This is a genomic window from Alloscardovia omnicolens DSM 21503 (assembly GCF_000420505.1).
GTDB lineage: Bacteria > Actinomycetota > Actinomycetes > Actinomycetales > Bifidobacteriaceae > Alloscardovia > Alloscardovia omnicolens.
In genome coordinates, this window is record NZ_ATVB01000006.1 from 57,672 (window position 1) to 104,442 (window position 46,771).

A 46,771-nucleotide genomic window follows, 5' to 3' on the forward strand; every position below is an offset into this window, starting at 1 on the left:
CCGCAATATATACATTCGAAACATACAATAGCTAACGGTAGCTTACCGGGAAGAACGCTGTATGCGTCAAGTTCTATGGGCTTCCGCGGTACGAATATGTATATCGGATCTATGAACAACAGGGACAGCATTAAAGCCGGAACAAGTATTTTCCGCTCGTACTATAGCTCACACAGTTCAGAACATATTTCTTTTGTTGATGATTTTGAATATAGAAAAGCTCGTCATCTCCCTATAACAAATCTTATTGAAGGACGCAGTAAAGATACTGCTCTTTTCTCTGATGCTGCGCACACTCCTATCGTGCAAGATGATGGTAAAGACTTTGAAGCATTAGCGAGTCCACTGAATCTACATGGCGTAGTAGAAATGGGAACTCCGAAAGATGATAGTTCTGGTTGGAGTGAGAACGGAAATAGTGATCGACGTTTTAGTGTGCTCGCTCCCGAAGCTCATTTCCCAGGATATGCTAATTTTCGTGAGTCCTATCTGAAATATCAGGGCTGGTCAACAGGTGTTACTCCTACAGAAATGGAAATAATTCCTAATGCTGAAGACACTCCAGGCGATACGAATTATCTGCTTTTCTCCACAGTCAAGTCAACACTATCAGATATAGCCAGTGAGAAAGATATTCCTGGATACGTTTACGTAGGTGAAGATATAGATGCAGTTCATGACTATGGTTCTTACGCAACGCGAACGAACGGCTATATTATGCCGGCCATCAATGCTACTACGCTCGTACTGCTGATAATAAAGGAGTGCTCATTAAAGATAAACTTGTATCTGATAAAGATGGCATGACTCACTTAGCATCGCAACCGTTAGATTACGATCAGCTGTCTAAGCTAATTGCGGATAACGAAGCTATAAAAGAGAAAAAAGTGGCGATTGATAGCAACTATTTTACCTTAACTGATAAGCGGACTGTCACTTCCGATGAAGATCAAGGTAATACCTATCTTTTCCCAAGTACATATGTTTTGAAAGAAACACAGGCACCAAAGGGATACGTTGCTTCATATGATATTGAATTTGAAGTTCCTGTTAATAAGGATAAAAGTGATGATGCTCTTGTGATTCAGGCGGAGAATAAGAAGAAGCCTGAACCGACTCCCGAACCGACACCTCACCCGGTGCCAACAGACAATCCACAACCGAAGACTGAAAAATCGAAGCCAAAGATTTTGGCACACACTGGAAGCGGTTCGGCTGTGCAGCTGGCTCTCGTTGCTGTTCTAGCTAGCATCGCAACTGCTTGTGTTTCTCTTCGAATGGCTCGCCGATTGACTTACTAAGTACATCGTACGTATTTGCCAGATGTGTACTCAGTCGAGAAAAGCTCCTTCTTCTCTTCCTTTGCATAGGTGAAGAGAAGAAGGAGGTTTTTGTGCGCAAGTGTCAGCTACATGTATGTGGTGAGGGTCACAATGTGGACTATTCATAACACGCGGGTCACGGTTGTGCCATAGTAACACTGCCAATGGCTAAAACATACACATTTATGTTCACGGAAAGAACAAGGAGATGGGGTCCATGAGTGAACTCACATATGCGGTAATCGGTGCTGGTGCAATGGGGTATCGTTATGGCATTTTGCTTCAAGAAGCAGGTAAGAAGGTAGATTTTATTGATGCTTGGGAACCAAATATTGAAGCAGTGAAGGAACAAGGCGGCGTATGGGTGAGCCGTGATCATGAGGGCCGTCACTTGGTGCCAGTGAACCTGTATCGTCCAGAAGAATATACAGGAAATCCGGACGTATGGATTATCTTCCTCAAGCAGATGCAACTTGAAGATATGCTCAAGCGCTGTGCTCATTTATTCAAAGATCATCAGGTTGTTTTCTCAGCAATGAACGGATGGGGCCATTTCGAGAAGATTAATCGATACTTCTCAACAGATCGTATCTACGGTGGAACCGCAATTATTGCAACTGTTTTGAACGGTCCTGGCGATGTTGATTTCATTGGTAAGAAGGGTACAGGCTCTATGCACATGTGTGCAATGAATGAGCACATTACCGATATTGAACGTGCAATTGCTGATGACTTTACTGCAGCACACATGAATCCAGAAATTACCACAGACTTTAAGGGCACATGCATGGCTAAGATTGTGTTCAATTCTGTGGTGAATACCTTATGTACCATGTATCAGATTACTATGGGACAATTTGCTGATTACGAAGGCTCCCATGAGATGACTCAGCAGCTTGTTTCCGAAGCATATGCTGTATGTGAAGCCGCTGGTATTCCTATGATTAACAGCGTAGATGAAGAAGTTGAATCTATCGAATACGCAAGCCGTGTGGGTAATCCACTGCATTACCCATCTATGTATCAAGACATGATTCACGGACGACCAACAGAAGTAGATTATATCAACGGATATATTGCTCAACTCGGACGTGAACATAATGTTGACTGCCGCACCCACGCTTTCTTGACTCATGGCGTGCATTTAGCAGAACGAGCATTCCAGATTCATCACGCGCAAGAAAAGTAAAAAAACTATCTTTCCTATATATGGGGCTGAGTGCAGCATACTACCGCACTCAGCCCTTTTCTTTTTCTGTGTTAATGTGACGAGCGCTCACAGTAATCTCACCTCAAATGTGCAGATAATTATCAGAGTCTTCCGACACGCAATATAAGTGAAGCGCAATTGCCTATAATATAACGGTGCCCACAAGGGTAGTGTACAGGAATAAAACCTACGGAGGTCTGCGTGCCAGCACAGGAAACTGTTGTGGTGCATTATCATACCGCGAACGCTCGCTATGAAGATAGAAGCGTATGGATGTGGAAAGATAATGAAGAAGGTTATCAATACCTTTTAACAGAACGAGATGCTTTCGGAAAGTTCTGTGTACTCCCTGTACGTTTAAATACCGCCGATAATATGCACGGATATATCAATATCCTTATGCGTAACACTGATTTCTCTTATAAATCTCGAGAATATCGCATTACTTTACGCAATGATGAACAGCCTACACACGTATGGCTTGTTGAAGGTGACGATACGCTCTACTACTCTTACCAAGCTGCGCTTACGAGCAGGGCATGTGCACTGTATGATGTGCATGCTTTTGATATGGCTTTACATCCAGAAGAATTTGACCGTCAATGGGCCTTCGATGGCTGGTTGGGCTACACATATTCACCATCCAGCACACAATTTCGCGTATGGGCACCAACTGCTAAGCAGGTCGATCTGCTGATTCTTAGCACTCCCACAGACCAGTCAACCCATACAATAATCCCCATGACGCGAGGGGATATAAGCGATACTCTTAACCAGAAGCGCAATACTCATGGAGTATGGTTTGCTACGCTGGACGTTGATTGCGACAGTATATCGTATGTATATCGTGTGCACCATGCAGATGGTCGCATAGTTGATTCTCCTGATCCGTATGCGCGCGCAGCTACCAGTGATGGATTACAATCGGTGATTTTAAGTCCGCGTTCCAGGCGTGCAGAAGGTTTTAGCGTCAAACACGGCGATGACGCGGTATGGCGTGTAGAAAATCCTACCTCAGCTGTTATCTGTGAGATGCATATTCGCGATTTTACTATTTCGCGCACATCCGGCGTTCCGCGTGCTCTGCGTGGAACCTATATAGGAGCGTGCGAAAGTGGCACAAGCAATACGTATGGGGCGAGCACAGGTATAGATTATCTTGATCATCAAGGCATAAGTTATGTGCAAATACAGCCAGTTGCTCAATACTATAAGCATTATTTACCGGACGGTCGTAGACGCTACAACTGGGGTTATGATCCGTGCAACTATAATGTGCCAGAAGCCTCGTATTCTACGAAGCCGAATAATCCTGCTGCAGCAATTATTGAATTGAAAACAATGATTCAGGAGTATCATAATCGCGGTATAGGCGTTATTTTTGACGTTGTTTATAATCATACTTTTTCGAGCGCAACGCATCCGTTCCAGTTAACTGTTCCGGATTATTTTTACCGTATGAACGCAGACGGTTCTTGTGCAGACGGCTCGGGCTGCGGTAATGAAACGGCTAGCGAAAAGGAAATGTGCCGAAAGTACATGATTGATTCCGTCATGTATTGGGCTGAAGAGTTTAACGTTGACGGATTCCGTTTTGATCTCATGGGATTACATGATATTGAAACAATGAATCAGATTCGAGAACAACTCGATAGCCTCGACCCACACATTCTTATGTATGGAGAAGGCTGGGATATGGGAGTAAATCTCCCTGCAGACCGTAAAGCGAAGAAAGATAATGCAGCGCTTATGCCACGTATTGCTTTCTTTAACGATACAGTTCGAGATGGTGTGAAAGGTGCGGAAGTCTACGGCTATGTAAAAGGTGGTTTCGTCTCTCATGAAGGTACGGAAGGCATCGTAGCTAAAGGAATTCTAGGAAGTAGTGAGCTAGTCAATTATGATACGCCTCGTCAAGTTCTCAACTATATTGAAGCGCATGATAACTATAATCTCAATGATTTACTTACACGTTTACATCCTGACGATGATGAGCTGTGTCATATTCAGCGCGTAGAAGTTGCTAATGCGTTGAACTTCGTTATGCAAGGTATGACCTTTATGCAAATCGGTCAAGAATTCTTACGCACAAAACTGTATCCAACGGGAGATAATGGCGAGCTGACTTTAGGCGACCGATTGAATGCCATGAATAGTTATAACGCTCCTGATGAAGTCAACCGGGTGAATTGGGATCAAGTGACTCAATATCGCGACACTGTCGATTTCGTGCGGCAATTGATAACATTCAAAACCTCTTCAGACCTCTTTTCTTACGAAACATATAGTGATGTGCGCAGACACGTGTATGTATGGTCAGCTATCGATAGCTCTGGCATTATTGGCTTTGATATAACAGGAGACGATAAAAAGTATCGTATTGTTGCTACTACAGTTGATGTTCCTGTACATAATATGCTTAAAGATTTAGATGGTGCTCAACTGATTTTATCGAATAATCCTATTCGTATCGAAAAAGAAAAAATCCTTGAGGCATATACTTTTGCTATCTTTGAACAAGTACTCTCAGATGCTTCATAAAAGAGTCTGAGCTTTCAACCATAAGAGTGAGAAGGCGCTAAAAATCAAGGAAAAGAAGTTAGCTATCTTACAATATGATTGATAAATGAACAGTTTGGTCTTTCCTTACCCAAAAACCTTTCAAAACGAGTACACTGGACTTAAGGAGAGGTTAAGGGGGAATGCTTATGGAAACGCATGAGGCTTTACGGACTTTTGGCACGGGAGAAAATTTCCATGCTCAACATTATTTCGGTTTTCACCGAGAGACGAGAGAGGGAGAGGAAGGCTACGTCTTCAGAGTGTGGGCTCCGAACGCGCAACATCTAGCTCTTATTGGAGAATTCACAAACTGGCAAGACAATCCAATAGGTATGTCCTGCAATGAAGCGGGAGTGTGGGAAGTTTTCACCACTGCGCCACAAATTGGCGAGCGCTATAAATTCCTCGTTACTCGTGCAGACGGATCTGTTGTGGAAAAAATTGATCCTTTTGCTTTTTATCTAGAACCACGTCCTGGCACTGCCGCCATTATTACTGATTTTCCAGAGAAAAAATGGAAAGACGGCTTATGGCTGGGGCGCCGTAAGCGTTTTGGTTTCCGTAATCGCCCAGTCAATATTTACGAAGTGCATGCCTCCTCGTGGAAAGAGCACGAAGACGGCACTCCATACCAGTTTGCTGAGCTAAAAGATGAGCTTATCCCTTACTTGGTGAAGATGAACTACACCCATGTGGAGTTCATGCCACTGATGGCTCATCCGCTGGGAATGAGCTGGGGCTACCAGCTTATGGGCTATTTTGCGTTTGAGCACACATATGGAACTCCTCGAGATTTCCAAGACTTCGTAGAAGAATGCCATAAGAATAATATTGGTGTTATTGTGGACTGGGTTCCTGGGCATTTTACAGTCAACGATGATGCTTTGGCTTTCTATGATGGAACGCCTACCTTTGAATATCAAGATCCAGATCGTGCGCATAACCGAGGTTGGGGAGCACTGAACTTTGATTTAGGAAAGAACCAAGTGCAGTCTTTCCTTATTTCCTCAGTAAAGTTCTGGATTGATTACTATCATTTGGACGGTATTCGTGTTGATGCGGTCAGCAATATGATTTACCGCAATTACGATATTGGTCCTTGGACGCCTAATAAGGATGGCGGTACTCGTGACTATGAGGGCTTCGGCTTCTTACAGAAGATGAACGCTGTTATTAAAGGCTATTATCCTGATGTTATGATGATTGCTGAAGAAAGTTCCAGCGATACAAAGGTAACCGGTCCTATTGAATGGGATGCCTTGGGCTTTGATTACAAGTGGAATATGGGTTGGATGAACGATATTTTGAAGTTCTATGAAGAAGACCCAGTGTATCGTAAATATGATTTTAACTTGGTCACTTTCAGCTTCATGTATGCCTTTGCGGAGAACTTTATTCTTCCGTTCTCACATGACGAGGTAGTGCACGGTAAGAAGAGCCTCATGCATAAAATGTGGGGAGACCGCTACAACCAGTTTGCTGGACTGCGTAATCTGTATACCTACCAGATATGCCATCCGGGTAAGAAGCTGCTGTTCATGGGTAGCGAGTATGGGCAGTTCTTGGAGTGGAAGTATGATGAGCAACTCGAGTGGTCTAATTTAGACGATGAGATGAACTCGAAAATGCAAAACTTCACTGCTCAGCTCAATCAGTTCTACAAAGATAATTCACCTTTGTGGAAGATTGATAATAGCTATGATGGTCTCGAAATTATTGATGCAGATAATACTAACGAAAGTGTGTTGTCCTTTATTCGCAAAAACGATAAGGGCGAGTTCCTCATCTGTGTATTCAATATGGCTCCAGTTGAACGCCGAGGTTTTACTATTGGCGTTCCTGTTGCTGGTGAATATGAAGAAGTGTGGAACACGGAAATGCGTGAATTCGGTGGTGTCTGGAAGCAAAACAATCCACATACTCATACGCAACCAGGATTATGGAAAGACTATCAGCAAAGTCTCACCTTCACTGCTCCAGCTTTAGGTGCCAGCATTTGGAAGCTTAAACGTAAAGACGCGGTTCATAAAAAGCGTCAGGTATCCAAGAAAAAGTCAACCACACAGTCGAATGCGAAATAACTCATCATGTTTTAGACTACAAGTACAAGAATAAGGAGGTCATTCGATGAAGAATGAAATGTTAGCTCTTATCTTGGCGGGAGGTCAGGGTTCTCGCTTAGGTAAGTTAACCCAGAATATTGCTAAGCCTGCTGTACAGTTTGGTGGGCGATATCGCATTATCGATTTCGCTTTATCGAACTGCGCAAACTCAGGTGTGCGAAATGTTGGTGTTATTACGCAGTATCAGCCTTTGGCCTTGAACGCGCATATTGGAAACGGCTCTAGTTGGGGTTTGAATGGTGTAAATTCAGGTGTATCCATTTTGCAGCCATACTCGGCTACAGAAGGTAACCGCTGGTTCCAAGGCACCAGCCATGCGGTGTATCAGAATATTAACTACATCGATAGCATCAATCCAGAATATGTGCTCATCCTCTCAGGTGACCATATCTACAAGATGGATTACGACGATATGCTTCGCCAGCACAAAGAAAATGACGCATCCCTTTCGGTTGCAGTTATTAACGTGCCGTACGAAGAGGCTAGTCGTTTCGGTATTATGAACACCGATTCGCATGGCCGCATTGTCGAATTCGAAGAAAAGCCAGCTCAGCCAAAGTCAACCAAGGCTTCTATGGGGATTTACATCTTCACATGGTCTCGTTTGCGCGAGCTGTTAGTGAATGCCGATAAAAATAATGTAGATATGCTCGACTTCGGTCATAATGTTATTCCGGCCTACCTTAAGGCCGATGAGCGCGTCTACACCTATGAATTCGAAGGCTACTGGAAAGACGTGGGCACAATCGACTCCCTGTGGGAGGCGAATATGGAGTATATTGGCGAAAACAATGTGCTCAACTCACGCGACCGCTCCTGGAAGATTTACTCCAAGAACCTTATTTCGCCACCTCACTTTATCGACGGCACTGCCGATGTTAAAGACTCGCTGGTCGTCGATGGCTGCTTTGTGAGCGGCGAAGTAAAGCATTCGATTTTGTCGACGAATGTGCAGGTAAAAACCGGTGCTGTTATCGAAGACTCCTTTATTATGAGTGGCGCTATTGTGAGCCAAGGCGCTCATATTAAGCGCGCCATTATTGGTGAAGGAGCAATTATTGGCGATGACGTCGTGATTGATGGCACAGACGAAATTCAGGTCATAGGATACAACGAAGTAGTAGGAGTTGCTGATGAAGCTTGATAAGTACACCGCTATCTTGGGTAATACCGTTGGCTACCCAGATATGGAGGGTTTAACAGCTCAGCGTCCAATGGCCAGCCTCCCGTTCGACGGTAAGTACCGTTTAGTCGACTTCCAGCTGTCGAGCTTGGCAAATGCTGGTATTCGAAGTGTCTACGGTATTTTCCAGCGCGATAATATTAGTTCGATTTTCGACCACATACGCAGTGGTCGTGAATGGGGGCTCGATACCTTGCTGAGCCACTGGTATCTTGGCTTCTACAACACGAAGTATAGCGAAAACACAACAGATCGTGCCTACTATGAGCAGCTGTTGCGCTTCCTCAAGCGCTCCGGTAGCGATCGCACGGTTTATATGGGGTGCGATATTTTATGCAATATCGATTTAGAACAGGTTATTCACCTCTCCGAAGCACACGATAGCAAGCTGACCGTCGTCTACAAGCGTGTTCCACGTTCCATGGTTACCCCAGGTAATGCTCTTCTCGATGTTACCGACGAAGACCGCGTGCTCTCCGTCAGCTCGGGAAGCGTGCCAGAAGGGGATAATCTTTTGAATATGTCGGCCGATATTTTCGTAGCCGACACGCAATGGCTTATCGAACACATGGAACAGGAAATTCAAGAAGAGCATCCTCGCAAGTTGCGTTTCTTGCTGCGTAGCCTGCTGGTCGACAACGATGCGTCCGCTTTTAGCTACACGGGTTATCTGTCGAATATCTTCTCGGTAAAATCCTATTTCGACGCGAATATGGATATGCTCGAGTCTGAAAACTTCTACTCCCTGCTGTACTCCAATCAGAAGGTGTACACGAAGGTAAAGAATGAGGAGTCTACGTATTTCTCCCCAGACTGTGATGTAGAAAACTCTCAGTTTGCCTCCGGTAGCATCGTGAAGGGTCGCGTAAACCGTTCGATTATTTCGCGAAACTGCTATCTCGATAGCACGAGTGACGTGTGCCATACCATTGCTTTCTCGAAGGTAACAGTGGAGCAGGGTGCTCACGTTGACTACGCAATTCTCGATAAGAACGTTGTTGTTGCTCCAGGCGTTACTATTCAAGGCACACCAGACAAGCCTGTGGTTGTGGTCAAGGGTACGCATGTTCAGGAGGATATTATCCGATGAAGGTACTATTTGTAGCCGCTGAAGGCTCACCTTTTGCCAAAGTGGGTGGTTTGGGCGATGTTATAGGAGCACTTCCTAAATCCTTAGCAGCGCGCGGACATGAGGTAGCGGTTGTTATGCCGTACTACGACACCGTTGCACGCAATTTTGCCGACCAGGTAGAAGACGTTATGTACTTCTTTACGAACGTGGGTTGGCGTCACGAGTATGTGGGGGTCAAGCGCTTGGAACTGTCGGGCGTTACCTTCTACTTTATTGATAACGAGCGTTACTTCTTCCGCGGTCACGTTTATGGCGATATGGATGATGGTGAGCGTTTTGCTTTCTTCCAGTTAGCAGCTGTAGAGCTGATGGAAAAGGTTGATTTTATTCCAGATATTCTGCACGTGAACGATTACCATACAGCGATGATTCCTTTCCTCGTGAAGGAAAAATATCGTTGGATTGAAGCCTATAAGAATATTCGCACCGTGCTTACTATTCACAACTTGCAGTTCCAAGGCGTTTTTGACCCTTCTACTCTCAGCGATTTCTTTGGCGTGGGTATGGAACGTTACGAAGATGGCACAGTACGTTGGGACAACGCTCTGAATTGGCTGAAAACAGGTATTCTTTACGCTGATCGTGTAACAACGGTATCCCCAAGTTATGCACAAGAAATCATGACAAGTGATTTCGGTCAAGGTTTGGATCAAGTGCTCCGTATGGAATCTGGAAAGCTTTCCGGTATTACGAACGGTATTGATACGGACATCTTTAATCCTCAAACCGATAAGCGTATCCCGCATCATTTCTCTGCCGACGATATGGCGGGCAAAGCGCTCAACAAAGCGGCTTTGCAAGAAGGAGTCGGCTTGCCGGTTCGTCATGATGTGCCGTTGTTCGGTATCGTGTCGCGCTTAACAGATCAAAAAGGTTTCGGTCTGGTGGTTAGCGAACTCAACGCGCTCGTGCAGCACGATATTCAAATCGTGGTGCTCGGTACAGGATATCCGGAGTACGAGCATTCCTTCTCCTGGTTTGCCGACGTGTATCCAGATAAAATCAGTGTGCGCATAACTTTCGATATCGACCTGGCTCAGCTCATCTATGCAGGTAGCGACGGTTTCCTTATGCCAAGCGCGTTCGAGCCATGCGGATTATCGCAAATGATGGCCATGCGTTACGGTACTATTCCTGTGGTTCACGAGGTGGGCGGTCTCAAAGATACTGTGCAGCCATACAATCAGTTCGACAATACGGGTACTGGTTTTGGTTTTAGTGATTTTAATGGCTACTGGTTTACGCAAACCGTGCTCAAAGCGGTGAACCTGTATAAGGATGAGCCAGAGAAGTTCGCTCAACTTCAACAACGTGCTATGTCTACAGATTTCTCGTGGGAGAATGCGTGCTCTCAGTACGAGAATCTCTACGATGCGATTCGTGTAGACTAAACGCAGCGACGTCGTCATACTCTATGTGAAAGGGTGTATTCATGGAATTGACTACAGAACAATTTATTCACGATTTTGAGGCCACGCTCAAAGAGCAGAAGCAGATTACTATTGCCGATGCTATACCAGAAGAGCTGTTCTTGGCTTTAGCGAAAACAACGCGTCAGTACTACACGCCGTTGTGGCTCGACCGTAAGCATGCTTTGCAGAAGAGAGAAGACAAGATTGCTTTCTACTTCTCCGTTGAGTTCCTTCCTGGTCGTATGCTCGAGACGAACCTGCTCAACTTGGGTATTCTCGATACGGTTAAAGATGCCTTCACTCAACTGGGCGTGGACTTTGACGCTGTAAAAGAATCCGAACACGATATGGCTTTGGGTAACGGTGGTTTAGGTCGTTTGGCTGCAGCCTTTATGGATTCCTTGGCCACAACCGGTTATCCAGGTTTCGGCAATGGTTTGCGCTACCGTTATGGCTTGTTTAAGCAGCGTATCGTTAACGGCTATCAGGTGGAGCTTCCAGACTCCTGGTTCGGCTCTATTGGCAATGTGTGGGAGACGCGCAAAGACCACGATATTGTCTACGTGAGCTTCTTCGGTAACGTGTATATGACCGATGCGGGAGATGGCAAGCTTAAGCCTGTGTACAATAACGCGCAAGTTTTGCGTGCCGTGCCATACGATGTGCCTCAAATCGGCTTCGGCAACGGGGTAGTGAATAATTTGCGCTTGTGGGATGTAGAAATTCCGGAAGAATACGAACTGAACTATCCAACGATCGAAGATCGTCGTCGTGTAGAAGATATTACGGCCGTGCTCTACCCAGACGATTCCACCGATGAGGGCAAGAAGTTGCGCCTTATGCAGGAGTATTTTATGACTTCTGCAGGTTTGCAAACTATTGTTAAGTCGTATCTGAAGATGGGCTTGCCTTTGGAGCGTATTTACGAGAAAGTTTCGGTGCATATTAACGATACGCATCCTGCTGTGGCTCCAGCGGAGTTTATGCGCATTCTCGTCGACGATTACGGTTTGGAATGGGATGTTGCGTGGGAAGCAACATGCAAGACCATGAGCTATACGAATCATACGATTCTGTCCGAAGCATTGGAGAAGTGGCATACGGGCTTGTTCTCCTATGTTTTGCCTCGCGTCTACCAGATTATTGTGGAAATCGATAATCGTTATATCTCCCGGATGAGCGCTCAAGGTGTTGACTACGAAACCATCGAAAATACGCGCATCGTACGCAATAGCCAAATCCATATGGCGCATTTGGCTATTATCGGCGGCCACAGTGTAAACGGTGTGGCAAAGCTGCATACCGAGTTGCTTAAGGAAGATACTCTGCGCGACTTCTACAAGATTTCGCCAGAAAAGTTTAACAATAAAACTAACGGTATTGTGCAGCGTAGATGGACGCAAATCGCTGCCCCTCATCTGTCTCAAACAATTGATAAATGGATTGGTGACGGATGGCGTAGCGATATTCATGAGTTGCGCAAGCTGAACGATTTTGTCGATAATCCAGATGCGCAGGCAGATTTCTGGCAGGTGAAGCAGGAATCTAAACAGCGTTTGGCTGATTATATCGAGAAGACTACGGGTGTTCATGTGAACTCTCAGGCTATTTTTGATGTGCAAGTCAAGCGTTTACATGCGTATAAGCGACAGCTGCTGAACGTTTTGCATATTATTAAGCTGTACTGGGATATTAAAGATAATCCGAACGCAGACTTTACACCACGAGTATTTATTTTTGGCGCAAAAGCAGCACCCGGTTATCACTTTGCCAAGTCTGTGATTAAGGTTATTAACGAGTTAGCAAACCTGATTAATAACGATCCAGCTATTGGCGATAAACTTAAAGTGGTATTCCTTGAAAATTACCGTGTAAGTCTTGCTGAGCTTATTATTCCTGCAGCCAATGTCTCTGAACAGATTTCCTTAGCTTCTAAGGAAGCATCAGGAACATCAAATATGAAGTTTATGATGACAGGCGCTGTTACTTTAGCTACTCTCGATGGTGCAAATATTGAGATTAAGCAAGAAGTAGGCGACGATAATATCGTGATTTTCGGTATGGATAAAGACGCTGTTTATCGTCACTACGAGTCACACGATTATTATTCTCGTGGCATTTATGAGAGTAATCCAGTTATTCATCGTGTGGTTAACTCACTGGTAGACGGCACTATTCCAAACTGTCAGAGCGAAGGTAACGAAATCTTCGATGCCCTTATTACCTATAATGATGAGTATTTCCTTCTCGAAGACTTCCAATCTTATGTGGATGCTCAAGCGCGAATTGCGCAGTTGTATGCAGATCGCTCTAGGTGGATGCATATGAGCTTAATGAATATTGCTAATTCCGATAAGTTCTCTTCAGACGATACGATTCGTCAGTATGCTCAAGAGATTTGGCAGTTACATTTGCCTCAAGCATAAGCTAAGAGTTCAGGAACACAAGGCGTGTACACATTGATTGTGTGCGCGCCTTTCTTGTGGCATGCTCAGCCGTATAATAGTGTGGTTGTAGAGATAGGATATGAGCGCAGGTAGGGAATAATGGCTTCGGATTTTTATTTGATTGTGGGTTTAGGCAATCCAGGTAAAAAGTACGAGGGAACTCGTCATAATATGGGTTTTATGGTTGCTGATGTTTTGGCTCAGCGGTGGAATGTTAGTCTGAGCGACCATAAAGGCTTGGCTCAACTGGGCAAAGGCGTGATGATGCTTGACGGACGCTCTTTTAAATTCTTTTTAGCTAAACCGCTGACTTTTATGAATAATTCAGGCAATGCTGTTGCTTCTATCTGCGCGTATTATTCCATCGAACCAGATCACGTGATTGTTGTGCATGACGATATGGATTTGGATTTTGCTCGTATGAAGGTTAAAGCTGGAGGCTCAGCTGGCGGTCATAATGGTATTAAATCCATTGATCGTTCTTTAGGCACACCTCAATATGGGCGTGTGCGTATGGGAGTTGGTCATGCAGCTAGGGGAGCTCACGCTCGAGAAAACACTGTGAACTGGGTGCTTGGCGGTTTTAATGCGGCGCAGAAAAAAGAATTAGATGAGTTTTTGATGGACGGTGCTGATGCAGTAGAGTCCTTAATAACTGATGGTGTGCAACGCACACAGGAGAAATTTAATGGCCGATAGATTAAGCCTGTATTCTACATTACGTGCTTATACTGAGCAGTTAAGTCAAACGGAGGATTTTTCACGTCTTTTGGAATGCGCTAGCAGCACTCCATCACTTATTCAACGTGTGGGGGCGGTTCAAGGTATTCGCCCTGCAGCTGAAGCAAATCTTGCTCATGAAGGATCGACTCCTCTTGTAGTTCTTGTATCTTCTGGACGGCAAGCAGCACAAACAGCTGAAGAAATTCGCTCATGGTATGACGGTCCAAGCCATGATATTGCTGTGCTAGATGCTTGGGAAACCTTGCCACATGAACGCTTAAGCCCGCGTGCAGATACAGTAGCTTCACGAATGGCTATTTTTCGCCGTTTAGCGCATCCAGCATCAGAGGTATCAGCTCAGCTGGGGCCTATTAAAATTTTAGTTACTCCCGTTCGCTCATTAATCCAGCCCATTGTGGTGGGAGTACAGGATGTAGAACCACTTATTTTCCGTCGTGGCGACAGTATGGATATGCACGATGTGGTGGAGCGTCTTATAGAAAATGCATATACACGCACAGATTTGGTTATGGAACGAGGTCAATTTGCTGTCCGTGGTGGCATTCTCGATTTGTTTCCTCCCACAGCACCTCATCCCGTCCGTATTGATTTCTTTGGCGATGATATTGATGAAATTCATGAATTTCATGCATCTGATCAGCGCACATACGGCGATGATTTAGATAGTGTATGGGCTACTGCTTGCCGTGAAATCCCTTTAACTGCTCAGGTACGTCAACGTGCTCATGATTTGATTGGACATATTGCTAACGCTGATGACATGCTGGAGTCTATTGCCCAAGGAATTCCTGTAGAAGGTATGGAATCCCTTATTCCTGCGCTATGCGATGACGTTATGCCTGTGTATAAACTCTTTGAGAAAAATACGCTTGTTCTCGTTCATGATGAAGAGCGAGTGCGCCGAGCCGCTGAAGATTTGCTGACTACTGCTCAAGAATTCTTAGCCGCAAGCTGGCATGTGGCGGCCACCGGTGGTCAAAGTGAAGTACCAATTAGCTTTGAAAAGTCAAGCTTTATCGAGCTACAGAGCGTTTTCGATGACATAGAATCCATGGGCAGTAGCATCTGGATGCTCACTGAATTTGGGGTAGACGAAGATGTAGAAGGCACTGTTGCTCTCCATGCGCAACACAGTGAAGAATACCGCGGTGACGAGAGCAAAGCAACGCAAGGAATAGCAGCTTTTATTGAGCAGCAGATGAGGGTAGTTATTACATGTGCTGCTAAAGGAACACTTGCACGTTTAGAGCGTATTTTACGTGAAACTGGTATAGATATTAGCGAAGTATCTTTCGTTTTATCGCATGTATCCAGCGGTTTTGTGGACGATCAGGCAGGTTTAGCTGTTCTCACAGAAAAAGATATAACGGGACGATCTTCTGTAGCAGCTCAGATGCGCACCCCATCAAAACGACGCAAAGCTATCGATCTTGTGGATTTGAAGCCGGGCGATTTCGTTGTGCATGATAAGCATGGTATCGGTCGTTTTGTTGAGCTCCAACAGCGTATAGTCGGTCTGGGCAACGCGCGCAGTCAACGTGAATATCTTGTTATTGAGTACGCGCCAAGTAAACGCAATGCCCCAGCAGATAAGCTCTTCGTTCCAGCTGATCAACTCGATCAGCTCAGCAAATATATTGGAGCAGAACTTCCTAAACTGAATAAACTTGGAGGCTCTGACTGGGCGAGCACTAAAGCTAAAGCACGCAAAAAAGTCAAAGAAATAGCACAGGACTTAGTAGCGCTCTACTCAGCGCGTCAGCGTACCCAAGGTTTTGCGTTTAGTCCTGATTCTCCATGGCAGCGCGAACTTGAGGAAGCTTTCCCATATCAAGAAACACCGGATCAGCTCACCACTATCGACGATGTAAAACGCGATATGGAAAAAGCTATTCCTATGGATCGCCTTATCTGTGGTGACGTAGGCTTCGGTAAAACGGAAATTGCTATTCGAGCGGCTTTTAAAGCAGTCCAAGATTCCAAACAAGTAGCCGTGTTAGTGCCAACCACTCTTTTGGCTCAGCAGCATTACGATACGTTTAGCTCGCGCTACGATGGTTTCCCCGTCAAAGTGGCTTTGCTTAGTCGTTTTCAAAGCGCTAAAGAGATTAAAAAAACTGTGGAGGAGATTGAAGCTGGATCGGTTGATGTGGTTATTGGAACCCACAAACTTCTTAACCCTAGTATTAAATTCAAAGATTTAGGCCTCGTTATTATTGACGAAGAACAGCGTTTTGGAGTGGAGCATAAAGAAACTCTGAAGGCTTTGCGCACAAATGTGGATGTGCTCTCACTATCTGCCACACCTATTCCGCGTACTTTGGAAATGTCTATTACAGGTTTGCGCGAAATGTCTACGCTCGCCACCCCTCCGGAAGACCGCTTGCCAGTCTTAACGTATGTAGGAGCGTACGAGGATGCGCAGGTAGTTGCTGCAGTTCGTCGCGAAATTCTCCGTGAAGGTCAAGTATTTTATGTGCATAACCGTGTGCAAGATATTGATAAGCAAGCTCAAAAAATTCGCGATCTTATACCAGAAGCGCGCGTAGCAACCGCGCACGGCAAGATGAGCGAAAAACAGCTCGATACGGTTATTCAAGGCTTTTGGAATCGTGAGATTGATGTGCTCGTATGCACAACTATCGTGGAAACAGGTTTGGATATTTCCAATGCGAACACTTTAATAGTAGATCGCGCTGACCGTTTTGGCTTATCTCAGTTGCATCAGTTACGTGGGCGTGTGGGGCGTGGTCGAGAACGTGCTTATGCGTATTTCCTGTACGATCCATCAAAAACCATGACTCAAACAGCGCATGATCGATTAAGCACTATTGCTCAAAATACCCAGTTAGGTGCTGGCTATGATGTGGCGATGAAGGATTTGGAACTGCGCGGTACGGGTAATTTATTAGGGGGAGAACAGTCGGGACATATTGAAGGTGTAGGTTTCGACCTCTACGTGCGTATGGTGTCTGAAGCAGTGATGGAATATAAGGAACCAGAACGTACTGAAAGTGTCTCTGTTTCTATTGATTTGCCAGTAGAGGCTTCTATTCCGCAAAGTTATATTGATTCTGATGCTTTGCGCATGGAAGCCTATAGAAAGATTGCCGCTGCACGCACCCAAGATGACTTCGAGGAGATTCGTAACGAGCTTACTGACCGTTACGGTAATCCTCCTCATGAGCTGGGTATTTTGTTTGAAGTTGCTGCTTTGCGCTTACAAGCACGTGAATTGGGTATTACCGAGTTGATTGCTCAAGGCAAGAATATTCGCGTGGTAGGAATGGATCCTCAAGACTCAGTTATGCTGCGCTTGAAGCGTATATACAAAACAGTGCAGTATCGTCCTGTTACCCATACGCTTATTATTCCTACGCCTTTCCAAGGCATGTTAGGGCAGCCTGCTATGAGCACTGCTGAAGTGTTGAAGTGGACTCAAGATTTGCTCGATGATTTGACGTGGAAGAATAAACCCACACAAAGTTGAGCATATCGTGGCGCTTAGTCCACAAAAACTATTATTCTAGTGATTGAAATCACAACCTAGTTAAAGGAGTAGTTGTGTCCGCAATTGAAAGTGTATACGCACGTCAAATTCTTGATTCTCGCGGTAACCCAACCGTAGAAGTTGTTCTCAGCACTGAGTTCGGCGTAACAGGTAAGGGTCTTGTTCCTTCCGGTGCTTCAACTGGTGATGCAGAGGCTTGGGAACGTCGCGATGGCGATAAGTCTGTTTACATGGGCAAGGGTGTTCTCGAAGCTGTTAAGGCAGTGAACGAGGTTATTGCTCCAGCAGTTATCGGCATGGAAGTTTCTGACCAGCGTTCCCTCGATGCAACCATGATTGAACTCGATGGTACTGCAAACAAGGGTAAGCTCGGCGCAAACGCAATCTTGGGTGTTTCTTTGGCAGCAATCTACGCTGCAGCAGAAGAAGCAGACCAGCCATTGTACCGTTACTTGGGTGGCACCAACGGCCACATCTTGCCAGTGCCAAACATGAACATTATGAACGGTGGTGCTCACGCAGACTTCGCAACTGATATTCAGGAATACATGATTTCCCCATACGGTTTCGAAACCTACAGCGAAGCTCTGCGTGCAGGCGTTGAGGTATACCACACCTTGAAGTCTGTTTTGAAGAAGGAAGGTCTCGCAACTGGTCTTGGTGACGAAGGTGGCTTCGCTCCAAAGATGAAGTCCAACGAAGACTCCCTCAAGTACATTATGCGTGCAATCGAAGCAGCTGGCTACGAGCCAGGCAAGCAGATTGGTATTTCCCTCGACGTAGCTTCCTCTGAGTTCTACAACAAGGAAACCAACAAGTATCACTTCGACGGTGAAGATCGTGAAGCAGCATACATGCTTGACTACTACGAGAACCTCATTAATGAGTACCCAATCGTATCTATCGAAGATCCATTCCAGGAAGAAGGTTGGGAAGACTGGGCAGCAATTACTGCACGTCTCGGCGATCGTCTCCAGTTCGTAGGTGACGATTTGCTCGTAACCAACCCAGCTCGTTTGGCTAAGGGTATTGAGCTCGGTGCAGCAAACTCCTTGCTCGTTAAGCTCAACCAGATTGGTTCTGTAACCGAAACTCTCGATGCTATTGAATTGGCAACAAAGAGCGGCTTCACCTCCATGGTTTCCCACCGTTCTGGTGAAACTTCTGACACCACTATTTCTGATTTGGCAGTGGCAAAGAACACTGGTCAGATTAAGACTGGTGCTCCAGCCCGTGGTGAGCGTATTGCTAAGTACAACCGCCTCATCGAGATTGAGGAAGAGCTTGGTTCTAACGCAGTATACGCTGGTTACTCTGCATTCAAGGCTTGCAAGAAGTACCTCGCAAAGTAAGCGTAGACACGCATGAGCGTGTGCATAAGATACCCACTGCTTTCGTTTGTTTTTTATAGAACAGTCGAGTGCAGTGGGTATTTTCGTATGTATGGCTAGCAGACACCGCACCTCTTCTTCACGTTCGACATCGTCGAATCGTTCATCATCGTCAGTGCGCACTGTGCGTTCACGTTCGAGCGTATCACGGTCTGCTACACGCGATGAATTGCGCGATATAATGAATAGCCGTAATTCTCGTAAATCTCAGAATGAGTCACAGGGGAGAACAGCACGTAGGGAAAGCTCAGGGAAAAAACGGTCTGAGCAGAAGCTATCTGCACGCTCGTCATCTGCAAAAAATCTTGCTGTAGCACGCACGCCTCGCGGAGGATTAAGTTTCTTCTTAGGTATTATTATTTTTCTCCTTGCTGCGCTTAATATCGGTCTTGTCTTTAAAAGTTATGCGCAAAATCTGGGACAGCTGAATGCTCTAAGGAATCAAGAAGCGGAACTTATTCAGAAAAAAGCAGACCTAGAAAATGATATTTCACGATGGTCAGATGATGCTTATGTCACCGCTCAAGCGCGAAAACGGCTTGGCTTTGTTTTCCCGGGCGAAAGAAGTGTGCTGGTTAAGAACGCTCCTCAAGATGCGCAACATAATTCTACTGAGGAAAAATCAAGGACTGAAGACAAAAAGCTACCATGGTATAACGAAATTCTTTACGCGATGGAAAGCACAGATCGGGCGGAAAATCCGAATGGTGCAACGAGCCAAGCCCAGTAAAACTTACTCATACCAATCTTTTATAATCCTTATTTCTATGCTGAAGGAGCGCTTATGTGGCCTCAACATACATACGTCTCACCGCAAGAGTGTGCGCACTATTTTCTCGATAATCCTGCTACTGAGGAAGATATGCAGGCTGTAGAGCAGCAGCTTGGCAGATATCCTCGTGGCATGATAGCTGTGGGAGCGCGTTGCGTGTGTGGATCACCACTAACAACCGTTACACGGCCTTTGGTTGACGGGAAAATTCCGTTCCCTACAACTTTCTATCTGAGTCATCCTGGAGCAGTAAAAGCTATATCCCATGTGGAGGCTGCGGGGCGTCTTACCGAGCTGACAGAGCAGCTGAAAACAGATGAGGAGCTTGCTGCGGGCTATGCGCGTGCACACGAAGCATTTTTAGCTGTACGCACTGCGCTAGCCGAGAGTTTGGGCGATAGTCAAGAACATATCGATGGTATTAGTGCTGGAGGCATGCCTGAGCGTGTGAAATGCTTGCATGCAATCCTTGCACAAACATTGGCTATGGGACCGGGAGTAAACCCAGTCGGCGATTTAGTTATGAAAGAAATTGCTCACGAATTTGACCCGAATGTGTGTCGTTGCGCTCACTAGTGGTGCGTGTACGTACTGAGATTTTACTGATTTCTGCTGAGAATGAAGGAAGCTAGGCATGGTAACAGTTGCCGGAATTGATTGTGGAACGAATTCCATTCGTCTGATGATTGCTCGCGTCGATGAGAATGGCATGCATATTGTTTTACCACGTATTATGCGTGTGGTGCGTTTAGGCGAAGGTGTAGATGTTAATCATGCTTTTAGCCAGGCTGCTTTAGAACGTGTATATGCGGCAATCGATGAATTTGCGGATCTTCTTGCTCGCTATCAGGTGGATGCTTTACGTTTCGTTGCTACAAGCGCAACACGAGATGCTCGTAACCGTGAAGACTTTGAGAACTATGTGCATGAGCATTTAGGTGTGTGGCCTGATGTTATTTCGGGTGAAGAAGAAGCTCGATTGAGCTTTTTGGGGGCAACGAGTGTAGCTGGAATAGACCAGTATGAAGCTCCTTTTCTCGTTGTGGATTTAGGCGGTGGATCTACTGAATTAGTGCTTGGTGGCACGCAGGCTGAGAAATTACATGTGCAAGCAGCTTATTCTATGGCAGTAGGTTCTGTGCGTATGAGTGAAAGACATCGCTTAGATGATGCTCCATCTATAGAAGCGATTGAAGCCGCCACGAAAGATATCGATGAGCATATTGAGCAAGCAGCTAGCGTTGTTCCTTTAGATGCTGTACGCACGATTATTGGCGTGTCGGGAACAGTAACAACTATGTCTGCTGTGTGCCTCGGTCAAAAAGAATATCGTGTTGAAGAGGTAGACGGAGCAGTTCTGTCTATCGATGCAGTTGATGAGGTGAATCAGCGTGTTTTGCGTATGACCCGTCAGCAGCGCGATACCTTAAGCGTAGTCCATCCTGGACGTAGAGATGTTATTGGAGCAGGAGCATTAGTATGGTCGTGTGTTTTAGCGGCTGTGCAGACAGCAGCAGCAACACGCGATATTCGGATCGACTCATATATTGCCAGTGAACACGGCTTATTAGACGGTATTGTGCGTGACTTGGGGCAGCGCATGCAACATGCAGACAGGGCTGTGCATGAACAAAGTTGACATTTTTCTCCCTCTTGTGGCATAATAATTTTTTGTTGCTTGCCTCGGTGGCGAAATTGGTAACCGCAGCGGACTTAAAATCCGCCACCTGAAAAGGTTTACGGGTTCGAGTCCCGTCCGAGGTACTAACAATCTTGACTGCAAGGAGTTCTTATGAGCGAGCAGACCACACCAAACGTTAATGCAGAATTTGGTGCATATCCACAAATTTCCTTCCCAGCTCCTCAAGCCCCAGCAGGTCTGTATTGTGCAGAGCTTGTTGAAGGCGATGGTCCTATGGTTCGCAAGGGCGATATTGTAACCGTAAATTATCATGGAGTTATTTGGGGCAAAGACAAGCCATTTGATTCCAGCTTCGATCGTCATCAGCCGATTGATTTTGGTATTGGTGTTGGTCAGGTTATTAAGGGCTGGGATAACACTGTGCCAGGTCATAATGTAGGTTCTCGTTTAGTGGTATCAATTCCTCCACAGTATGGTTATGGCTCTCGTGGCGTTCCTCAGGCAGGTATTGGTGGCGACGATACGCTTGTTTTCGTTATCGATATTATTGCCACCACATCTGGCCGTTAAGATTAATGCATCTTTCATTGAAATAATTGATGTGCATTAACTTAAAGGAGTAATAATGGCAGATCCAGAAGAAAAAGTTATTCAACTGACCCAAGAAGCCTACGATAAGCTGAAAGAAGAGCTTGAATGGCGTGAAGGCGAGTATCGTCAAGATATTACCGAGAAGATTGCTGCTGCACGTGCAGAAGGCGATTTAAGTGAAAACGGTGGGTATCAGGCAGCGCGTGAAGCTCAGGGTAAGAATGAAGGTCGTATTAACGAGCTGATTGTTAAGCTTCGTAACGCTCAGATTATTCAGCCTGTAGCAGCCGGTGAAATCGGTAATGGTACAGTTGTAACTATTGCTTTGGCTGGTAAAGAAATGACCTATCTGATTGGTTCACGCGAAATCGCAGTAGCTTCCGATTACGATGTGATTAGCCCAGAATCTCCAATGGGAGCAGCTATTTTCGGTCATCACGAGGGTGATACCGTGGGATATAAGGCTCCTAATGGACGCACATTGTCTGTGGAGATTAAATCCGCTAAGCCAATGTAAAAGCCAATCCAATAATAAATTGAGTTTTACAACTTATAGAGAAAGCTCGCCACTGGAAGATGCAGATGGCGGGCTTTTTGGTTGCTTGTGGGTGCGTGGTTAACAGCTGTTTTGCACAATCACGCTTGAAACTGCGTTACGCCCGACAAGCTCTTACTCTCAGGCATTCTGCTTAACCGATTCATACACCTGTTATGCCAGTTTTGATGCACAAAAATGGCTTCAAAACTGGCATATCGGTTGCGCGTATCGACTTCACGCATGACGATATACCATATTCACACGGTAACGATGTTTTGACACCTGACTGCCAGAGGGATCAACTGGAACCGACTAAACGGCATCTTCTGCTAAACCTTACTGAAATCCGAAGAGCCAATATACTTGTTATTTTCCTTGTTCCCCGTGTTTCGCCTATATACTGAACTACACTGGCATACATGAATGATTTCAATTCGCTTATTTCGAAAACGCCAGGCTATGATGTTCAAGATAAAAAGCAATTACATTCTTTAATTGCTGATTGGCAGATTATCGCAGATTTGACCTTCTCTGATTTATTGCTCATTATTCCTCCGGATATGGATGATAGCGATGATGTGTCGAAATTTATTGTTGCTGCCCAATGCCGTCCATCTACAGCGATTTCGAGAATTGAATCTGATTGGGTGGGCGAGAATCCAGAAACAGAGCTAATTCCATTATTAGAGAATACGTGGCGCACAAATAACATGTCACGTATGGATCATTACCGTGTGGTTGATGGGGTTACTGTCTGCGATGTGGCCACTCCTGTGATTCGCAATAATCGCGTTATCGCGATGGTAGTGCGTGAAACGAATATGGATACGCGCGGAGATAACGGTTACTACGAGATGAGTAGTATTGGAGTAGGTAAGCAGCTGTTTTATATGATTACCAACGGTGATTTTCCATATGAGAATCGTTTATCTTTGGCTCGTGGCAAATACCGCCGTCATGACCCTCGCGTAGCCGATGGTTTTGTTGTACTGGATGCAGACGGTATGGTTATGTATGCTGCTCCGAATGCCATTAGTTGTTTTAGGCGCATTGGTGTAACTGGCAATATGGTTGGCGGCTATTTTAGTGAATTTGTGTTAGACCACGTCGATCAACAAGAGAAGTTGCCTGAAGCTTTGCCAATGGTTCTTATGGGGAAGGCAGCTGCGGCCGCGGTGTTGGAAGCCAGGGGAGCGGTTGTCTCTATGCGTTCTTTGCCTCTGGACGCTGATGGCAAACGTACAGGTGCTTTGGTTCTATGCCGCGATATTACAGAATTACGGTGGCGCGAGCGTCAGTTGGAGACTAAGGATGCAACGATTTCGGAAGTGCATCACCGTGTGAAGAATAATCTACAGGCTGTGTCGTCTCTGCTGCGATTACAAGCACGGCGTACGAAGTCTGAAGAAGTACGTAAAGAACTCGAAGAAGCTCAGCGTCGTATTGAAACTATTGCTGTTGTGCATGAAGGCTTGAGCCAGACAGCTGATGAAATTGTAGATTTTGATGCTGTTATTTCTAATTTACTGCGTATGAGCGTAGATTTAGCGTCTGCTAAAGATCAGCACATTGATATTTCTTATGTGGGTAAGTTTGGTATGCTTCCTGCTCAAGATGCAACCCCATTATCGCTTATATTGACTGAGTTGGTGACGAACTGTGTAGAGCATGGTTATGAGAACTTGCAGTCAGGGCATATAAATATTTCTATTGGACGCGCAGGAAATATCCTCGATATTGTTATTGAAGATGATGGCGAGGGGATTGATGCCGAAGCAGACGCCGATATGATGTCTGCGAAATCGTCAGGTTCTGGACTAGGAACTCAGATTGTGAATACCTTTGTGAAAAATGACTTTAATGGTTCAATACGCTGGTTGCCTGGTAGAGATGGCGGAACACGTATTGAAATGAAAATGGTATTACGAGCAACTGAATAAGTTATATATAGAAAAGCGGTGTCCAGAAAATATCTGAACACCGCTTTAAAAGTGCGTTTTAGTGATGCAATCCTAATGCTGCGCTACGGCGTGCACGCATAGCACGACGCTTCAAAGCGCGACGTTCGTCTTCACTCATACCGCCCCAAACACCGTAATCTTGATTTGTGTCGAGAGCTGTGCGCAAGCAGGAGTCAATAACTTCGCATGAACGGCACACAGTTTTAGCTTCTTCAATTTGCTGATATGCTGCTCCTGTATTTCCTACAGGGAAGAAAAGCTCTGGATCTTTATCGCGACAAGCTGCTTTTGCACGCCAATCATAAGAGCTACTCATGGTGTCTCCTCTTCTAATCTTTTTCCTGTTCAATAGGTAACCACACTGTTGCCGACTTTTCAAGAGTTTTTGAGGAATTTACGTGGAAAAGCTGAACGAGATGACTATCGTTATTCAGCACGATAACGCGAAGAGGATTGGAGTGTACATAATCTTTTATCAGAGTGTGTGTCTGCTCGCTAATACTACGACCAGGTATGTAGAGTGAATCAACGAGATAAGCGGGACACATAATCAGCGCTTGATTCCACAGAGGTCGCTGATCTGCAGGAAGAGAAGAATAAAAGCGTGACCATTGAGACACGCTAATGATGAGAGTGCTAGAGGGGTGGGGAAGCCGTAAATCATCGCTATAGTGCTCAACATGTGCACGGTATATGACTGTATGTGCTTTACCTATTGGCTCGTTATGCGCTCCGCTATATTTCAAGGAATCAAAGATGCTGTTTACAGCGGCATGAATAGTATTCGAATCCATATGAGTCAACACGATATGACATGGCGGGTTATGCGCAAAATCGATGATAAAAGGATGAAGTGTAATCCCATCATCTTCCTGTCCTAACAGCACACAGCCAGATGAAACGGGTGAATATGTAGGTCGTCCCAGAACATCAGGCAGAGGAGCGCTGAATAGTTGATTATCAGGCATAGTTTCTGTAAAACGTGCAGCTTTAAGGCATTGCTCTATTAAAGTTTCTATGTTTTCTGGAGGAGTAATAATAACAGGTTTTACTGTTGAACCATCATGAATAAAAGCCGCTCCTACACAGTCGGGTTGAATGCGTGCTGCTACAGGGGTTCCCAACAGGTCAAGCGACTGCAAGGGGTCAGTTACTCGTAAACACGCATGCAAAGGCATATTCGCCTTGATATGCGAGCTGACTTGATTCATCGGGTTTTGGGTGGAAATAATAAAATGCAGTCCCAAAGAACGTCCTAAAGAAACCATAGTCGAAAAATCGTTTGCGTAACGAGGTAAATCACTCAGCAGAGCAAAAAACTCATCAGCCATAATGATTAAACGCGCAGGAGGATTCGATAAATCACGAATATCTGCTACGCCTGCATAATTTAGTAGCTGCTCACGTCTTGTCATTTCTAGGCGTAGAGCGCGAATAGCTCGCACAGCATGTGCCATATTTAAATTGGAGACGTTTCCCACACAATGCGGCAGACGATGCGCGTGAACAAAGGTTGATCCACCCTTAAAATCGAGAAAAACGAATTGCACCGCAGTAGGAGAATTATGCTGAGCCAGTTCATACACCCAGCGTTGAAGAAGAACTGATTTGCCCGAGCCTGTAGTACCTGCTATAAGGGCATGAGGTCCTTGAGCACAGATGTTCACGCTGGTTTTATCGTGAGGATATGTAGTACCTATATGCGCATTCATATTGGCTGCATGCCATGCATGAACAAGGTTTTGCCACCATATTGTGTTATGGGTCTGCGATGTTGCTGGAGCTTTGATACCCGCCAATTGAGAGAGCAAAACAGTGTTCTGATCGCTTTGCTGGGCTGAAGGCGCTGAGACTGTATGAGCCTGCGCTCGCGACCGTATGGCTGTATTAACTATCTGCGTTATGTTTACGAGAAGCGAGGGGAGAAGAAAAAACACATACATCCACTGCTGACGAGCAATCATCCACACCATCATAATGACATAGCTAAGAGCAGGCAGAAGCATCATGAGCAAGGGGATAATCTCATAACCGCTCTGTTTGGTAAAACGTGAAAATAAAACTGCCATAGTTCAACGCTAAGGCTTAAACTATGGCAGATAAAAAATAATATGAAATTGTGAACCAATGTGAATAACTACTCGCTAACCAGACCTCCGACTGTTGTACCAGAGGAAATAGATCCTGAATTGAGCGAGCTAAACAGTTCCGAATTCTTTTGTGCTACTAAGTGAATAGCAGATCCGACACCGCCAGGCTGGTAATTAATATCATCGTAGTAGACGCTACCATTGACTCCTTTACTTCCCGTAGCAGCTTTAAAAGCTAGTGCCATGGAAAGCATAGTTGCCGTATCTGTTTTATTATCTACTTTAAGTGCTTTAAGTGTTGTAGAAGCAACGTTCAAAGCTTTAGAAGGATTGGTTAAAGTGCTGGCGCTGGCAGCCTTCTTCATCACGGCAGCAATCACTTGACGCTGACGCTTTGCACGGCCAATATCTCCTTCAGGGTCGGAATAACGCATACGGGAGAATGCCAAGGCAGTCGTGCCATCGGCGCTATGGCAACCTGCAGTCCACTGTAAGCCAGAATACTCGTCATTAACAGTATTGTCGTAGCATAAATCCACGCCACCTAAAGCATCAACAACATGTGCAATACCGTCAAAACCAATTTGCACAACGTGGTCAATCTTTGTACCGGTAATATTTTCTACAGAGGATACAAGCGCATCATAACCATCATTTTGCGCTACACTATTAATCTTCATGCCAATCCCGTTCACCTCAACATAGGAATCGCGTGGGATAGAGATCAAGGATGCAGGACCACTACGTGGCTTAGTTAAAACCAAAATCGTATCTGTTCTAAAACCAGTTACTGATGACGCATCTTGGCTTGCTACTTCGCCATCACGTGCGTCAGATCCCAAAACTAACCACGTGTTTGCTGTTGAGTTATCAGGAGCAGGACTTAAATCAATGCTGCGGTTGAGCTGACCGTCAACCCAGAACCATGACCAGCATCCGATAACAATGCCCAGAGCTAGAAGACTTACGATAAGCATAGCGATGATGCGGCTAAAACGAATCTTCTTAGTACGGCGCGGAACTACGTCCTGTGGGTTTCTCGGGGAGAGGGAAGGTCGAGAACTCGGATATTGCGAACTGCGATATTGAGGGCGTGAATACTGAACAGATTCCTGCGCTGAACGAGCACGCGAAGTTGACCCCTGAGCGCTTCGTCGTGGAGCAGTTGGCGAAAAACTAGGAGGAGTTATGCTATCCGTATGTGAACCTCGTTCGCTATTACGAGTAGCCGAGCCTTGAGCAGAGCTACTCGAACGTTGGGAACGGGAACGCATAGGTTGAAAGCTCGGAGGAGCCTGTTGTTCATTCTCCGAACGGGGAGCATTGTCCTGAGGAATTCTAGCCATAATTATCTTCTTTAGTAACTTTTATTAACTCTCAATTAGCTCTCAATGCCGCAGACAGTGTAGTTCAAATACTTTTCCGCTAATCCAATCGACCAGTAGGTATTTGGATCGTGAATAACGCCGGAATCAGGGTCTATAGTTCCACCAGTACCTGGATCAATGAGGGTACCATCTGCACGTGTAATAACGTCCGTGCGAGGATCTGGGGTATTGTTATCTGTTTGAGCTGTCTGGTCGGATTGAGTTTGATTTTGAGACTGCGACTGGTTTTGAGCCTGATTTGTTGTAGCTCGCTCAGAAGAGGAGTTTGAGCTATTAGATGAACTGTCGGATGAGGTACTTGAAGAAGAGCTCGAGGAGTTCGAATCACTGGTGGTGAGAGGAATGTTAGTAAGAGGTTGATCATTTTTTACACGATCAAACAGGCTCTGGGCATCTGCAGTCCACATCACACGGTTAGCATCGTAGGTCCAGTTTTGCACAGGAACAGTTTGGCTGTAAATATTAGATACCTTAAAGTTCTTTAAGCTTGATGCCAAACCAATCAATGTGTTGGCACTCGCTAAGCCTTCGGAAATATTTAAGGATTGCAGTGCTGTGTTAGCAAGCTGATACAGCTTATTAAAATTAGTTAAAATATTCTGCTTAAGTGCTTCACGGATAAGCATTTTAATCAAATACTGTTGACGCACTGTTCGCATCACATCGCTGCCATCTCCCAAACCATAACGGGTACGTGCGTACTGAGTAGCGTCAGTACCGTTAAGATGATTCAAGCCGCGGCTCAAGCTGAGATTTGAATTAGTATCTGAAAAATCCTTACTAATGCACACGTCAACACCATCTAAGGCATCAATCATATTTTTCAAACCGCTGAAATCAACAGTAATAAACTGAGAAATATCTAAACCTGTTAATTCGTTTACTGCTTTAAGAGTGCAGGTAGCAGCTGAAGATAAATCATCACCGAGGTTATATGCTTCAGCAAAAATCGAGTTAAACATAACATTCGAGCGTGCAGGAATAGTGCCTTTAGATGTTTCGCAGCTGGACACGGACACCATAGAATCACGAGGAATAGAAATAAGATCGATAAACTCGCGATTTGCAGAAATATGAGCAATCATAGTGGTATCAGCCTGATGATTGCCCACTTCATTAGCGCCACCAATAGCGGAATTTTCGGCGCCATCTCGACTATCAGTACCTAAAATAAGGATATTAATAGCTTTACCAGCGTTTGGGTCAATAATTTCTTTTTTAATATTTTTTTGCTTAATAATTTTGACACTTGACTCACTGATTGTTTTAGAAAACTGCGTATATACGCTTGCAAAAACAGTGCCAGCAAAAACAAGAGTAGCGCTCAACACTACAGCAAGAGCTTTAAACCAAGCTAAAGGTTTTTTATAGCCGTATGCGTGAGAAGGCGTATGAGATAGTCGTGCTCTCTGAACTGATGATTCGGAATGTTTACGTGAATGTCGAGTCACTCTTTACCCTTTCGCTTAATATACGTGGATAAGTTTATAAAGAAGACACGTCACATGCACGTTAAATATCTATATATCCATATTTTTTTCTCATCTGTGCTGATTTTAGGTTGCCGAAGTTTTCTTGCTATGGCGTGAGTATTCTTAGCTGAGCCGAAGTTCCCTTGATATTGCTCCCGAAGTTCCCTTGATATTGCGCGGGAATACTTTTAGTCTTGCCGCAGTGCTCTTGCTAACGTGCGAGTGCTCTTAGGTTCGCCCAAGAACCCCAGTTATCGCGCGAGAGTGTAAAGACCATGTTAGTAAACCTGAGCATTTTTGCTTTACATCGCCGAAGTGAACTAATGTTGTTCACGTGAATAGATTGCACCATAGTACTGAATTCATCGAAAAAGCCGATAAAAATGATGCGGTAAGCCTTGCAGACGTTCTTACACGTGTGGCACGTCAGGCAACCACAGTGCAGCATAAAACAGTGGATGCGAGCTTGGCTGCTGTTATTACAGTAGAAGAAGACACACGTTATGTGGAGCAGACCTTGATCAGCATTGTCAATCAGACAGTTCTCCCAGGCAGTCTTCTTGTGGTCAATTGTGCTCCATCATCGTACAAGGCAGCACAACACGACGGTGCTATTGCGCATAAAGCTTTGCAGATGTTTCCTATGAGCGCATCTCTTGTTACTGCGCAAGGTAAGTCCTATGGTGAAGTGGTAACGCATGCAGTCAATCAGGCTTTAGATTCCGGGATGTTGACCAGCGCAGTTGAATATATGTGGCTGTTACATGATGATTCGCGCCCACTCGATGATTCGTATGTAGATACAATGAATGAGGTACGTCGCAATAATGCTTTGGCTACGGTTATTGGTGCGAAGCAATTAAGCTGGGATGGCGAAGTGCTGTCTAATGTTGGATATTTTGCTGATTCACGACACGGTGTTACGTCTTTGGTTGTTGATGGAGAAATTGATCAAGATCAATACGATAATCGTCAAGATGTATATGCGGTGTCTTTGGCAGGCGCTTTTGTGCGTGTATCTGATTGGATGCGTGTAGGCGGATTTAATACGCAAGTAGGTACTTTTGGTCAGTCACGTGATTTTTGCCGCCGCGTTGTGCGTTCAGGTGGTCGTGTGATTGTGGAACCTCGTGCACGTTTGGCGCATCGTCGTGCGCGACTAGAGGGCGTACGTTCTGCTCAAGGTACTGCACGCACGACAAATCCTGATGATTTGCGCAGTTATAAAAACACAGCGTTTACACAGATGATTGCACGCGATACATATCGATATTCTGATGTTGCCATGGTGCGTTGGCTCTATATGTGGCCAATAAGCTTAGTCTTAGCTGTGGTGCGCGGTATAGCGAATTTTATGAAGAAAAAACCGTATGAGGCTTTATGTGAACTGGTTATGCCATGGTACAACCTTACTCATATGGGAGCTATTGCTTCTGTGCGTTCTGCACTGAGCGGTGTGCAAGAATTATCTTTAGCTAAACTACAGGCTTTAGTGGCGAGCAGTGATAGTTTGCGCTCGTACAAAGATCATTTGCGTGATATCTTCTCTGAGCGCGGTCATAAGATTGTTAGTCCTTTAGTACGTGCGCATGTGCGTGCTTTAACGCGGGTACGCTACACTTGGTTAGCTGTTTTTACTGTTATCGTTTTCTTTGCTAATCTTGCTATCCATTTTGGAGCACTCAGAGCAGTTCTTCAGGGCGTTCATCTTGTGTCACCTCTTCTTTTGTCTACCGCTTCGAGCACACAAGAATTATTCAATGTGGCAACAACGCCATACACCTTTGCAGGAATTACTGGAACAGAGCTGCCTCCTTCTCCTTTCCTCGTGATTTATGCTTTATTTTCTCTGTTAACTTTTGGTCATGCGAGCGCTACTAGTACGGTGATTGTGCTCTTCGCTGCTCCAGCTGCTTTGATGAGTATGTGGGCTTTGGTGGGTATTTTTACTCGATCGAATATTGCTCGCATAGCATTAGCAGTGACGTGGGTAGTATCAGGATATATGACCGGTATTTTCTTCACTGGTCATTTGCCTATGATGTTGGTGTATGTGTTCTTGCCAGCCGCTGTAGCTTTTGCCGCCAAAGCCTTGGGTGTGTATCAAACGGAATACCCGATTGAATCGGAGCCTTCGATTCAGGCGAGTGCATGGGCGGCTTTATGTTTCGCTGTTGTATGTGCATGTGAGCCACAGTTATTCTTAGCGATGCTTGTTGTGGGCATTGCTGTGTCGATTATTTACCATCGCCATGTGATTATGCTTGTTTCGATGGGCGTTCCTTCGCTAGTTATTTTGGCTCCAACCTTGATTGCAGTTATCCGTCAACCACATAGTTTCGGACAGCTTTTTGCTGATGTGACCAGTGGTGTATCTGTTGGTTCGGGTGTTACTGGAGCGAATGGAGTATCGGGTGCTCTCTCTTCAGGTGTTTCTTCAGGAGCGCGCGCTGGGCAGTCCGCTTACCAAGCTTTGCTTCAACTCTTTATTCCTTCTGCCGATGCATCAACTCATACATCTCTCGTACAGTCTTTGGGCTCGTCGTGGGCTTCTACTGTATCTCTTATTGTTACTGTGTGCTTGGCTCTTGCACTGTTGTGCTCTGTTATTACCTTGTGCATTCCTCAATGTGTGAAGCCATCGCGCAGTATGTGGATTGGCATACTTACTGGCGTTGTTTTAGCTGTGGTATCTTCTGGTATTGCTGTGGGGTTGAATGCTCAGGGGCTTGTATATGCGTCTATGCTGCCGGCAGGATCTCTTGTTCTCATGTGTATCTTGTCTGGTTTAGCGATGATGAGCGGCCCTGCTGTTACGCAGTTTGTGCCAATTTTGCAGAAAGATAAGCGTTTGCTTGATGAGCAAGATGCAGCTGTAGTCGATCCTGGAAAGCGTGGCGAGAAAACAGCAGTTGCGCGCACTGCCTTCGGTATAACGCGTAGTTGTGTTATTGCCTTATGCGTTGTTCTTACGCTTGCATGGTCGGTGTCCAGCAGTATATATGCCACGAGCTTATCTTCTCAATCTCTCACATCGAGCTCTGCATCCTTACCAATTGTGGCTCAAGAATATCTTAAGGGTAATTCTGCTCGCCGAGTTCTAGTTGTATCGCCGCAAAGCAATCGCACTGTTGATTATTCTGTGCTCACCAGTGCTCACGGTGATATTATTAGTTCGTCTGCAGCAGTTGATGCCTCCAGCGTATTCCCAGCATCATGGGATAAGCAGCAAGCTCATGTGGAAGAAGCGATTGCTCAACTGCAAGAAAATTCACATGATGATGCTATTGCGGCTTTAAGTGATGCTGGTTTTGGCGGCATTTACGTTGTGTATAACGGCGCTGATAGTGCGTTCAGCTCTTTTGTATCTCATGCTTCTGCTTCGAATAATACGGAAACGGTGGTGAATACAGATCAGGGTGCTTATATTCGTATTTCCATTAGAGCTTCGCAAGAGCAAGGTGTGAATATGAAGGGCTTTGACGCTGCCTCTACTAGTGTGATGCGTTATGTATGGTTGGCTGCCATGGTTCTTGTGGGTCTTGTTTATCTTATTTTGGGTCTGCCACGCTTGGGTGCGCGAGAAGGAGAGTAAAAGTGTCTACTGCACGTAAAGTATTATCCATTGCAGGAGCAAGCGTGAGTGCTGTGGCATTAGTTGGAGCCTCCGCCTTCCTTGCCTCCGGTGTTATTCGACCATCTTTTGTGAGCTACAACGAGTCTCGCTCTGCAGCACAAACCCGCAATGTTGATCAGGTGAATTCTTCGATGTATTGCCCAGCTCGTATGCAGCTTGCAGATACAGGTAATTATGGTGACTCTGATTTTCAGGCAAGTGCTGGTGATTTAAGCTCCAGTATGCGTGTGGGCTTGATGGGTGCTTTGTATCAGGCGCAGAAAGAAAGTGTGAATCACACAGATACCAGCTCATTGCTTGATAATAAAACAATGAGCAACGGTGATGTGCATACAGTTGCGGGTGATGCTGGAACGTCGAGCGTTTTATCTACCCGCACTTTAGCAGCACAAAAATTTACGGGCGCTGCTGGAACGGTGCTATCGTGGGCTACACAGGCAGATTTACGGGGTTTGTCCGCAGCCTCATGCGTGCCTTTTAGTTCTTCTCAATCCTTCCTTATTCCGCCAACAGATACGGGTTGGTCTCAACAGCTGATTGTGGCGAATGCTTCCGATAAATCCACATCAGTGCAGTTAAAGGCATATGGTTCTGGTTCTGCAGAAGAATTGAAGTTTGAAACCCATGCAACAGCAACCGTGGCAGCTCATGCAGAAACCACGATTGATTTATCGGCTGCTTTCGATGTGAAAGACGCTGCTTTTGTTACGGTTACATCGAATTCTGCTCCTGTGGCAGCGGTGATTCAGGCTGTGCATATGAATGGTTTGGTGCCGCAGGGATCTGACTATATTGTTCCAGTTAGCTCTGCCGCTGTGCAGCAGGTTATTCCAGCTGTTGATGGAGTGCGGCAAGGGCGATTGGCTATTCATGCCGCCAACAGGAGCGGTTCGGCGCGATTGAGCTTTGTCGGTGCACAGGGCGAAATCGAGAAGCGCGATGTGGAGTATAACGCGGGGCAGTTAAGCGTGAGTGATTTTGATGCGATGCCGCAAGGTACGCAAGCAATTGTCGTGACTTCGACAACGCCTGTGGTGGCGGCATTATATGGCACTGGTGCGGCTGCCTCGGATGGGCAGAACGATTTTTCTATGACTAATGGTCATGCTGCACAGTCTGCTTATGCTGCAGCTGTTCCTGATAGTGCTTCTGCCACCATTGACGTGACGAATATACTGTCCGACTCCCAAGATGTACATGTGGTTGCTTTTAATGCTGATGGTCAGCAAGTGGGTAATAAGGATATTTCTCTTGCCTCACATAGCGTGGCACAGATTCAAGCCAGCGATTTGGGCAGCGGAGTAGCGCTGGTACAAATTTCTCAAAAGAGTAAAGGCGCATCCGCTTTGGTTGTGGGACAAAGCTTTAGTATGGAGGCTCTGAGTAAAGCGCAGGTAACTGCACGTGCTACCTCTGTTGCCACATCAATGGACTTATCTACAGCACAATACACAATTACGCATAAACATTCAGTTCTGAACTAAACTACGCTAAACGCCTGCTTTTCTACAAGAGCAGGCGTTCGTCTATAGTTTTAGTTCTTATCTGACCACGAGGGGTCAATACTTTCAGGGCTCATACCGTATAAATCTGCTAACTGCGCCACAATTTCGTAGCGAATAATTATCTGCATATCTGTGCGGGTAGAGGCACGAAACTCTATTGGTTTACGATACAAAGCAATGCGAGCAGGAATACCATGTCGTGCAGGAAAGTTCTGAGATAAAACAACTTTGTATTCTTCCCACGCCAAAGGGTCGGAAGGCGGAACATCTTCTACAGCAAATTCTATAGTATTCAATAAATGCGGCCAGGCACGTTTCAATCGGCTTACTTGAGCAGAAACCATAGCATCAAAAAGACCTGACGATGTGCGGTCGTGAGGAAGAGAAGTAAAAACTGGACGGCGTAATCCTCGACCATGACGGTTACGATAGATGGGTTGAGTCCAGGGTTGTTCATTCATACTATGTAGCTTAGCAGTGCCTGTACAATAGGGACAGTGGAAAGGTGACACGATGACGTCTAAACTTGTAGTGCCGCATGCTCGAGATATTGTGATGAGTGATTATGCTGCTGTAGCGCGCGTATTAGGTTTTGACTTGGATAATACCTTAGCACGTTCTAAAATGCCGATGAGCGATGAGACGGCTCGCTTATTTATTTCGCTGACCCACATACTTCCCGTAGCAATTGTAACTGGTGGACGTTATGAATTGATTGAGTCGCAAGTCTTAGATTCGGTTGCACCTTATGCGTATGCCCCTCATCTTGTGTTGTTGCCTACAACAGGAACGTCATATTATCGTTTTAATGGTCGCTCGTATGTGCCGTGGTATGTTCTCGAACTGACTGCTGATCAGAAAAATAGGGCACAGGCTGCTTTAGAGAAATACGCTCGAGCTTTGGGATTATGGTATAAGCATACTGATGGTGTGCGTATTGAAGATAGAGGCAGTCAGATTACGTTTTCAGCTTTAGGCTCTCAAGCTCATCTTGACTTAAAAGAAGCGTGGGATGCGGATGGCTCGAAGCGCACTGTTTTAGCTGCACATGTTCAGCGTGAACTGCCTGATTTAACGGTACGTGTAGCCGGTGCTACTAGTGTAGATATTTCTAGCCGGGGTATAGATAAAGCTTTTGCTGTGTCTAAGATAGCGCAACAATTTAATATTTCCACCTCCGATATTGTTTTCGTAGGAGATCGCATGAGTGAAGGTGGCAACGATTACCCTGCTGCTGTGGCTGGAACTCATGCTGTGCGTGTGGATGGGCCGGATGATACGAATGATTTTATGCGCAGTTTTATGCGCGCATATACTCATGGGATTATGATTGACGTTGTGTCTCGTCGTGTGTGGGTTCATGACAAAGAAGTCGCTATTGCTGATACTGAATTTAGTTTGCTTTTAGCTCTTCTTCATGCTCGTGGTGAAGTAGTAAGCCGTGAAGATTTACTCAAACAGGCGTGGGGATACGAAGATTCAGGAGATACACGATTATTGAGTGTATCTATTGCTCGATTACGTGCTGTTTTAGAAGATAATCCTCAGATGCCACAACGTATTCAGACCGTGCGCGGTGGGGGATATCGCTTAGTTTTTGCTTAGAAAACACGGCGTGTTATTCACATTGGTTCACATGTAGTTCTGTATTTTCTTCTCCTAGGAGCGCGCCATAGAATACATTCATGATTCCTTCGTTTCTTCGCATGCTTAGTTTGATTATATGTAGCCGTCGTTGCGCAGGCTGCGGGCGTAAAGACGCTGTTCTGTGTAACTCCTGCATGCAGTATTTTGATGATTCATATACGCGCGATATTGCGCCGACATTACGAGTTTTATCGTGTGCGCGTTATCAAGGTCCGGTTCGTCAAGCTATATTGTCGTGGAAAGATCATGGAGATGAAGAATTAGACCTCCTTTTTGCATCACTATTGGCTGTACGCTGTGTAGATGCTATAGAACATTATGATGAGGAAGTGTCATGGTGTATTGTTCCAGCTCCATCATCGCAATCCTCGCTACGTCGTAGAGGTCGTGCACATATGCATAACGTGGCTCAGCTCATATCGCGTATGATGAACGCGTATTCGCGAGCATACGGATTGGCATGGTCAGCGCATGTGTGTGACGCTGTGGGCATGACGCCACAGGTGCATAAAGCGGTAACAGCGAACGATAGACATAATCGTTTGCATCGTTTAGACAAAGGATTGCGATTGTGTGCAACGCATAGTATGGCTCATGCTCAGGTGATTCTTATCGACGATATTGTAACTACGGGTTCAACTATGCGTGCTTGTATACGCTTCCTTCGCTCACATCATGCACAGATTGTAGCCGCCTGTTGCTTAGCGGATGTGCGTGAACAGAACGCAGATGCTTAAGCGCGTACGCTTACCATTTCTGGCCAGCAGGTGGTTGCTCGAGGAGATAAGAATTCACGTTTCATGCTCCATTGTGCTCCCGTATCTTCGTTTAAGCGTTGCGCAGAGCGGATTCCGCCATAACCAATGCCTACACGCATGGGGCCAAAGCGCTGTCGTGCAATTTCGAGAATATCTCCTACACCGCGGTCGATATGTGGTTGAAAAACCTCTAGGGGAGAATAAGTGTCATCATCAATAAGCCCCTGTAGAATAACTCCCGCACGCGCATAAGGTTTTCCTTCTTCAATCTGCTTTTCAATACAAGCACAGGCTTGCTGTGTAATAATCAAAGGATCGTTTGTGGGCTCGTCTAAAGCACGGATTCCATGTATATGTGAATGGTCTCCATCTTGAGCAAAACGACTAGTGGAACAGAATACGGAAATGCTCGAACATAAGCTAGATTGACGGCGCAATCGATACGTAGCCTTTTGCGCATAGACACTAATAGCTTGCTTCAAAGATGCAATATCACGTAGCGTATGAGAAAACATGCGCGAACACATAATCTGATGAAGGCGTTTTCCATCGAGAGCATTAGATTCAGAATTAAAATCAATACACGCTATTCCACGTAGCTCCAAAATTATTTGCTGTACAGATACGTTAAAGTGCTTACGCATGGCTACGGGATCGCTGTCTCGTAACTGAGCGGCTGTAAGAATGCCCATACTCATTAATTTTGGAGCTAAATGTCTACCGATTCCCCATACATCGTTTACAGGAATAAGCTGAAGAAAATGAGGATTAATAGATAGAGCCTCATCCCAGCTCATAATAGTACGTGTTCCCACATGTTTTTTTGACCAATGGCTCACCACCTTGGCTAAAGTGCACGTGGGAGCAATGCCAATAGAAATAGGTAGTCCTAAACCTTTCCACACTGCTTTTTGCATGGCTTCACATCTGCTGGTTAAATCTGAACTATGCCCTTGCACGTCGAAAAAACATTCATCAATTGAATACACATGCTGCTGAGCAAAAAATTGGTTCATCACATGCATCATTCTGGTTGATAAACTGGCATACAACTCATAATTTGAACTACAGGCTACTACGCCATGTTCTCTGGCAAAATCACGAATTTTAAACCATGCAATTCCCTCAGGAATTTTCAGCTGTTTTGCTTCAAAACTGCGTGCTACCACACAACCATCATTATTAGATAGAACAACAACAGGAATATTGGCAAGACGTGGATTAAAAACTTTCTCGCATGAGGCAAAAAAGCTATCTGCATCAGCTAAAATAAATTGGCTTGGTGCCCTTAGTACTGCCATCATTCTCACCCCCGTATGTTTCGAACAGAGCTATGTTGAGGATGATAGCTTCCTATAACCACGCCCCACAAGGTTATTGATTCATCAAAATACAGATGAATATCTTTATCGTGCATAGCATAGGTGCTCAGCACGGGGTTGCCTTGATTATTTGTAGTTAATCGCCTCAGAAGAAGTTCTCCCTCATAGGTAATAACAACAATATCGTCATGCTCTGGAGTAAGAGAACGATCAACGAGAATAATATCGCCATCAAAAATTCCTGCACCTTCCATAGAGGAACCATTAATACGCATAATAAAAGTGGTATCTGGATGCGTAATAATATTGGCATCGAAAGAAAAATCGGAGGAGAAATAATCCTGTGCTACGGAAGGAAAACCCGTATGAGATTTCGCGCGCACTGCTGCCATAACACACCACCTTTCGAACATTTGTTCGAATAGTTTTTCAGGTGGGCTGGACGAAAAAACGCTCTGCGACATGCCAATATATAGGCTGTGTGCAGAGCGTTGTATAAGGATAACGACTTAGATTACTTCGTGCTGTTATTGTGGTATTGAGGCAAAGTAATTTCAAAATTTACGCCACGTATATCGTCCACAACTTTCACAGTGCCCCCATGAAGACCAGCAGCCCATCGTGAAATAGACAAGCCCAACCCCGTTCCGCCTGACATTGTTCCTGGACGATTGCGGTGTCCCTTAACATAGCGGCGGAAAATATCTGAACGGTCTTCCGGTGCAATTTGAGAACCAAAATTCACAACATTGGTCACAACACAACCGACACGAAGATCTTCATGAGCTTCTACCAGAATTGATGTATTATCGGCAGAATGCTTAAGAGCATTAGCAATAATATTAGTAAAAAGCTGACGCAATCGATCTTCATCGCCGTCCATCCATAAAGCCGGAGGAACATCTAAAGATACGTGATGGTTGTGGCTGCCATCAGCAATTTCAAGAGGTGCAATCACGTCATCCAAGAAATCACGCACATTAAAACGAGTAATCTCTAAACTGGCAGCACCTGCTTCCATTCGGCTTAAATCAAGCAGGAAAGCAATCAAATCGCTTAAACGCTGTGTTTGACTTAAAATGCCCTCTAAGTTTGCAGGAGTTGGTTCTACTACACCATCAGCCATATTTTCTACTAAAGCTTGCAGAGCCGATACAGGTGTACGCAATTCGTGGCTCACATTAGCAATTAAATCACGACGCATTTGGTCAGCATGTTCGAGTTCATCTGCCATCACATTAAAGGATCGAGATAGTTGACCGATTTCATCATTGCTCTCTAAAGCCATAGATACGCGCTTCGTATAATCTCCCTGAGTCAAAGATTCTGCAGCATCGCGTATTTCACGAAGAGGGGCAGTAAGTCCTTGCGCAAATAAATAAGTAACGCTTAAAGCAATCGCCAAAGTAATAGGTAAAGCAATCCAACCAGAAATACCTAACTTAAGCAAGCCCCACGCAAAAACAAAAGCAAAAAACGTATCTAAAATAATAAGAACGCTTAACTCGATTTTCAGTGAACGAATAATCCCTAAAGGACGATAACTATTAAAATGGCGAGAACTCTTTGAGGTAGAGCGAGAAGATTTCATTTGTAACTCCGTAAAAAAGCGCTACTTCCTGTTTCTTTACGAAACAAGGGGAGTAGCGCCCATAAAAATCATGAAATGATGAAATATAGAAATTATTGAGCGTCGCCCTCATCTGCAGGAGGCTCAAATGCATAACCAACGCCATGTACTGTGCGAATCATATCGGCACCCAACTTATGACGTAAAGCCTTCACATGCGAATCTACAGTACGAGTGCCAGATGCGTCCACCCAATCCCACACTTCCTCAAGCAGCTTTTCACGAGTCAGTACGCTCTTTGGCTTGCGTGCAAGAGTGGAGAGCAAATCAAACTCAGTAGGAGTTAAATGCACAACCTCAGAATTCAAGGTGACAATACGTTGAGCTGGGTCAATAAGCAAACCGCCAAACTGTAAAATTTTCTCGTTCTCAGAATTCTTGGCAATAACCTTAGCACGTTCTACGCGGCGCAACAAAGCCTTGCATCGTGCAATAAGTTCGCGCATGGAAAAAGGCTTAGTCATATAATCGTCGGCACCGGCGCTCAAACCAATAATCTTATCAGTCTCATCATCGCGAGCTGTCAGCATAAGAACTGGAACTGGGCGGGACGATACAATACGCTTGGTCGCCTCTAAACCATCCATAACCGGCAACATAATATCCATAATAATTAAATCAGGCTTAATCTGGATGGCAGCTTGAACAGCAGTTGCACCATCGCCAATAACTCGCGCATTCCATCCCTCAGACGCTAAACGCTGTGCAATAGCAGTAGCAAGGGTTGGCTCATCCTCAACCACGAGGATAGTATGCTGTGCAGGTCGCGTTGTAGACATATTCATAATGTAGCTTTCTTGTTAGATTGCCATTCTGTAATTATCATAGCGCAAGATATGGCGAAAATGCGTGTCCTTACTTTATGGCAAACTAAGCGGGTTGAAATTTTTGCTGGAAGGCTTATTTTATGGACTATAAGGTCGGGGATACCGTCGTTTATCCGCGCCATGGCGCAGCTCGCATTGAAGAAATTGCAGAACGCGAATTACGAGGAGAAACAAAGACATATCTCAAGCTGTCTGTGCTTTCATCTGACGGCCTGATTATTAATGTTCCAGCAGATACCGTTGAACAGCTGGGCGTACGCGATATTGTAGACGCAGTAGCTGTGGCAAAAGTTTTTGAAATTTTGCGTACTCCTATTGTAGAAGAGAAGACAAACTGGTCTCGTCGCTACAAATTAAACCAGGAGAAAATTGCTTCGGGTGACGTCAATAAAGTCGCAGAAGTAGTACGTGACTTAGCTCAGCGTGACGATAACGATCACGGTTTATCTGCTGGTGAAAAACGCATGCTCTCACGCGCTCGCACTATTCTCACTTCTGAAATTGCTTTGAGTGAGAAGTTGGAGGAAGAAGAAGCTCAGCGTTTGCTTGATGTTAATTTAGGCTATGAACAGCCTCAGCCAGGCGACGAGAAGCATCATGCTCAGGCTCCTGAAGAACCTGCTGATGCAACTTTGCGTCGTGTAGAAGCTGAAGAAGTAGCGAAGAAAAAGAAGAAGTAAGAGCTTTTAAGCTGTTTATATACGTTCTATAAGAGATACGTTCTATAAGAGCAGGGTATCAATCCGCGGGGATTGGTGCCCTGCTGTTTTGTGAGAAATAGAAGAATGTTTTCGGCTTCTTGAGATTTGGCTCGCTGGCATGGTTTTTCAGCAAGCCGTACCTGTGTGTGGCACGTGATGAGTGAGGTTCCCCTGTGTGTGTGTTATCCCCATTCGTGTGCTCCCAAACATGACATGTTCAACGTAGCCTGACTGGGAGCAGTGTGTTGCCATGCAGCACTCTTAAATAAGAGCAATACCATGTATGGTTGTGTGTGCTGCATGAGAAAGATGAAAGGTTATGGTGTGCACAGCATATCGGCTAACCTAGCGAACCACTTATATGATGAACCAAAATAGGTCAGGTCAAGCACAACCTCATTGCGACCAGCCTCAATAACTCTAAATGGAACTCACCATAGAACGTCCAATCATATACAGAAAACTAACACCCTCTGGAGTTTTGCAGCTGTTACACGCAATCAACTTTCAAACTGCGTTAAATTCGAAATACTCTTACTCTTACGCATTCTGCTTAATCGATTAACACACCCGATATGCCAGTTTTGATGTACAAAAATAGCATCAAAACTGGCATAACAGTTGCGCGTATCGATATGCACTCATAAAGGCAAACCGCATTCGCGTCCGAGCGGTGTCTTGACTCATAACATCCGGAGGAATCAGCTGGAATCTACTGGGGCAACATCTCCACTAAACACCCAGTTAAGTCCGATGAGCTGTTTAAGCGCGTAATCGCGTGTATAACTTAGCAAGCAACCACAGAATTACGCTTATGCTCACAATAACGAAGCTAGGTGGCATATCGAACATCGTAGAGAGAATCAAACCTCCCCACATCGATGCTAAACAGAGAAGAACAGTCATCAAAATGGCTCGCAAAGGGGATCGAGTAAGCATCATCGCTGTATCTGCTGGTGTAATAACAAGAGCAAAAATCAATAATGTTCCTACAGCAGGAACTGCTACAGTAATAACGCTTGCCATCATAACCATAAAAATAATACCCAAAACAGTAACAGGTAAACCTTTAGCACGCGCTACGCTCTCATCGAGAGAACTGAAAAGGAGCGGTCTAAAAATAAGAGCGAGTACGAGGATAAGCAGGCAATCAAGAAGAGCAAAAGATATTAGTTGATCGTTTGTAATAGTAAGTACTGAACCAAATAATATAGACTGCATTTGCTTTGCTGCGCCTGAAGAGAGATTAGAAAAATACAAACCCAAAGCAGTGGCAAAAGCTAAAACAGAGCCAGTAGCAACTTCTCTATCTGATGCTTTTTTACCTAAAGTTCCAATAGTTAAAGCACCCAAAAGCGAGAAAATACCCATACCCCACAAAACAGGAATGCCGAGAAGCACAGCACCAGTTGCGCCTGGTAAACCAATATGAGCTAAAGCGTGCGCAGCAAAAGTAGATTTGCGAGTAATAACAAAATAACCTACAACGCCAGCAGCAACAGAGATAAGAACGCTGGCAATAAAAGCGCGTTGAACAAAGTCGGCTTGAAGAATTGTATGCCATAAAGGATTGTATTGCATGTTAAGCCTCGAAATTCTGGTTTGTGCTCGTAGAATCTGCAGAGATTGAAGCGGCCGGGGCGTGCGGATTATCAGCATGTTCTGCCAGTTCGATATGTTCAGTCTGTTCTATGTCTTCTGTCTGCTTGATATCTGTCTGCTCGCCCGCACAATTTTCCACGTAGTTTTCCTCTTTATGGTGAGGTGAATGCCATTGAGCGGCGTCCTGCGTAGGATGTTCATCATGAACTGTGCGACTTGGTGGCTCGACATCTGAATTATGCGTCACAAACATATCGCCCTGAGGTGTGGTAATAACTTCCACAGTTGTGCCATATAAATGAGTGAGAAGATTAGAATCGAGCATATTATTCATAGATGAATAATGAGGGTGTCCGTCAAGCAAATACACGGCTCCGGTCAGAATTGGCAGGAGAACATTCAAATCATGAGCCACAACTTGAATGGTCATACCAGTACGTTTATTAAGCTCTGCAAGCAGTTCAACAATAGAATGTTGGCTGGCAATATCCAAATTTGCCAGTGGCTCATCTAAAATAAGCAGCTCTGGTTTGTTAACCAAAGCTTGTGCAATAGCAGCACGCTGACGCTGACCTCCCGATAAATCGCGAATACGTGACTGCGCTTTGTGCATTAACCCCACAAAATCAAGAATGTCGTCAACAGCTTGTCTATCTGCATGAGAACTTGGCAGAAAGCCCCAACGAGAACCGCTAATACCGAGAAGAACAAAATCAAAAACAGTAATATTGCTTTCATTAATAGATGTGTAATTTTGAGGAACATAGCCAATACGCGCATTTTTCTTACCAGGCGCTGCGCCTAGAACGCGCAGACGTCCGGACGATAAAGGAATAATACCCAGCTCAGTAGATAGCATAGTGGTTTTTCCAGTACCATTTGTTCCCACAATCGCAGTTACGCTACCTGTAGGAATAGAGAAATTGCCGTGTGACCAAATAACACGGTGTGCGCGTTGAACCTCTGCATCAATAAATTCGATAGCAGGCTCGGAAGTCTTAGCAGGCTCGGAAGCTTGAGCGTGCGTGTGCGCGTCTGGTTGCGCGGTCTGTGCGGTCTGCGTATCCCGCGTAGGCTGCGCAACAACGCTCTGCTCTTGCGACTGCACAGATTTATCAGTGTGAGAAAAAGACGACATGATAATCTTTCAGTATTATTTCAGTATTATATGGTGTGGCTCTTTAGAGAACGACAGTAAAGACATTTAAAACAACGAAAAGCATAGACAGTGACGAAAGTAAGAAGAAAATGGGCGCTGAGCTTGTTACTCAACACCCTGTTTCCATCTGCTATCCATGACTGACAAAACTATTGAGTTTTATTAATCATGGTCATGATCATGATCACTGTGTTCAGACTGCTCATACACAGTGGTATCTGGATTTACACCCGTGTCTAAGGTTGCGGTCAAGTTTTCTACCAAGGCCTTAATCCATGCATGCAAAGTAGTGTATTGCGATGGAATTTGCTCAGTAATATTGACTACAGGAATATCAGACTTTCCAGCTGTTCCAGTGAGCATATTCGTTGCGTCAGAACTTTCCTGAGGATTATTCACAAGGAACTTAATCTGGTGACCTTCAATAATACTCTGGAAAGCTTGCAAATCTGCTGCAGTTGGCTCTGACTCATTCGCGCTCGCATTAGCATAGCCTTCTGGAGTTACGTCCTTCAATCCCAAATCAGAGTAGAGATAGTAGGCAACAGATTCAGTTGCAGCGTACGGGGTATCGGCATACTTGTTCTTGAACTCGTTCATAGTATTGTCGAGTTCGGTTTCGCTCTTCAACCATGCATCATATTGCTTCTGGAAATAATCCTTCGAAGCAGGAAGAAGCTGAGCATAAGTTTTCTTTAAGGACTCTGCTACTGCTTTACGCGCATCGGAAGAGAACCATAAATGTGGATTATCGCTTTCGCTAGCTCCAATAATAGAAGCTGCGTTCACGCTTTGCACCGATTTTGCTGAGGACAATGCCTTAGTTGCCCACTCATCGTAATGACCGCCATTAACCACAGCAATATTTGCTGCTGTAAGCTGTGCAATTTCCGCTGTAGATGGTTCGTAATCATGTGCTTCTACATTGGAACTGTTAATAATGGACGTGACCTTTACATGGTCGCCACCAATTTCTTGTGCTAACGAACCCCACTGATTAACAGAAGCTACAACTGTTAATGGATCTTTTGCTGTAGTTTTTTGTGAAGTATCTGCCTTTTTCTCTGTCTTGTCTGCAGATTTAGCGCCACAAGCGCTCACAGAAAAGAGGGCCGCGCCCACAGTCAATGTGGCAACAGTACGGCGGATAATAGTTTTGACGTCAAAGTTTCGATGCATTTTCATCTTACTTGACTCTTTCTACCTTATGTATCAATGTCATAGTGTGCACAGAATGTATTCTATTGCACCACCTCATAGTACCATTAAAGACGTATTTACGCCACTAGAGGGATTCGTTACAGGGAGTTGAAGTAATGACTACAGCAGACAGCACATCGCATGACGGCACTGCGCACAATGTCGATGCTCATAACGCTTATAATGCTCATAATGCTTATAATCGTGACGCAAGCAATTTCAAAAGTAATGAACAGTCTTTACGTATCAGTGGCACTGAATTAGCGCACAGTCTGAAAGCTGATTTAGCTCAGCGAGTAGAGAACTTAAAAAAACAGGGCGTTACGTGCGGTTTGGGAACGATTTTAGTGGGTGAAGATGCTGGCTCTGTGAAATATGTAGCAGGCAAGCATAAAGATTGCGCTGAGATTGGCATTAACTCTATTCGTATTAATTTGCCAGCAGAGGCAAGTGAAGACGACATTCTTGCCGCTGTTGAGCAGTTAAATAATGACCCTGCTTGTGACGGTTTTATTGTGCAACTTCCTTTACCTAAGCACGTCAATACACTGAAAGTATTGGAGAGTATCGCTCCAGAAAAAGATGCAGATGGCATGCATCCGATGAATGTAGGACAGTTAGTTTTGCACACAGATAGCGTTCCTGCTGTGCCTTTGCCTTGTACGCCACGAGGAGTTATCGCTTTACTTGAGTCAGCAGGTATTGATTTATTAGGCAAAGATGTCTGCGTGTTGGGTCGAGGTATAACTATTGGCCGTACAGTTGGTTTATTACTGAGTTTGCACGGATACGATGCGACGGTTATTAACTGCCATTCACGCACGCGCAATATTGAAGATAAAATTCGTCAGGCAGATATTGTTATTGCTGCTATGGGATCTGATTATTTTGTGAAACCACATATGATTAAGGACGGTGCTGTGCTTGTTGATGTGGGAGTTTCGCGTGTTTTCGTTGAAGACGAAGGTAAGTGGAAAATTCATGGCGATATTGACCCAGCATGTCACGCCAAAGCGAGTGCATACACTCCAAATCCAGGGGGAGTGGGTCCAATGACACGTGCTATGTTGTTGAAAAATATTGTAGAAATGGCGGAAAGAAAAGCTGCGTAATCTGATTATCTGCAGTCTGTAGTCGGCTTTTTTTGGGGGGGGGTGAGCTTGCGATACTTAACCGGTTCTTCGTATTTTAGCGGGGGTTTAGGGGAGATGTTGTCTAGTAGGTATCAGTTGATTCCTCTGACTGGTATGTGTTAAGACATCGCCTCGGTGTGAATGTGGTTATTTTTATAC

At 45.0% G+C, this 46,771-nt stretch carries 36 protein-coding genes and 1 tRNA gene (1 of these 37 running past the window's edge); 25 read left to right on the forward strand and 12 right to left on the reverse strand.

The window, feature by feature from the left end:
• The 19 genes from G464_RS0103725 to G464_RS0103815 form a co-directional block, all read left to right on the forward strand.
• Positions 1–807, forward strand: the 3' portion of a protein-coding gene (locus tag G464_RS0103725; protein ID WP_143739566.1) for a hypothetical protein. Its footprint begins 3 nt before the window's first position; 807 of the gene's 810 nt are visible here — the last part of the coding sequence; the start codon falls outside the window, past its left edge; its stop codon occupies positions 805–807.
• Positions 765–1,301, forward strand: a complete 537-nt coding sequence (locus tag G464_RS0103730) for a prealbumin-like fold domain-containing protein (protein ID WP_155237049.1) — start codon at positions 765–767, stop codon at positions 1,299–1,301. Before G464_RS0103725 ends, G464_RS0103730 begins: the two co-directional genes overlap by 43 nt.
• Before the next feature lie 238 nt (positions 1,302–1,539).
• On the forward strand, positions 1,540–2,511 hold the full coding sequence (locus G464_RS0103735; RefSeq protein ID WP_022856792.1) for a ketopantoate reductase family protein: 972 nt from the start codon (positions 1,540–1,542) through the stop codon (positions 2,509–2,511).
• 222 nt (positions 2,512–2,733) lie between these two features.
• On the forward strand, positions 2,734–5,073 hold the full coding sequence (pulA, locus tag G464_RS0103740; protein WP_022856793.1) for a type I pullulanase: 2,340 nt from the start codon (positions 2,734–2,736) through the stop codon (positions 5,071–5,073).
• A 161-nt stretch (positions 5,074–5,234) separates the two neighbouring features.
• Positions 5,235–7,175, forward strand: a complete 1,941-nt coding sequence (gene glgB, locus G464_RS0103745; RefSeq protein WP_022856794.1) for a 1,4-alpha-glucan branching protein GlgB — start codon at positions 5,235–5,237, stop codon at positions 7,173–7,175.
• A gap of 46 nt (positions 7,176–7,221) precedes the next feature.
• A complete protein-coding gene (locus G464_RS0103750; RefSeq protein WP_022856795.1) occupies positions 7,222–8,361 on the forward strand; it encodes a glucose-1-phosphate adenylyltransferase in 1,140 nt (379 codons plus the stop codon).
• A complete protein-coding gene (glgD, locus tag G464_RS0103755) occupies positions 8,351–9,490 on the forward strand; it encodes a glucose-1-phosphate adenylyltransferase subunit GlgD (RefSeq protein WP_021618534.1) in 1,140 nt (379 codons plus the stop codon). The genes G464_RS0103750 and glgD overlap by 11 nt, the downstream gene beginning before the upstream one ends.
• Positions 9,487–10,923: a glycogen synthase GlgA gene (gene glgA / locus G464_RS0103760; RefSeq protein WP_021618533.1), complete on the forward strand. Its 1,437-nt coding sequence runs from the start codon at positions 9,487–9,489 to the stop codon at positions 10,921–10,923. Before glgD ends, glgA begins: the two co-directional genes overlap by 4 nt.
• Positions 10,924–10,964: 41 nt before the next feature.
• Positions 10,965–13,370 carry a glycogen/starch/alpha-glucan phosphorylase gene (locus G464_RS0103765; protein WP_022856796.1) on the forward strand — a complete coding sequence of 802 codons (2,406 nt, stop codon included), beginning with the start codon at positions 10,965–10,967 and terminating at the stop codon, positions 13,368–13,370.
• A 120-nt stretch (positions 13,371–13,490) separates the two neighbouring features.
• Positions 13,491–14,090 (forward strand): aminoacyl-tRNA hydrolase, encoded by a 600-nt coding sequence (gene pth, locus G464_RS0103770; RefSeq protein WP_022856797.1) that lies wholly within the window; start codon positions 13,491–13,493, stop codon positions 14,088–14,090.
• Positions 14,080–17,625: a transcription-repair coupling factor gene (gene mfd / locus G464_RS0103775; protein ID WP_022856798.1), complete on the forward strand. Its 3,546-nt coding sequence runs from the start codon at positions 14,080–14,082 to the stop codon at positions 17,623–17,625. Before pth ends, mfd begins: the two co-directional genes overlap by 11 nt.
• Positions 17,626–17,699: 74 nt before the next feature.
• Positions 17,700–18,998: a phosphopyruvate hydratase gene (gene eno / locus G464_RS0103780; protein ID WP_021618528.1), complete on the forward strand. Its 1,299-nt coding sequence runs from the start codon at positions 17,700–17,702 to the stop codon at positions 18,996–18,998.
• A gap of 91 nt (positions 18,999–19,089) precedes the next feature.
• Positions 19,090–19,767, forward strand: coding sequence for an FtsB family cell division protein (locus G464_RS0103785; protein WP_080651140.1), 678 nt, complete (start codon positions 19,090–19,092; stop codon positions 19,765–19,767).
• A gap of 54 nt (positions 19,768–19,821) precedes the next feature.
• On the forward strand, positions 19,822–20,385 hold the full coding sequence (locus G464_RS0103790; RefSeq protein WP_021618526.1) for a DUF501 domain-containing protein: 564 nt from the start codon (positions 19,822–19,824) through the stop codon (positions 20,383–20,385).
• A gap of 58 nt (positions 20,386–20,443) precedes the next feature.
• Positions 20,444–21,448 (forward strand): Ppx/GppA phosphatase family protein, encoded by a 1,005-nt coding sequence (locus G464_RS0103795; protein WP_021618525.1) that lies wholly within the window; start codon positions 20,444–20,446, stop codon positions 21,446–21,448.
• A gap of 41 nt (positions 21,449–21,489) precedes the next feature.
• Positions 21,490–21,573, forward strand: a tRNA-Leu gene (locus G464_RS0103800).
• A 28-nt stretch (positions 21,574–21,601) separates the two neighbouring features.
• Complete coding sequence (locus G464_RS0103805) at positions 21,602–22,021, forward strand: FKBP-type peptidyl-prolyl cis-trans isomerase (RefSeq protein ID WP_022856800.1); 420 nt, start codon at positions 21,602–21,604, stop codon at positions 22,019–22,021.
• A gap of 55 nt (positions 22,022–22,076) precedes the next feature.
• Positions 22,077–22,559 (forward strand): GreA/GreB family elongation factor, encoded by a 483-nt coding sequence (locus G464_RS0103810; RefSeq protein ID WP_021618523.1) that lies wholly within the window; start codon positions 22,077–22,079, stop codon positions 22,557–22,559.
• Between the two features lie 440 nt (positions 22,560–22,999).
• Entirely contained in the window at positions 23,000–24,520 is a 1,521-nt protein-coding gene (locus G464_RS0103815; RefSeq protein WP_021618521.1) for a sensor histidine kinase, read from the forward strand.
• Between the two features lie 58 nt (positions 24,521–24,578).
• Here the strand turns inward: G464_RS0103815 and G464_RS0103820 are convergent, their stop codons facing one another.
• The 4 genes from G464_RS0103820 to G464_RS0103835 all read right to left on the reverse strand — a co-directional run bounded on the left by G464_RS0103820 (position 24,579) and on the right by G464_RS0103835 (position 29,470).
• A complete protein-coding gene (locus G464_RS0103820) occupies positions 24,579–24,857 on the reverse strand; it encodes a WhiB family transcriptional regulator (RefSeq protein WP_021618520.1) in 279 nt (92 codons plus the stop codon).
• A gap of 13 nt (positions 24,858–24,870) precedes the next feature.
• Positions 24,871–26,610: an FtsK/SpoIIIE domain-containing protein gene (locus G464_RS08805; protein ID WP_080651141.1), complete on the reverse strand. Its 1,740-nt coding sequence runs from the start codon at positions 26,608–26,610 to the stop codon at positions 24,871–24,873.
• A 68-nt stretch (positions 26,611–26,678) separates the two neighbouring features.
• Positions 26,679–27,977, reverse strand: a complete 1,299-nt coding sequence (locus G464_RS0103830) for an LCP family protein (RefSeq protein ID WP_022856802.1) — start codon at positions 27,975–27,977, stop codon at positions 26,679–26,681.
• A 35-nt stretch (positions 27,978–28,012) separates the two neighbouring features.
• A complete protein-coding gene (locus G464_RS0103835) occupies positions 28,013–29,470 on the reverse strand; it encodes an LCP family protein (RefSeq protein WP_022856803.1) in 1,458 nt (485 codons plus the stop codon).
• A 355-nt stretch (positions 29,471–29,825) separates the two neighbouring features.
• Here G464_RS0103835 and G464_RS0103840 point away from each other — a divergent pair, with 355 nt between their 5' ends.
• Positions 29,826–33,086: a glycosyltransferase family 2 protein gene (locus tag G464_RS0103840; protein WP_155237050.1), complete on the forward strand. Its 3,261-nt coding sequence runs from the start codon at positions 29,826–29,828 to the stop codon at positions 33,084–33,086.
• Between the two features lie 2 nt (positions 33,087–33,088).
• Positions 33,089–34,612: a DUF5719 family protein gene (locus G464_RS0103845; RefSeq protein WP_022856805.1), complete on the forward strand. Its 1,524-nt coding sequence runs from the start codon at positions 33,089–33,091 to the stop codon at positions 34,610–34,612.
• A 50-nt stretch (positions 34,613–34,662) separates the two neighbouring features.
• Here the strand turns inward: G464_RS0103845 and G464_RS0103850 are convergent, their stop codons facing one another.
• Positions 34,663–35,094 (reverse strand): metallopeptidase family protein, encoded by a 432-nt coding sequence (locus G464_RS0103850; protein ID WP_022856806.1) that lies wholly within the window; start codon positions 35,092–35,094, stop codon positions 34,663–34,665.
• Between the two features lie 52 nt (positions 35,095–35,146).
• Between G464_RS0103850 and G464_RS08810 the strand changes: the two genes are divergently transcribed.
• Entirely contained in the window at positions 35,147–36,238 is a 1,092-nt protein-coding gene (locus G464_RS08810) for an HAD-IIB family hydrolase (RefSeq protein ID WP_022856807.1), read from the forward strand.
• Between the two features lie 80 nt (positions 36,239–36,318).
• On the forward strand, positions 36,319–37,017 hold the full coding sequence (locus G464_RS0103860; RefSeq protein WP_080651142.1) for a ComF family protein: 699 nt from the start codon (positions 36,319–36,321) through the stop codon (positions 37,015–37,017).
• On the opposite strand, the gene G464_RS0103865 is transcribed toward G464_RS0103860, so the two are convergent.
• The 4 genes from G464_RS0103865 to G464_RS0103880 form a co-directional block, all read right to left on the reverse strand.
• Positions 37,014–38,339, reverse strand: a complete 1,326-nt coding sequence (locus G464_RS0103865) for a Y-family DNA polymerase (protein ID WP_026472593.1) — start codon at positions 38,337–38,339, stop codon at positions 37,014–37,016. The genes G464_RS0103860 and G464_RS0103865 overlap by 4 nt on opposite strands.
• 5 nt (positions 38,340–38,344) lie before the next feature.
• Complete coding sequence (locus G464_RS0103870; protein ID WP_022856810.1) at positions 38,345–38,752, reverse strand: LexA family protein; 408 nt, start codon at positions 38,750–38,752, stop codon at positions 38,345–38,347.
• A 122-nt stretch (positions 38,753–38,874) separates the two neighbouring features.
• Positions 38,875–39,951 (reverse strand): sensor histidine kinase, encoded by a 1,077-nt coding sequence (locus G464_RS0103875; protein WP_021618508.1) that lies wholly within the window; start codon positions 39,949–39,951, stop codon positions 38,875–38,877.
• 92 nt (positions 39,952–40,043) lie between these two features.
• Positions 40,044–40,775, reverse strand: a complete 732-nt coding sequence (locus tag G464_RS0103880) for a response regulator transcription factor (protein WP_021618507.1) — start codon at positions 40,773–40,775, stop codon at positions 40,044–40,046.
• 122 nt (positions 40,776–40,897) lie between these two features.
• On the opposite strand from G464_RS0103880, the gene G464_RS0103885 reads away from it, so the two are divergent.
• Positions 40,898–41,497 carry a CarD family transcriptional regulator gene (locus G464_RS0103885; protein WP_021618506.1) on the forward strand — a complete coding sequence of 200 codons (600 nt, stop codon included), beginning with the start codon at positions 40,898–40,900 and terminating at the stop codon, positions 41,495–41,497.
• A gap of 783 nt (positions 41,498–42,280) precedes the next feature.
• Here the strand turns inward: G464_RS0103885 and G464_RS0103890 are convergent.
• The 3 genes from G464_RS0103890 to G464_RS0103900 form a co-directional block, all read right to left on the reverse strand.
• Positions 42,281–43,114: a metal ABC transporter permease gene (locus G464_RS0103890; protein WP_026472594.1), complete on the reverse strand. Its 834-nt coding sequence runs from the start codon at positions 43,112–43,114 to the stop codon at positions 42,281–42,283.
• Positions 43,101–44,258, reverse strand: coding sequence for a metal ABC transporter ATP-binding protein (locus tag G464_RS08815; RefSeq protein WP_022856812.1), 1,158 nt, complete (start codon positions 44,256–44,258; stop codon positions 43,101–43,103). Before G464_RS08815 ends, G464_RS0103890 begins: the two co-directional genes overlap by 14 nt.
• Positions 44,259–44,441: 183 nt before the next feature.
• Positions 44,442–45,464: a metal ABC transporter solute-binding protein, Zn/Mn family gene (locus G464_RS0103900; protein ID WP_022856813.1), complete on the reverse strand. Its 1,023-nt coding sequence runs from the start codon at positions 45,462–45,464 to the stop codon at positions 44,442–44,444.
• Positions 45,465–45,595: 131 nt separating this feature from the next.
• Between G464_RS0103900 and G464_RS0103905 the strand changes: the two genes are divergently transcribed.
• Complete coding sequence (locus G464_RS0103905) at positions 45,596–46,591, forward strand: bifunctional methylenetetrahydrofolate dehydrogenase/methenyltetrahydrofolate cyclohydrolase (RefSeq protein WP_021618500.1); 996 nt, start codon at positions 45,596–45,598, stop codon at positions 46,589–46,591.
• The last annotated feature ends 180 nt before the right edge of the window (positions 46,592–46,771 follow it).

Bases quoted from the DNA above. Each gene is read 5' to 3' on its own strand.
- G464_RS0103880 (WP_021618507.1), bottom strand. From the start codon at position 40,775: ATGAATATGTCTACAACGCGACCTGCACAGCATACTATCCTCGTGGTT.
- G464_RS0103785 (WP_080651140.1), top strand. From the start codon at position 19,090: ATGGCTAGCAGACACCGCACCTCTTCTTCACGTTCGACATCGTCGAAT.
- G464_RS0103815 (WP_021618521.1), top strand. From the start codon at position 23,000: ATGAATGATTTCAATTCGCTTATTTCGAAAACGCCAGGCTATGATGTT.
- G464_RS0103810 (WP_021618523.1), top strand. From the start codon at position 22,077: ATGGCAGATCCAGAAGAAAAAGTTATTCAACTGACCCAAGAAGCCTAC.
- G464_RS08810 (WP_022856807.1), top strand. From the start codon at position 35,147: ATGACGTCTAAACTTGTAGTGCCGCATGCTCGAGATATTGTGATGAGT.
- G464_RS0103875 (WP_021618508.1), bottom strand. From the start codon at position 39,951: ATGAAATCTTCTCGCTCTACCTCAAAGAGTTCTCGCCATTTTAATAGT.
- G464_RS0103795 (WP_021618525.1), top strand. From the start codon at position 20,444: ATGGTAACAGTTGCCGGAATTGATTGTGGAACGAATTCCATTCGTCTG.
- G464_RS0103790 (WP_021618526.1), top strand. From the start codon at position 19,822: ATGTGGCCTCAACATACATACGTCTCACCGCAAGAGTGTGCGCACTAT.
- G464_RS0103905 (WP_021618500.1), top strand. From the start codon at position 45,596: ATGACTACAGCAGACAGCACATCGCATGACGGCACTGCGCACAATGTC.
- G464_RS08805 (WP_080651141.1), bottom strand. From the start codon at position 26,610: ATGGCAGTTTTATTTTCACGTTTTACCAAACAGAGCGGTTATGAGATT.
- G464_RS0103865 (WP_026472593.1), bottom strand. From the start codon at position 38,339: ATGGCAGTACTAAGGGCACCAAGCCAATTTATTTTAGCTGATGCAGAT.
- G464_RS0103820 (WP_021618520.1), bottom strand. From the start codon at position 24,857: ATGAGTAGCTCTTATGATTGGCGTGCAAAAGCAGCTTGTCGCGATAAA.
- G464_RS08815 (WP_022856812.1), bottom strand. From the start codon at position 44,258: ATGTCGTCTTTTTCTCACACTGATAAATCTGTGCAGTCGCAAGAGCAG.
- G464_RS0103870 (WP_022856810.1), bottom strand. From the start codon at position 38,752: ATGGCAGCAGTGCGCGCGAAATCTCATACGGGTTTTCCTTCCGTAGCA.
- G464_RS0103805 (WP_022856800.1), top strand. From the start codon at position 21,602: ATGAGCGAGCAGACCACACCAAACGTTAATGCAGAATTTGGTGCATAT.
- G464_RS0103830 (WP_022856802.1), bottom strand. From the start codon at position 27,977: ATGGCTAGAATTCCTCAGGACAATGCTCCCCGTTCGGAGAATGAACAA.
- G464_RS0103885 (WP_021618506.1), top strand. From the start codon at position 40,898: ATGGACTATAAGGTCGGGGATACCGTCGTTTATCCGCGCCATGGCGCA.
- glgB (WP_022856794.1), top strand. From the start codon at position 5,235: ATGCTTATGGAAACGCATGAGGCTTTACGGACTTTTGGCACGGGAGAA.
- G464_RS0103765 (WP_022856796.1), top strand. From the start codon at position 10,965: ATGGAATTGACTACAGAACAATTTATTCACGATTTTGAGGCCACGCTC.
- glgA (WP_021618533.1), top strand. From the start codon at position 9,487: ATGAAGGTACTATTTGTAGCCGCTGAAGGCTCACCTTTTGCCAAAGTG.
- G464_RS0103750 (WP_022856795.1), top strand. From the start codon at position 7,222: ATGAAGAATGAAATGTTAGCTCTTATCTTGGCGGGAGGTCAGGGTTCT.
- G464_RS0103735 (WP_022856792.1), top strand. From the start codon at position 1,540: ATGAGTGAACTCACATATGCGGTAATCGGTGCTGGTGCAATGGGGTAT.
- G464_RS0103850 (WP_022856806.1), bottom strand. From the start codon at position 35,094: ATGAATGAACAACCCTGGACTCAACCCATCTATCGTAACCGTCATGGT.
- G464_RS0103860 (WP_080651142.1), top strand. From the start codon at position 36,319: ATGATTCCTTCGTTTCTTCGCATGCTTAGTTTGATTATATGTAGCCGT.
- glgD (WP_021618534.1), top strand. From the start codon at position 8,351: ATGAAGCTTGATAAGTACACCGCTATCTTGGGTAATACCGTTGGCTAC.
- mfd (WP_022856798.1), top strand. From the start codon at position 14,080: ATGGCCGATAGATTAAGCCTGTATTCTACATTACGTGCTTATACTGAG.
- G464_RS0103900 (WP_022856813.1), bottom strand. From the start codon at position 45,464: ATGAAAATGCATCGAAACTTTGACGTCAAAACTATTATCCGCCGTACT.
- pth (WP_022856797.1), top strand. From the start codon at position 13,491: ATGGCTTCGGATTTTTATTTGATTGTGGGTTTAGGCAATCCAGGTAAA.